Raw genomic sequence first — 57,671 nt, forward strand, 5'->3', positions numbered from 1 at the left:
GATACAGTTCAACATTTTCTATAACAACTGTAAGGGAGGGTTACTGCCCTCCCATGTGTTAGTCACGAGAATGATGACAACAACCCCGTCCCCTTGACATACCCTTGACATAAGCCTAATTCATAAAAAGCTTGTTATTCTGAATCAGAATGTAATAATAAGCTTGCTTAGTGGCTAACCATGTCTTTGAACAGCCTTTTGGTAACGATAATAATTGAGTAGGTAGTTCCACCTTTTTTATTTGCCAAGAAACATATAGGAGTCGTGAACGACCCCTATATCATATTGCTATTCTTCCAACTCATAACGATATTTGTTATCAAGTTCTGGTAGCTTTATATTTAACTTATCATTACTCCAAATATCCCAGTTCCATCCTCTAGTTATATAAGCTGCTGATGTTATCCAACGTTGCCCTTTCGGAGGAATCTTCCCCTCCTCTATCATTTTTAAAAGACCTTCCATTTCGGGAATTATGGTCTTCTCTATTTGATCCACTGTCGCCTGCTTGTCTTTACCCATTGAAATATCTAGTAAATCTTCTTGGCATATTAAAAGTATCTCGTTAATGTCATTTTTTAAATCAAGCATTGAGTATCTCATCTTCTTCTCCTTATCTCATACCTGGTACATAATATTGGTATCCTCCACCAAGTTGTCCAAAGTTAGGAGCAACTGTACCCTCTAGTAATGTAGTCCCTTTTTTAAGAATTATTGAATTAACATATTGTGCAGAATTGCCAGGAGGTAATGCTAATTTCGATATAGGATCACTTACTTTGGTTGGAGTAACCCAATAGCTCGACGGCGCTGAATCTCCTCCATAATACCTATAAACGGTTGTATCTTGTTTTAAGGTTGTTACTTTAATATCGGAACCAAATGCGTTCCTCACTTGAGTTTGGAATTGTTTCGGAACATTGCTACTTATGAAGTTATCAACTTCCCACAGTTCATCTATGATCTTAGCTTTATCACATTTTGGAAGACCTTTCAACTAATTTCCATGAATTTGAAAGTTAGCATGTTTTCAATTTTCATTTATGTATGATGCTCAATTTGGTCATTTTTGTATACTAAAATGTTATTTCTTACTAGTCTTAATTTTTCTTATATGAAGAATTGTTAGAATCAGCAATACTGTATTTATTCCTGCTACTGCTGGTGAACAGTCAACGTTTTCAAAAAACATCTGTTTTCCTGATAAATATAGCATAAAAAATTCACTGCATAAAAGTAAGTACAGGAACATTTTTATATCATTAAAGGCATTTTTATTTTCTTCTTTATTCTTTCTTTCAATTTTTTTATTGCTTTCATTGTTCATCTCTCATTATCCTTTACTAATATTATTTTTATTTATGATATTAGTTCCGTCTCAAAGTACGATTAATATTTCAACCCAATTGATTCAATAAAATCTTTTTGCTCTTGTTTTGAAATTGGAATTAAAATTTCATTAAACATTTCTATATATTCTTCATGCCCATAATTAAAAGCAAGCGAACTTAACTCTATCATCTTTTCTTGTGTTATTTTTTCAAAATTCAATTCATATCCTGATACCTTTGCCAAATAGGACATGAATACTCTCTGAGAACGACCATTTCCTTCTCTAAAAGGATGAAGTGCATTTATTTCGCTCATATAAAAAGAAAGACCATCATATATAGCATCATTACCTGCATTAATAAGATAGTTTTCTTCTTTAAGTTTATTAAAGACATAATCCGCATAGCTCTCGATATTTTCATAATAGCAAAAAACACTGCCCTTAGATATGTTAACATTTCTAATTTGTCCGGCCCACTCATATATATCTTTGAAAATATTGTAGTGTATATCCTTTAAATGTTTGAAATCCAATTTTCCTTTTAGTGGTTCATTTTCAATTTCCATTATTCTTAATGAACTTATTTCTCTTTCAGCAATGCCTAAATCATGTTCATTTGTTATATTTAATTTATTTTTTAGAACAGAAGAATTGGGATAACAATACTTTAAATCGTTATCAAAGCTGTATGAATAATCAGTATTCATAGTCTACACTCTTTTCACAGTATGTTTTTCCACAAGTTTTTTTACAGTATCATTAATTGTGGTTTTTCCAGTTAAACAATCTCTCATTCTTATTTTATCGTTGTTGGTTAATGGCATTCCTTCAATTGATAGATTTGCATTAACATTTCGTATTATTTTTTCTATTCTTTTATCATCCATAATAATCCCTCCAACCATATATATTTTATCATATTTAGGCAATTTTATCTACAAAAACCTTAACTCTTTACTTATATTCTAAGGCTGAATTCTCCACTTGCTTAATGCTTAATTTCTATTTAACTGCATTTGAAACAACATAATATCCTAACATATAAATTAAAAACAAATATATCAATAATACCGCAAAATAAATTGCAAATCTAATACGTTTTAATTTAAGAGGACGAAAATATTTACTATTTAAAAAAACATATGCTGTTACAGGCATAAAGATAGTAATAATTATTATCGCTTTTAAGATATAATCACCTCCACCAAAAAACTGTGACCATTTTATTATAATTATTATAGTTAACACGAAATACAATACATATTTAAAAATTTTTTTCATTATAGAACTCCAATTTATTCTAAAAATAAAATACTATACTACATCTCATGCAAAACTTGCAATTGCACTTATATTAAAAATTAATTTTCTCAAGTATGCCACTATTTTTCTATTTAATTTTTATTAAATACTATCATATAAAGGCTGATTGTGCGTGGACATGTTGAAAACAATATATGTTTTTGTAAAAACTCAAGATTCTTGTGTTAATTAAAGATGTTCAAAAATATGAAAGGATTAAAAATTAGATTGGACTAAAAAAAGAATGCTATGCATTCCCTAGACTATTGACAAACTTAATTTCTACATATTGTAGCGGAGGATCTTGTGTCCTCCCGTGGGATTAATACAAACAATAAATTGTTATCTGCGGGAGAGCACAAGGCTCTCCCCTACGTACTTAGATTTCAACATCACCACAAGTACCAATATTATTAATTAAAATAACTTTGTCAGAAGCCTGAGGAATGCTATGCATTCCATTAGGTTTATGACAATATTATTCCTTTGCCCATGGACTGGGCCTTTACCAGCAGTGCTTCTGCCTTACTGAACAACTCTTCAATTGTTTCTCCGTTGTATTCCACCAGGGCGCCGCATGTGCTCAAACTTGTGTTATTGATGTTAAGGTTATAATTTTTTGTTTCCATTTTTACTTTTTCAACCATCAGCTTAGCTATGTCAATATCCACGTTGTTCATAACAACTATGAATTTGTCATTTTCATATCTTCCTGCAACATCAATTTTTCTTACTACAGAGCTAAGTATCCTGGCAAGATCCTGAAGAACCTTGTCTCCTGTGTTCATGCCATAGCTTAAGTTGAACGTCTTGAAATCGTCAATGTCTATAATCAGCATGCAGAAGTTGACGCCTTCTTCTTTATACGATACAATGCTATTTTTTATGCAGTCTATCATGAACTGAAAATTGTAAAGTTTTGTGAGCATATCCACATTGGCTCTTGATTTTATTTCATTTTCCAGATGTTGTATCTGCCTGTCCTTTTCCAGCACAATTCTTCTGATTTCCTTTTTTTCAGTTACATCCTGTGCTGCAATGTAAAATGTGTCATCCTTGTATCCAAAAATGCTAAGCCTAAGATATCTTTCAAAGTTCGGAAAATACTGCTCAATTATTTTATGTTCATTTGTCATGGCAGCTTCGCATAATATTCTCGGCCAATCAAACAACGAATCTGAAAGCTTTGGAAAAAGCATTACCATGTTTTGATTCACCAACGCTTCCGGCCTAAAACCTGTTATGCCCTCTACCTTATCGTTGCAGAAAATCGCAAACAAATCGACTCTTCCTGTTTCCCCTCGTACAATTTTGCACTTTATCAATGCGTCAGAAATATAATTGCTAAATTCAATCATACTTACACCCCCTAGTTATATTCTGTCAAATTTAATAGCACTGGTCAAACTCATCAAAATCCCCCTTTAATAGACTTGACACCACCTTCTTTACTGTGCCATATTCAAATCCCTTGTTAATTAAATAATTCGACAATTTAAGCGTTTTTTTGCGGGTATCTTCTTCCTTCATCGAAGCGAGTTTTTTTTTGGCCAGCAAAAATGCTCTTTCGATTTCCTCTTCTTCAGAAACGCTGTTCAGCTTTTCATCTATTATTTCCTTGTTTATTCCCTTGTTGTACAATGCTTCTTTTATTTTTCGTCTGCCGTCTTTTGATATATTTATTTTGCTGCTAATGAACATTTCGCTGTATCTTTCGTCATCTATGTATCTTTGTTCTCTTAACTTTTTTATGACATTTTCAACGAAGATTACATCATAACCCTTGTCCTGTATTTTTACCTTAAGCTCTTTTTCGCTTTTTGGAGCTCTTGAAAGCAAGTTGACTGCATAGTTGTATGCATTCATTTCTTCCTCTGCAGTTAATATTTCACTTATGAAATCATCCTCTAGTTCCATGTTCTTTGCAAGGGAATATTTTATCATAACATTCATGTCAACAGCAAAGGCATAGCTGTCATCAAGGTAAATGTTAAATCTGTCTTTATTCTTTTTTTGATATTCGATTTTCGTAATTTTTTTCATATTTCCCTCGCAATAATTTTATATATTTTATCATGTTTATCGAAATTTATCAACTTTTGTATTATTAACACAAAAAAAGGAGAAGATTTCTCTTCTCCACTAAATACTGACAATTATGTTTATTGTACTAATTGTAGGGGCGGATTACTGTCCGCCCACGGGAGGACAGTGGTCCTCCCCTACATTAATTATTTTAAGTTTTTTGCTCTTTCTCTTATTTGAATTTCTTCTTCATCCTTTGGTTCATCCATCACAAGTCCGTGAGGAACTTTCTTGCCGTCTGCATCAACAGAAATAAATGTTATAAACCCTTCAACAGGCTGGATTTTGTTTAACTCCATGTCTAGTCTGGTGTACACAACTATACTTGTCTTTCCAACGTGAACAACCTTGCTTGTGAATTTTACTATTTCTCCTCTGTTGATTGGAGTTCTGAACACAAAGCCATGAATATTGAGGCATACCACTCTTTCAGGATCTCCAATTGTTGAAGCAGCTGCAATGAATGCAGATTCTACAAACCATTCTGCAGTGCGTCCTGCGAACAATGTGCCGTGATGATTCAAATCTTCTGATTTTACCAATCTTGAACTAGTATACTCCTTCATTTTACCTCCTCATATTATGCTTCTTGTTGTCTTTTATGCCACATAACAAGCATTGGGCCTGCAAGACAAACTGTTGAATAGCAGCCGCTTATAACTCCAACTAGCATTGGTATTGCAAATGTCTTGATTGAATCAATGTTGTAAGCAAATGCCAGTATGCATACTATCAAAATGCTTATGCCTGTTGTTATGCTTGTGTTGATGGATCTTGAAAGCGACTGGTTGATGCTTGTGTCAACAAGCTCTTCGAATGTTTTCTTTTCAAAATATGGTTTGTTTTCTCTTATGCGGTCATAAATAACTATGGTGTCGTTGATTGAATAACCTATTATTGTCAGTGTTACTGCTATAAATGAGTCATTAATAGGCATTTTGAATATTACAAATATGAAGAACACCACCAGCACATCGTGAACCAGTGCTATTAATCCTATAACACCTGCAGAAAGCCCTGATATTTTTTTGAATCTGAAGCGTACATAGATTATTATGAACAATGATGTAAGCCCCAGAGCTATAAGACCGTTTGTAAGAAATCTCTTGCCTATGAACGGCTGTACCACATTTGATTCAGACAATTCAAGCTGAGAATCGGGAAATGCCTTTTTAAGTTCTGCATCAAACTTATCCTGGTCGTTAGCATCAAGACCGCTGTTGCCTGACAGGTTGAATACAATTTTCTTACTGTGGGTAGCCAGGTCTTCTGTAAGCTGAACTTCCGTGTTTCTGTTTAATATTTCAGTTGCTTTGTCTGCTGCTGCTTCAGCATTCATTTCACCTGTGTATGAATATTTTATTATTGCCCCTCCCTTGAACTGAATGGACAAATTAACTCCGTTAATAAACAGTGCAACTAAGCCTACTATCATTATGGCAGCGGATAAAGCAAAAAATATTTTTCTTTTCTCATAAAATTTAATCATTATTTTGCCTCCTTAACTTTAACCCCGTACAGGGATTTTTTTGCGAACGCATCGTTCATGCTCATTGATTTAGAAATTATTTGTGATGCAGTCACTCCTGAAACAAAGTTAAGAATACATCCAACCATCAAAGTGTAGCCAAATGAAAGCATTGAACCTGTTCCAAATATCATCATTATTATGGCTGCAGCTATTGTTGTTATGTTTCCGTCAAAAACCGCTGAAAATGCCTTCTTGTATCCTGTGTCTATGCAATATCCCAAAGACCTTCCGGCTCTTAGTTCTTCTCTTATTCTTTCAGCAATTATTACGTTGGCATCAACTCCCATTCCTATGGACAGAATTATACCAGCGATACCAGTGAGAGTAAGAGTTACCTGAGGTATTGAAAGGGCAAGCATTTGGATTGATACCTGAAGAATAATAGCCAAACATGCAACAAATCCCAATATTCTGTAGTAGAAAATCATGAACAGACATACAAATGCAAATGCCAGCATTCCTGCCTTTATCATAACATCAAGAGCTCCTGAACCTAATGTAGGTGTTATGGTGCTGTGATTTTTTGATACCAGTGAGAAAGGAAGAGCTCCTGAATTTATTTTGTCAGAAAGGTCCTTTGCTTCCTCAACGCTTCCTATGTCGCTGATTACAGAGTTTCCTCCGGATATTTTTTCTCTTACGTTAGGAGCAGAAATCAATGTTTCATCCATGTAAATGGATATTCTTTGACCTACAAGTCTTTCTGTAGCATCTGCAAACTGCTTTGCTCCCTCATTATTGAACACTAATGTTACAACAGGTTTGCCTGTTTTTTTGTCAAGCTGCACAACACTTTCCTTTACGTCCTTGCCTTCCACCAGAATATTTCCATCCGGGTCCCTGAAAGTAAGTCTTGCTGTTTCTCCAAGCTCAGCAATTGCTGCCTGAGGATTGAAATTTGTTTCACCTGATTTCCAAGGAAATCTTACAATTATTTGCCCATTGTTATTGTCTACAGTAATTTCTCTGTCCAAAATGTTCTGAGCATCCATTCTTGTTTCCATTATGATTTTTGCAGATTCAAGCTCGCTTGCTGTAGGCACCCTATTAAGGTCTGCCGGTTCAAACACCGCTTCTACTCCGCCTCTTATGTCAATTCCAAATCTTATATCCTTCATTCCCTTAATTTGAACCGATCCTGCATTTACACCAAAGACTGCAACCAATGATATGCATATTATCAGCAATATTACAAGGATGTACATGTTTTTATTTAATCTCATTGTTTCCTCCTGATTTATTTTATTATGTTGTTATGATTTCACGCATCATCCTTTTTTTGCCGTCACTCTTGTTTGTGTAGAACACCACAAACACACTGTAATTAAACAGCCTGCAGATTTCACTTATGACTGAAGAATGTTTGTGTTTATAAATACTTGCATTTAGGCTAACATTTACCAAAATATACGTCTTGAACAAGCTGAACATAAAATTGCTGTTTGCTTTGAAGATGTGAGAATTCTCGTTTTGAGCATACTCTTCCTCCAATATGCTAATACTTTCAGTTTCCGCATACATTTCTATGTTGTTTTGTCCGTCAGTTTCTAATTTTTGGTTGTTTTTAAACTGCAAAATAAAAATCGAGGCCATAATGACTAAAATCATTATGGCTGCAAATTTTCTGTTGCTTTTCATTTAGTCATCCTTCCCCGATCATTTAATCTTTTAATTAATATTGTATTATTTCTCGCTAGTCAATTTTAACATTAAATTTAGAGCTGCATATATCACTATTATTACAAAAAATATTGCGGCCATTCCCATTCCCATGAGTTCTAATGATTTTATAACATCTATGTCCATACAAACCTCCTACAACAACAGTGCCGGTACAAGACCTATTATTACGCCGCCGGCTATAACTGAAGCAATTTGTCCTGACACATTAGCTCCTACAGCATGCATCAAAAGGTGATTTTGAGAGTCTGCTTCAAGACCCATCTTCTGAATAACTCTTGATGACATTGGGAATGCAGATATTCCTGCAGCACCAACCATTGGATTTATTTTTTCCTTCAGGAACAAATTAAGGAACTTAGCGAACAATGCTCCTGCGATTGTATCAAACACAAATGCCAGCAATCCCAAAACCATTATTAACAATGTCTCCTTTGTAACAAAATATTCAGCCTTCATGCTTGCTGAAATTGTAAGTCCCAAAAGCAATGTAATGAGGTTTACCAAATCTTTTTGAGCTGTTTCAGAAAGTGATCTAAGCACTCCACATTCTCTTATGAGGTTTCCGAACATCAAAAATCCTACCAGAGAAATGGAAGCCGGTGCTACAAGACCTGCAATCAATGTTACAACTATTGGGAACAAAAGTCTTGTCATTCTTGAAACGCTTTTTGGATTGTACTTCATTCTTATTTTGCGGTCTTTTTCTGTAGTGCATATTTTTATTGCAAAGGGCTGTATTATTGGCACAAGCGCCATGTATGAGTATGCCGCCACGGCTATAGGCCCTATGTAGTTGCTCTTTAAAACCTGCGAAACCAAAATTGATGTAGGACCGTCAGCTGCTCCTATGATTCCTATGGCTGCTGCATCTGTGAGAGAAAATCCCAGAAGCGTTGCAACCGTAACTGTAGCAAAAATTCCGAACTGGGCTGCTGCGCCGAAAAGCAGAAGCCTTGGGTTTGACAAAAGGGGTCCGAAGTCAATCATGGCTCCAATTCCTATAAACAATAAGAGTGGCATCATTTCAGAAGCTTCTATTCCTACTTCAAAAAGCCAATCTATTATTCCCTGTACTTCACCAATTCCTTGTAAAGTCTGATTTAACACGCCTGAACTTGGTATGTTAACCAAAATTGCTCCAAATCCCATTGGCAGCAACAAGGCTGGTTCAAGTTCCTTTGCAATTGCCAAGTAAATTAGAGTGCCACCTATAATCCACATAAAAATTTGCTGCCAGGTAACCTGAGTAATACCGTTAGTTAAAAATTCCATTTCCCGCTCCTTTTTGTTTATTCTTGTGTATTCTATTATAAATAACTTCAATAAGCAATTATACATAATCCTCAAAATTATTCATTTATGAGACAAATCATTAATATTTTTATATATTTAGTAAAAAACATTCATTAAAATCCTAGTAACTTTTATTTTCTCATTTTTCCTGCTATAGTTGTTTTATTCGCGTTTTTATGCAAGAATCACTGTACTTCCTGCATCTATGATGTATGCTCTTTATTTTCTATGGTAAAATCAATTCTGTAGCCATTGTCAGCCATCTTCAGGGTCAAGTCAATTTCCTGTCCTTCTTTTGCTGCCTTTACCGCAGTTTCCTTGTTTTTCAGGAGTTCCTGAACATCTTTCCTTGTCAGTGCAATGCCGTTTTCTTCAAGAACCTTGTCATTCTTCCATATAGAAAATTTGCAAGAAGGAAAATTTTTATATCCTGTGCAGAAGAAATTTTTTTTGCTTTCATATACTTCTCTGCCACAGCGGGGGCATATGCCTATAGCATTGCTTTTCTTTTTGCTGCCCGTACTTTCAAAGCTCACATTTTTTGCAGAACTTAACTTGCCTTCCTTTATTATTTCAGCTACATACTTTTTTATGTCAACTATGAAATCCTTTGAGGATGCTTTTTTTTGTGCGATTTTTCCAAGCTCACTTTCCCATTCCCCTGTGAGGTCCGGCTTTTTAAGCTTTTCATGCACAATTTCAATGAGCTGTATTCCATTTTGGGTAGGCACCAGATTTTTTTTATTTCTTTTAATATAACCAACAGAAATTAACTTTTCTATTATTCCGGCTCTTGTGGCAGGAGTCCCCAGCCCTATGGATTTCATTTCTTCCCTAAGCTTCTCGTCTTCTATTTGCTTACCTGCTGTTTCCATAGCAGTCAGGAGAGTTGCTTCCGTATATGGTTTCGGAGGAGAGGTTTTTTTTGTTACCACCTTAACTTCCTTGGGCATAATCTTGTCGTTGAGATTCAGATTTGTGGTTATTTCCTTGTCTTCCGAATCTTCCTTCACCTTGCCAAGGATTATGTCTTCAATTTCCTTCCAGCCGGGTATGACAACTTTTTTTCCTCTTGCTTTGAACTTATCGATTTCAATTTTAAGTTCAATGTCTGTCTGGTCAAATTCCTGCTTCCTGTCAAGTACAGCAATGAATCTGGCAACAATGAGCCTCAGTATGTTTTCTTCTCTTTCAGGAAGCTTAATGCTTGAAACTGTCCTGATGTTAGGCGTAACAATTATGGCGTGATGGTCTGTAACCTTTGAGTCGTCAATTACTCTTTTGTCAGCATTGATCTTTTGCTTTAACACCTTGTCTACGCAGTATTCAGAGCCTTTCCATCCTTGTTTAATGTTTTGAAGAAGGTCGGTCAATTTTGATTTCATGTCCTTTGTCAGGTACCTGGAATCTGTTCTTGGATAGGTTGCCAGCTTGTATTTCTCGTAAAGGTTCTGGGCTGCATCAAGGGTCTGTTCAGCAGAATAACCATATCTTCTGTTTCCGTCCCTCTGCAGTTCTGTCAGGTCGTACAATAAAGGCCTTTCAACCGTAGCCCTTTTCGTCTGCAGCTTTGTGACAGTTGCTTCCTTGTTCTGACACCTTGCTGCAATTTCCTCGGCCTTTTCCAAATAATCTATTCTTGTGCCATCCTTGTTAAACCAAGTGGCAGTAAACATTTCGCAGTCTGCAGCCACTTCATAAAATGGCTGAGAAACAAACTCGTCGATTTCCTTCTGTCTTGAAACTATAAGTGACAATGTTGGTGTCTGAACCCTTCCTATGGTCAGCATCTGGTTGTACTTAACCGTAAAAAGCCTTGTGGCGTTTATTCCCACAAGCCAGTCTGCCTCTGAACGTGCCTTTGCGGACTGGTAAAGTGCAAAATATTCCTTGTTGTCCTTCAGGTCCTTGAATCCTTCAAGAATTGCCTCGTCAGTCATGCTGCTTATCCAAAGTCTTCTGACGGGCTTATTACAGCCTGCGTTCACATAGACATAACCAAATATGAGCTGCCCCTCGCGGCCGGCGTCGGTTGCGCATATTATTTCGTCGATGCTGTCGTCAAGCATTAGCCTTTTTACTATTTCATATTGTTTTTCTGTGGAAGGATTGACCATGTATTTAAATTGCCTTGGGAAAATAGGCAGGTCATTTACATTCCAGCTTTTATATTTAGGATCATATTCTTCCGGGTATGAAAGCTGAATCAAATGTCCTACACACCATGTTATTTTGTAATCCTGGCTTTCTATATAGCCGTCTCTTGAACGGTTTATGTTCAAAACCCTTGCAATGTCTTTTGCCACTGACGGTTTTTCAGTAACTATCAATTTCATACAAATTCTTCCTTTTTTATTGCTTTGCCTGATTATTATAGCATAAAACCTGTTACATGTCCTTTCTTTTTTTGTTTTTAACATTATTGCTGCTCTTTCATATAATACAACATTAGTCTATGTAGGGAGGTATTCATTTGAAGGAAAAGCATTTTTTTGCAGGCAACAATACATCGCATGGTTTTTTCAGTTACTTTGACTATATTTTAAAACTGGATGAAGCAAGACACATTTATATTTTAAAGGGAGGACCCGGTGTTGGGAAAAGCACTTTCATGAAGAAATTCGCTCATGAAATGCTTAAGAAAGGTTACTCGGCAGAATTTATTCATTGTTCCAGCGACAATGAAAGTCTTGATGGTGTTGTTATTCCCGAACTTAAAATTTCACTCATTGATGGCACAGCTCCTCACACTGTTGATCCATCCATTCCTGGAGCAGTTGACGAAATAATTAATTTGGGTGTTTATCTGGACAAAAGTTCCCTTGAAAAGCATAAAGCACAAATTATGCAGCTCATAAAAAACAAATCAAATCTCTACAAAAGCGCCTACAGGTATCTTGAAGCTGCCGGAATCATATCAGAAGAAATAAATTCTATTTATGACCAGTACATGAACCAGGATGAATTCAACAATCTTGTAAACAAAGCAAAGGAAATGTTGTTCCCGGATGTTCCACGAAACTTAAAAAAAGGCAAGGTAAGAAAGCTTTTTGCTGAAAGTTACACTTCCGCCGGATATATAAGCTACACCCCTTCTCTTTCAAGCGGCAAAATAATCTGGGCAGTAGTTGGAGAAGACACAAATTACACATCATTGTTTTTAAAGGCAATAGCTGAGGAAGCTTATGACAAAGGTCTGGATACAGAATGTTTCTTCAGACCACTTGACCCAACAAGGCTTCAGCATCTTTATATTCCCGAAAAAAATCTTTTTATCATGAGTGCAGAAACAAGCATGAGCGTACATTATGACGAAGTTTTCGACATGCACCTAATCATGGACACTGAAAGCATCAAGATCCGCATTTCAGAAATTGAAAACAACCTCCACATGCATGACATGCTTATTAAAAATGCCCTGGAAAAATTGTCAGCCACCAAAAAGGCTCATGAACTTCTTGAAATTTTTTATGTTAACAGCATGGACTTCAAAGGAGCAGACGAATGCTTCAACAGCGTAATTTCAAAACATACATAAAATTCAAGGAGGTTTATTTATGGTTCTAACTTCAATGCACTATCTGTATATGGTGATGGTTGTCATCATCCTGGTAATCATGCTCATGAAAAAGGATATTGTTATTCCTTGCATAATCGGAATTTTCGCAATGGGTTACCTTTATTCCGGCAGTATTGTTGTGGCTGTTCAGTCAATTTTCAACACTCTCATTTATGCGGGCAATGAATTTTGGGGTATTATTGTTATTATTTCCCTTGTGGTTGCAATGTCTAAAGCATTGCAGGAAGTAGGGGCTGACGTCTTGATAATGTCTCCTATAAAAAAGGTGATGGTAAATCAATCCATGGCATTTTGGGCAATAGGCATAACCATGATGATCATTTCATGGCTGGTTTGGCCTAGTCCGGCAGTACCTCTTGTAGGGGCTGTACTGCTTCCGGCAGCAATGAAAACAGGGCTTCCTGCTATATATGCAGCTGTGGCCATGAACCTGTTCGGGCACGGCGTTGCACTTTCCAGTGACTTCTTCATTCAAGGAGCTCCATCCATTACTGCTGCAGGAGCAGGAGTAGAAGTTACGGAAATAATTTCTGCTTCTGTGCCTATATGGCTAACCATGTCTGTAGTGACCGTTGCAGTTGCATTTCTCATGATGAAAAGAGATTTGAAGAAAAATCCTCAGCTTTATGTTCACGAAGCTGAAATGGAAGCTTCTGAAACTAAGGTTCCGGGAAAGACTGCAAAAGCAATTGCCATATTCACACCTCTGGCATTCATACTTGACATTGCAGCAATGTTAAAACTAAAACTGGCAGGAGGAGACGCCACAGCTCTGGTAGGTGGAACAGCAATCATAATAATGCTGGTAACAGTGCTTACAAGCTTTAACCCAAAGGATGGATTTGAAATTACGGTTGATTATATTAAGAAAGGATTCTCTTTTGGAATAACAGTATTTGCACCGGTTATATTTATAGGAGGATTTTTCTTCCTCGGAAACCAAGGAGGAGCTACGGCAGTTTTCGGCGAAGGGGCTCCGGGCATATTGAATGAAATCAGCATATTCCTTTCGGAAAATGTTCAGATGACAAAACTCTCTACAATTTTGACCCAGTCAGCGGTATCCGTAATCACAGGACTTGACGGTTCCGGATTCTCAGGTCTTCCCATTGTTGGAACACTGGCATACACATTTTCAAATGTAATAGATATAAATATGGCAGGGCTTGCTGCTCTAGGTCAGGTAATCACTGTGTGGTTTGACGGCGGAACAGTAATTCCTTGGGCTGTTATTCCTGTTGCTGCAATATGTAATGTAAATCCTCAAGACCTTGCAAGAAAAAATCTCATACCTGTTCTGTGCGGTATAGCTGCAGCAATAGCAATTTCAATGATAATACTATAAACAATGAAGAATTAAGAGTTAAGAATGAAAAATGAATGAAGGGAATTTTGCTTGGCAAAATTCCCTCCTTTAATTCTTAACTCTTCACTCTTCATTCTTAATTGTAGTTACTGTTTCATTACTTTTTTCAGATATTGTCCTGTGTAGGATTTTTTTACCTTTGCCACTTCTTCCGGAGTTCCCTGGGCAACTATTGTTCCGCCGCCGTCTCCTCCTTCGGGACCTAAATCAATAACAAAGTCTGCTGTCTTGATAACATCCAGGTTATGCTCTATGACAACAACCGAATTTCCTGCTTCAACAAGCTTGTTCAGAACTTCAACCAACATGTGAATATCAGCTATGTGAAGCCCTGTAGTAGGCTCATCCAAAACATACACTGTCTTTCCTGTTCCTTTTTTGCTCAGCTCATATGCTAATTTAACACGCTGAGCTTCTCCTCCGGACAATTCCGTTGAAGGCTGACCAAGCTTCACATATCCCAATCCCACATCATTGAGTGTCTTAATCTTGTTGTATATCTTAGGAATATTTTCAAAGAACTCCAATGATTCCTCTATGGTCATGTCAAGAACTTCCGCAATATTTTTCCCCTTGTATTTAACTTCAAGAGTTTCTCTGTTGTATCTCTTGCCCTTGCACACATCACATGGAACATACACGTCGGGGAGAAAATGCATTTCTATTTTCAATATGCCATCGCCGCGACAAGCTTCACATCTGCCGCCCTTAACATTGAAGCTGAACCTTCCCTTTTGATAGCCTCTTTCCTTTGCTTCAAGAGTCATTGAAAATATATCTCTGATATAATCAAATACTCCTGTATATGTGGCAGGGTTTGACCTTGGAGTTCTTCCAATAGGGGACTGGTCAATGGTAATTATTTTATCGATATTTTCAATGCCCAGCATCTCATCGAACTTACCTGGCTTATTGCTGTTTTTGAACAACTTCTGGTGCAATCCCTTTGACAGTATTTCGTTTATCAATGAACTTTTTCCTGAACCTGATACACCTGTTACAGCACACAAGACGCCCAATGGAATTTTAACATCAAGATTTTTCAGATTGTTTTCTCTGGCACCTTTTATTTCAATAAACCTTTCAGGCACTCTTCTTACTTCCGGTACTTCAATTTTTATCCTTCCGCTTAAATATTGCCCTGTTATGGAGTTCTGGTTGTTTTTTATGTCTTCAAATGTTCCCTGTGCAACAACTTCGCCTCCATGGATACCGGCTCCCGGACCAATGTCCAATATATAATCGGCACTTTCCATGGTTTCTTCGTCATGTTCAACAACTATGAGGGTGTTTCCCAAGTCAGTAAGGTTTCTCAAAGTCTTAATGAGCATGCTGTTGTCTCTTTGGTGAAGACCAATGCTGGGTTCATCCAGCACATAAAGCACTCCTACAAGACTTGAGCCGATTTGTGTTGCCAGTCTTATACGCTGGGATTCTCCTCCGGACAATGTTCCGGCATTTCTCTCCAAAGTGAGATACGTGAGCCCCACATCTGATAAAAACTGAAGTCTTGAATTGATTTCCTTGATTATCTCGCTGCCGATTATCTTGTTAATAGGGCTTAGCTCAAGCTCATTAAAAAACTTCAAGCTTTTTAAGACCGAAAACTGAGTTACCTCATATATATTTTTGTTTCCTACCTTTACGGCAAGGCTTACAGGATTTAATCTGGCTCCGTGACATACAGGGCACAAACTTTCATACATGTAATCCTCTATCCATTCTCTCATTTCAGGAGACCTTGTTTCCATGTACCTTCTTTGAAGGTTTGTAACAACCCCTTCAAATTCTCTCTTATATGTTTTATTCTCGCTTTGATACTTGCTATAAAAATCTACTGTTATTTCTCTTCCATTTGTTCCATATAAAATTTCATCTATGAATTCCTTTGGCGCTTCTGAAAGTGGTTTTGAAACGTCAAATTTGTGGTAATCAGCTATTGCCCTGAATATCTGGTAATAATAACCGTCTTCATCTGCTCCGTAAGGAGCAATTGCTCTTTCGCCGATTGTTTTTGAATAATCAGGAATTACCAAATCAGGATCAATTTCTTTTTTCACTCCCAAACCGTTGCATTCAGGGCAAGCACCAATGGGATTGTTAAAGGAAAACATCCTTGGTGATATTTCTCCGAAGCCTATTCCGCAGTCTGTACATGCAAATTTAGTGCTCATGAGAAGCTCTTCCTGCCCCATGACATCAATGAGAACCATTCCGTTAGACATCTCCAGAGCTGTTTCTACTGAATCCACAAGTCTTTTTTGTATTCCTTCCTTTACAATTAATCTGTCCACAACAACTTCAATGCTGTGCTTTTTGTTTTTATCCAGATTAATTTCTTCTTCTAATTCCAAAAGCTCCCCGTCAACTCTCACTCTGACGTATCCATCTTTTTTAATGTTTTCAAGAAGCTTTTTGTGGGTGCCTTTAGCCCCCCTTACCATTGGAGCCAAAATTTGTATTTTAGTTCTTTCTTCATATTCCAGAACCTTGTCAGTTATCTGGTCCACTGTCTGAGTTGTAATTGGCCTTCCGCAGTTAGGACAGTGAGGAGTTCCGACTCTCGCATACAACAGTCTGTAATAGTCATAAATTTCTGTTACGGTTCCAACAGTTGAACGGGGATTTTTGCTTGTTGTCTTCTGATCTATGGATATGGCAGGAGACAACCCTTCGATTGATTCCACATCCGGTTTATCCATTTGTCCAAGGAACATGCGGGCATATGAAGACAAACTTTCAACGTAGCGTCTCTGTCCCTCTGCATAAATTGTATCAAATGCAAGAGATGTTTTTCCGGAGCCGCTCACTCCGGTGAAAACAATCAATTTATCTCTTGGAAGCTCAACTGAAATGTTCTTCAGATTGTTTTCCTTCGCTCCCTTAATTATAATTTTGTCCATTGTTTATCCTTTCACTCAACAACCAGTGCGATGTTGTTCTGAATTTTTATATCCTTTATCTGATCTCTTAAGTGGGCTGCTTTTTCAAATTCCAGGTTTTCAGCAGCTTTTCGCATTTCTTTTTCAAGCTCAATGATGTATGAATTGACATCCTTAACATCATCCTTAGTCTTGTAATGTTTTTCTTCCTCTGCTGCCTTTGTTGCCTCAATTATGTCTCTCACACCCTTGATTATGGACTGCGGAGTGATGTTGTGCTGTTTGTTGTACTCATCCTGAATTTTTCTTCTTCTGTTTGTTTCATTTATTGCTCTATCCATGGAACCTGTCATTTTGTCAGCATACATTATTACTCTGCCATCCACGTTGCGGGCTGCTCTTCCCACTGTCTGAATGAGAGATGTTTCCGAGCGCAGGAATCCTTCCTTGTCGGCATCAAGTATGGCAACAAGAGAAACTTCAGGCAAGTCAAGACCTTCCCTCAAAAGGTTTATTCCCACAAGCACGTCAAATTCTCCAACTCGCAGGTCTCTGATTATTTCCATTCTTTCAAGGGTATCAATGTCAGAATGAAGATATCTTACCCTTATGCCTGTATTCTTGAAATAAGCCGTAAGGTCTTCAGCCATTTTCTTAGTAAGGGTTGTAACAAGAACCCTTTGATTTTTTGATGTTGATCTTTTTATTTCATTGAGCAAATCGTCAATCTGATTAGCAACGGGACGAACATAAATAGGAGGATCAAGAAGCCCTGTAGGACGGATGATCTGCTCAGCAACATTCTGAGAATGTTCAGCTTCGTATGGTCCCGGAGTTGCGCTTACAAACACAACCTGGTTTATTATTTTTTCAAACTCATCAAACTTCAGCGGCCTGTTGTCAAGAGCCGAAGGAAGTCTGAAGCCGTAATCCACAAGCGTGGTTTTTCTGGCTCTGTCTCCGTTGTACATTCCCCTTACCTGAGGAACAGAAACGTGTGACTCATCTATTATCATCAAGAAATCTTTTGGAAAATAGTCCAGAAGCGTGAATGGTCTCATGCCTGGCTGGAGGTTGTTTATATGCCTGGAATAGTTTTCTATTCCGTTGCAGTATCCCATTTCCTGAAGCATTTCCACGTCATAGTTCGTTCTTTGCTCAAGTCTTTGCATTTCCAGAAGTTTGTTTTCACTTTCAAAAGTTTTAAGTCTTTCTGCAAGCTCCTCTTTTATGCTTACAACTGCTCTTTGTACATTTTCTTCCGTTGTGGCATAGTGAGTTGCAGGAAAAATTGAAATATGGTTTCTCCTGCCTATAAGTTCTCCTGTGACTGTGTTTATTTCTGTTATTCTGTCGATCTCGTCGCCGAAAAATTCAACCCTGATTGCATTTTCAGAAGATGATGCAGGGAATATTTCAACTGTGTCTCCTCTGACACGAAACGTCCCTCGTGTAAAGCTTATGTCATTTCTTTTGTATTGAATTTCCACAAGCTTCTTTATAGTTTCTTCTCTTCCCTTTTCCATTCCCGGTCTAAGAGACAATACAAGATTTTCATAGTCAATAGGGCTCCCCAAGCCATATATACATGAAACGCTGGCTACAATTATTACATCTTTTCTTTCAAAAAGAGAAGCAGTTGCCGAGTGTCTCAGTTTATCTATTTCATCGTTGATGGATGCATCCTTTTCAATAAAAGTGTCGCTGCTGGGCACGTAAGCCTCAGGCTGATAGTAGTCGTAGTAGCTTACAAAGTACTCAACTGCGTTGTCCGGAAAAAATTCTTTAAATTCCGAGCACAGCTGTGCTGCCAGCGTCTTGTTGTGGGCAAGAATCAGCGTAGGTTTTTGAACCTTTTCGATGATGTTTGCCATAGTGAAGGTTTTTCCTGAACCTGTTACTCCAAGAAGGGTCTGATACTTTAAATTTTTCTCTAAACCTTCCGTAATTTTAAGAATAGCCTCCGGCTGGTCGCCTGTTGGCCTGAACTCTGATTTTATTTTAAATTCTCCCATAACGCACCTCTACACATAAACGTATGTTCGCTTCATTATATTACTTTTAGTATACATAGTCAACTAAAAACTGCCTTATCATAACCCATTTTTTTGGCATTGAAAAGGCAGTTGCATGCATTGTTTAATTTTCCAGCGTCATGACGCTGCATTTTATATCATTGTCTGTAAATTCAAGTATACCGTAGCTTCCATTTCCCCTTCTTGGGAAAATTGTGCTTCCCGGGTTAAAAAACAATGTGTTGTCCACATATTCAGCCAGCTGGTCGTGGGTGTGGCCAAACAATACAACGTCAGCATTGTTTTCTTCAGCAAATTTCTTTAAGGCATCAAGATTGTATTTGACATTGTGGATGTGTCCATGTGTAATGAGAACATTTCTCCCCATTATTTCCTTGAAGATAATCCCTTTCTCTAAAACATTGTAATCACAGTTTCCCGGAACCTGGTATACTGTCTTTATATTAAGTTTGTCCGCAAACTTCTGTGCATCATTGTACTTGTCACCGCAGTGGATTAAAATATCATAGTCTCCATGTGTCTTGATTTCATTTATGTGGCTTTCAAACACTGCTCCGTGACTATCGCTAATTACAAGAACCTTCACTAGCTTCCTCCAGCTTTTCCTTTAAATTCATGAGTGCATTTGCTCTGTGACTCACTTGGTTTTTTTCTTCTTCTGTCATTTCAGAAAATGATTTATTCCATCCATCAACTATGAACAATGGATCATATCCAAAGCCGTTTGTTCCTCTTTCCTCAAATGCAATCTTGCCCTTGCATTCTCCTTCTGCCATCAGTCGACTTCCATCTTCCAAAACGACTGCCATCACTGTTTTAAATGTGGCAGTTCTTTTTTCCATTGGAACACCTTCAAGATTTTTAAGCAGAAGTTTGTTGTTGTCCTTGTAGGATACAGGCTCTCCTGCATATCTTGCAGAATAAACTCCAGGGTCGCCGTTTAATGCATCCACAAAAAGTCCCGTGTCGTCGGCAATCACTATCCCCTTCACAAGTTTGTGAAGTTCTTCTGCTTTCTTGAATGCATTTCCTTCAAGAGTGTCCTTATCTTCTTCAACATCAAAATCCAAATATCCAAGATCGTCTTTTGACACCACATCGAAAATTGTATCTTTGAGAATGTCTTTTATTTCATTTATTTTATGCTTATTTCCGCTGGATAAAATTATCTTTCTTCTCATTTTCCTATTTCCCCGCTGATTTCTTCTCCCAGCGCTTCTCTTTGTATCTTATAAAGCTTCTGGCAGCCTGATGTTGCCAAAGTAACAAGGTCCATAAACTGGCTGTGAGAAAATGTTGCTTCCTCTCCTGAGCCCTGAACTTCAACAAATTCGCCTTTGTTTGTCATAACTATGTTCATGTCCACATCTGCTGCTGAATCCTCTTCATAGCATAAATCAAGTATTGTATTGCCTCCGCTTATTCCAACGCTAACCGCTGAAACAAATGCCTTTATTGGCATCTTTTCAATCATTTTTTTATCTATTAGACCCTTGAATACATCTGCCATAGCAACAAATGCTCCGGTGATAGATGCAGTCCTTGTGCCTCCGTCAGCCTGAATTACGTCACAGTCTATCCAAATTGTTCTTTCACCTATAATGCCCAGGTCAACAACGGATCTCAGGCTTCTGCCTATGAGTCTTTGAATTTCCTGAGACCTTCCGTCTATTTTCAATTTATTTATATCTCTTGACTTCCTGGTCTTTGTAGAGCCCGGTATCATTGAATATTCGGCTGAAACCCATCCCTTGCCTGTTCCCTTCAGAAATGGAGGAACTCTTTCTTCAACCATTGCAGTACATATTACTTTTGTGTTTCCTACCTCTATTAAAACTGAACCATCCGGATGCATCAAATAATTTCTTGTTATTTTTACATTTCTCAGTTCATCGTTTTGTCTGTTGTCAATTCTGTTCATAATTACTCCTTTTTTCAATTCTGGAATTATTATACCCTAATTATACATCTTTAACAATAATAAACAACTAAGTTTTTGACATACATTATTTAAAAGAAAAGTCAACCGAACCTTGTTATGTTGACTAATACCATTCATTCGAGTAAAATATAAGTATTACCGTCAAGATTGCAATATGTCTAAGGGGGAAACGTATGGTTATGGAAGATAAGAACAGCAATATTCAAGTTATTGACAGAACTCTGGATATAATTGAACTTCTGTCAACACAACAAAAAGGAATAGGCGTCACTGAAATATCAAAAAAAACAAGATTGCACAAAACTACCGTACATAGAATCTTATCGTCATTATACGCGAGAAATTATGTTGAAAAAAACAAAAATGGCGAGTATAAATTAGGATTGAAATTAATAGAAATAGTGGGCTGCCATATTAATGAACTGGAACTTCAAACTGAGGCTCGCCCATACCTATTAGAATTATCTTCAAAATACAATCTTACATCACATCTGGGAGTACTTGACGGCGAAAATGTTGTTTACATTGAAAAACTTGAGACATATACACATATGAGGTTGTATACACAAATAGGTTACCGCGCCCCTGCTTATTGCTCATCTCTTGGAAAATGTTTGCTTTCTTCTCTGTCTGAAACAGAGCTTGAAGATATTATGGCAGACTTCACGTTTGTACGATATACTGAAAATACCATCTGCGATTTAAAGGAATTGAAGAAGCACCTTAGAAATATAAGAATACAGAAATGGGCTATGGATAACCAGGAACAGATTATGGGACAGCGATGCATTGCTGCACCAATTTACGATTACAGAGGCGAAGTAATTGCTGCTGTCAGCGGAAGCGGAAACTTAGAACAGCTGCCTGATGAAAAAATAAATGACGTGGCTGATTACATTGTCAGTATTGCTATTGAAATTTCAAGACGTCTCGGATATAAGCAATAAAACAAAAAACGGCTGGCACCGCATATTGGTGTCAGCCTAATTATTATTTTGAAAATCCTGTAAAGGACAGCATCAGCCCTCCGCATGTATTAATGCCGTCTTGTTCATATCCGTATTCGCCAAATGTAAATTCAGCAATGAATGGAACATCGCCTGCAGCATCCTTGATTTCTTTAACGACCTCATCAATTCTGCTGTCTATTCCTGCCCTTCTTCCTCCGCAATGAACCAGATGATAAGCACCAGGATTTGCACCAAGTTTTTCTTTCAATTCATTTAATGTCTTGCCTGTTGATGATATTAATTCATCAACGGAACCTTCCATGTAAATTATTGCCGTGTTAACAGCTATGTTGTTTCCTAAGTTCATGGTATTATCTTCATTTCCGTTCATAGGATGCCTGATTGCCACCAGGTCACCAAGGCGGTCCTTAACTCCAAGCGGGGCACATATAGTTGCTCCAAGAAGATTCATGCCTAGCAGGTCCTTAGTGTTTTTACCGCTCCACTCTGCATATTTTTCAAGTGCCGGTACACCATCTATTTCTGCAAGAACTCTGTTTCCTATTACCTTTGTAATAACACCTGATTTATTAGTCTCATTGTAAGCGCCTGTAAACTTATTGGCAAATTTCTTATTTGTATAGAAAAATGCTACAGCAACACCGTCTGCAAATGAACCGTTATCTGTGAACAGTTTCCATTCTCCTGATATTGTATTGTCAGCAGCGCTTCCTCCAAAGAAAGGTACTCTGCCTACAACCTTTGTGATACCCTTCAGATAAAATTCCTCTTCTCCCGGAGGAGCTACCATGTAAAAATAATCCGGCGAATCAGATCTGTCTGCATTTTCAAGAGCTTTTTTTGCAACTTCTTCACCTGTTGTAATTGCATCAATTCCCTTTGGCATTCCTGCAACACCTACAGTCATATCATCTTCCATGGCCATGATGCCAACAAAAGCATCTCCGGTAATAAATCCTTCAGGTGTTATAACTCCTGTAAATGATGTGTTTCCTATTACAGGAACTCCGTTCATTGCTTCTTTTACGCCTTTAATAAGTTCATCCTGGTCATATGCCACACTGCTGTACATGAAAGCCACTTTCGGATTACTTAATCCTTCAGCTGCTTTCATTCCTGCTGTTTTTCCTGCCTCAAAGGCATTAGTAGATGTACACGAACCAACGTTTGCTTTAAACATAATATTTCCTCCTTATATTTTAATCAATAATATTTTTATTAACCCCCGGCCAGCAGTGGTATAACTGTTAATATGTCCCCCTCTTCAAGAACACAGCTTGGATCACGTCTTTCATTGTTTACAAAAATATTGTATTTTATATTTGTGTCCTTAATGGGAGATGAATCAAGAAGCTCTCTGACAGTCTTTCCCATGCCTTCTGTTATCCAGTACCCTTCATTGTCTTTTTCCGGCATCTTGGCAGACAAAACACCGAAAAATTTCACCTTTACCATATTTTCACCCCACATCTAAGTCAGCATTGGAATATAATCCTCAAGTCCCAAATCCTCTAATGTTTTTGCAGTTGGTATTCCATTTTCATCCCAGCCTCTTAATTTATAATAATCATCAAGCATTTTGTCAAAGGCTGCAGGACTCTTTCCTGCTCTGCCTCCGATTACTGCAGCCTGCAGCATTTTAGGCGGCAGTGTATCATCCTTGCGGCTCATTCCGTCTCTTACGTTTATGAGTCTTTGAAGTGCAATGCCTCTTTCTGAAGTCTTGAGAAGATCCCTGTTTGTGTAATCAAGGCCTGTTGAAACTTTAAGTTCTTTTCCTATTTCAGTTACTGTGAGGCCACCGTTATTAACCATGAATTTGCACATGGTCAAATTGTTGAAAAGCATGCTTGTATTTTGATAAACATATGCACAGTAGCCCGCACTGTCTTCGTCAAATCTTTCAGGAGGAGAATCCATGTCGCAATCAGGATAGAAAAGCCCCAGTGCACTGGCTTGAGGATTTCCACGTTCATGACAGGCTCCACGTGGACTTGTTGCGTAATTGACTGCAAGACCGTACACGGCCCTTGGATCATGGGCAGGCAAATCCAGATTCTTTACTTCAACTGCAATTCCAGCAGATTCTTGTCCTATTATTTCAACTGCTCCTCTTATTCCTTTCCTGAATAAACTTCCTATCCCCTCTAAGCGTGATATTTTATCCTCAAGGTACAAAAGTGTTTCTTCATCATTCCATCTTGGAACCATGCCTATTTCTTCTGCACTTAAGAAACCTGCTTCATAACATTCTACTACGAAACCGATATATGAACCTAAGGATACAGTATCAATACCACTTCTGTTTGCTCTGTCATTTGCAACAGCAATTGCTTCAAGATCATCAAGCAAAAGAGAAGCTCCAAGCATTCCAAGAGTTTCATACTCCGGACCATTTCCGTCCAATATGCTTCCATCCTTCAATTTCAAATTTATATGTCTGTGGCAGCCAACAGGACAATTTTGACAAGGTAGCGGCTTTACATTCAGCAACTCTGTATATCTTGGAGTGCCTATCATTTTAGCGCCATGGTGCCATACATCACCTCTCCAATACTTAATGGGAACATCTCCCAGTTCCTCTAGGGGAACCATAACATCGGGAGTTCCTCCGCCTCCTTTTGCAGTTTCGTGAAGCCTTATGAAAAGTTCCTTGGCCAGTTCCTGAGAACCTTCCAAATCAGCCACAGGAACCTGTTTTGTTCCCCACACGGCTATGGCCTTTAAATTCTTAGAACCCATTATGGCTCCTGCGCCGCCTCTTCCTGCAAATGAATGCCCGTCACAGCTTATGCAGGCAATAGGGTTTAAATTTTCTCCTGCAGGTCCTATGTTGATGGCATTTATTCTTTTATCTCCTAATTCTTCCTTTATAATCTTTGAAGTTTCTATAGTGTCTTTTCCCCATATTGAAGAAGCATCCCTAAATTCAACTTTGTCATCATTGATGAAAATATATACAGGATACTCTGATTTTCCTTCCACAACCAGAACATCATAGCCTGCCTTCTTCAATTGAGGAGCCCATGCCCCTGTTCCGGCAGAATCAAGAAATGAACCGGTAAGCGGACCTTTAGTTACTACAGTCCATTTGGCATTTCCGGGAAAATTAACAGATTGCATAAAACCAAGGGAAAATATTATCTTGTTTTCAGGAGACAGCGGATCAATCTTAGGTTTTACCTCATCCAGCAGTATCTTAGCACCAAGTGCAGCACCACCTAAAAGCAGTTTTAGGTATTTTTCATCTAAAGTTTCTGTACTGTAAGTATGGTCAGTTAAGTTAATTCTTAAAATCGTTTTCCAGTAACCGTACATAGTCGTAAAACCTCCTTTGGCTATATATTTTTAAATAATTATACTGTAAATTTTTCTAAAATACAAATGCCTGGTTCCACATAGCGGACCGTACATTCCGCATCACGGTACAAAAAATGAGGCACTTAGATGTGCCTCATTTTGTTACTATTTATATTGTTATTTCATCAAGTGATTTCAAATTATAAAGATTAATTATGTTTATCAGTTTGACTGAATACTGCGAATCTGTTGCATATCCGCATCTTCGAAGAGCCCATGCTCCCTGTGTGCTGTCAAACATAACATCCCTGAATGGCTGGTACCTGCTTTTTGTGAGAAGAAGTTCGTTGTGGTCTGCCCAGCTTTCGCTTACGTTGTTGTAAGCCCTGAACTCAGCATCAATTCTGAATGAAACTCCGTTGTATTCTTCCCAGGTGTTTGATGTTACCGAGCCTGCAGTTCCTGTTCCCTTTACACCGAATAAATTATTAGATAATTGTCCGTCATACTTATCAACAGGAACGCTTTGTCCCCAGCCTGTCTCCAGTATTGCCTGTGCTGTCTGAAGCGCAGCTGACATTCCTGTGACTTCCTTTGCATCTGTTGCCAGTTTCGAAGCAAAGTCCATGTATTTTTCCTTTTCAACTATGGGTTTTGCTGCATACAATTGTTTTGTATAAACACTGAAGTTTACTTCTTCGGTCTTTATTGTGCTGCCTTGATATTTTGCTTCTGCTTTTATGCTGTAGCTTCCTTCTATGCCTGTTTCAGGAGTGTATGCATATTCAGCGAGATAGCTTCCTTCACCGATTATTTTTGTTTCTCCTGTAGCATTGTTCGTGAGAATATACTTGATACTGTCAAGTGTAACATTGCTCTTAACCTTGAGATTTACCGGTGCGGATACAACTTGTCCCGGTCCTACACCCTGCAGCAGAATCTGTGGTGTTCCCTTGACATTTACAGTAATCTTATTGCTTGTGTAAATATTACCGTTTGTGTCATTAACCCTTGCATAAAGCTGTTTGTTGCCAGCCATGTCTGGACCAGGAAACCAGTTGTTGCTGATAATTGTTTCTTTTCCTGTGTTCAGATCAACTGCAACATATTCCGCTGTAGAAACATTGAAATTTTTTGAAACAAAAAGATTTACGGACTTGTCAATTGTTTGTCCTTCCGTTACTCCCCCAAGACTGAGCTTTCTGGCAACATCTACCTTTACATTTACTTTCTTGCTGGAATACTCATTGCCGGCCGTGTCAAATGCAATGACCCTCAGCGTCATGTTTCCGTTGTCTTCCATAACAGGAATCATTGTAAATCCTCCCAGCGGGTCAAGTCCTGAAGATATATAGTAAGCATCCGTGTCAGGATTAATTATTTCATATTTTACATAAGCAGCTGAAAAATTAAGTTCAGCAGCAAGAGGCACTCTGTCTTCTGTAACCAGCTCCCCTTCACTAAGGCCTGTAAGTTTAATATCCGGATTTATGTCTACAGTCACTGGTATTGCATGGCCGGCCAGGAAGTTTCCTTTTGCATCGTAAAAGGCAGCAACCAGAACTTTTTCACCATTGTCTTCCATCGCAGGCACCCACTTATACAATGCTGCAAGGTCAGTTCCTCTTGCCACTACAAACCCCCTTGCAGTGTCTCTGTCAAGAAGCAGGTACTTGATTTCTGTAGCACCCTTTGGAGCTTGAGTAGGCATAACAGTTTCAAGATATGTTGTTCCTTCAATAGTCTGTCCTGATTCAACAGAAGAAATTTCAACATCAAAAAACGGAACCACTTCTGATTCTACGCTTGAGTCCACATATACTGTTCTTTTATTGTTGTCCCATTCAATTCCAACACCAAGTGCGTTGCTTATAAAACGGATGGGTACAAATGTGCGGTCTTCTTTTATTAAAGGAGCCACATCAAGCATGCTATATGATGTGCCGTCTTCATTTGTGTATTCAACAAGATGGCTGTCTATACGAAGCTCAATTTCATTGCCGTCCTTTGAAATATGTACGATTCTGTTATCATTATCCCAAGATACTTCAGCATTAAGATTTTCTGCAACCACACGGATTGGAACAAGCGTACGATCATCTTTTATGAACGGCTCAGGATCGGCTGTCACCTTGTCACCGTCTATAACCAGCTGTATAGGTGTGTCTGCATAAACTTTTGGAACAAAATTAACAGCTACTGTCGCCGTAACTAACAGCGAAGCAAATATGTACTTGTACAAATTTTTTTTCTTCATAACATTACCCCTTCATTTTACTTAAATTAATTATACCATGAAAACATTAACTGAAACATAATAAATAGGTGTGAATTTTTTCCATAACAATATTATTAATCCATTTCATTATAAAAAATATTGAATATAAAAAGTATTTTTAAAAATTGATTTAAATCAAAGTCATTATCATAAAAACATATTAAAATGAAACTATAAATAAGACAGATAAAATAATTTAAATATAGGAGGAACTATGAACAAATTTAACAGCACACAAAAAATCGGAACCATTGCGACTGAATTTCCTAAATCAAAAGAGTTGTTTAAAGAATACAGAATTGACTTTTGCTGCGGAGGTGAAAGACCTCTTCAAGAAGCATTGCAAGAACAAAACATCAACGAAGATGAGCTTATAAACAAACTTAACAGCCTGTACGAAGACTACTCGGCTGAAAATGATTTAAGTGACAAAGCATGGCAGGAAGCACCATTAAGCCAGCTTACAGACCATATTGTCAACACACACCATGCATACCTGTGGTCGGAACTGCCAAGAATCAGCAAACTTGCAACAACAATACTGAGAGTTCACGGTGAACACCATCCGGAGCTTTCCAAGGTGCACAAATTGTTCCACACCATAAAAATGGAACTTGAACTTCACCTGGCAAAGGAAGAAGCTGTTCAGTACCCTGCAATCAAGAAGTTTGAAGAAACAAACAATGCTGCGGACCTCAAGGAAGCTGTCAGAATAATACGTGAGCTTCAGGATGAACACACAGAAGCAGGCAACATTCTCAAGGAACTTAGGGACATCACTGATGATTTCACAGCTCCGGAAGACGGATGTGAAACATACGAATTGACGTACAAAAAGCTTCATGAGTTGGAATCAGACGTGTTCCAGCATATTCACCTTGAAAGCAACATCCTGTTCCCAAGACTTTTTGAACTTGAAGAAAAATTGTAAAATAAAATACCCTGGTTCCAGGGTATTTTTTTATCTCATTATTTTTATCTCATTTGTTTTAAGACTTCCATGTCCTTAACGATTATTTTTCTTTGACCCTTCAGCCTTATGATGTCATTGTCCTGGAAAACGGAAAGTTTGCGGCTCAGGGTTTCCTGAGAAGTTCCAATAAGCGCAGCAAGATCCTTCTTGCTCACAGGTAAAGTTATTTCAAATTCATTGTCTTTGTCTTCTATTGCATTTTTTTCAATTTCAAGCAACAGGTAGTTTGCAATCCTCTGCTCAACATCACGAAGTCCTATTTGCTCAATAAGCTCTTCACTTTCTTCAATCCTCTTTGTGTAGGACTGAAGAAATTTAATTGCTATTTCAGGCTTTTTCAATAAAAGCGCCTTGATTGTCACGCCATTAATTATGCATATTTCAGTGTTTTCAATGGCTTCTGCGTTATTGCTCAATGTTGTGTTTGAAAACAATGAAAGTTCCCCCATGAAATCACCGGGTTCAAGGATTCTCAAAATCTGTTCCTTGCCGATGGCAGAGATTTTATAGATTTTTACAATTCCCTTGTTTACTACAAACAAGTTCTCAAAAGAATCACCGGGAGTGAATATTATCTCACCCTTTTTAAACTTCTTGTGAACAGAAGCATTCATAATGCTTTCTTTTTCTTCCAAAGTCAAGTCATGAAATATGGGCACATTGTCAATACACAATTTTTCATGACAGGAACAACACGTGCATTTCTCCACCTGGTACCTCCCTTAAATTTTTTCTTTGTAGTTCATGAGCCTTACTGCATTTATGATTACCAAAAGAACACTTATTTCATGAATAAGCATACCTGAAGCCATAAATACATTTTTAGTGAGAACTCCTGCAAGAAGTGTAAATACAACAGCCACTGCAAAATAAATGTTTTGCTTCATGTTTCTCATTGTGGCTCTGCTCAGCCCAAATGTATATGTAAGCCTCGTCAGATTGTCTGACATGAGTACAACATCAGCTGTTTCCATTGCTGCATCAGTTCCCGTTGCTCCCATGGCAATTCCTAGATCAGCAACTGCCAGAGCCGGGGCATCATTTATTCCATCTCCTATCATAGCAACAGTGGAGTTATTTTTCAACTCTTTTAATTTTGAAACCTTGTCTTCAGGCAGAAGCTCTGAAAAATACTCATCCAGTCCAAGTTTTGCAGCAACTGCCTTAGCAGTCCTCTCATTGTCTCCTGTAAGCATAACAACCTTTTTGACTCCTGCCTTTTTTAGTCTATCTGCAAGGCCATATGCTTCTTCACGGATTTTATCAGAAATTGATACTGCTCCTATAATTTTGCCGTCCTTTGCAGCCAGTACTGCTGTCTGTCCGTTGTTTTCCTCGCCCTGCAGATATTCTTCTATTTCTTGGGAAATAATTATGCCTTCTCCAGCCATTAGCTTCCTGGTGCCCACAAGAATATTTTTACCGTCTACAGTTCCCTTGACTCCAAAGCCGGACAGAACTTCAAAATCTTCTGTATTAGCTATGGTTATTTTCCTGTCTTTTGCTTCCTGAACTATTGCCTTTGCAAGGTGGTGTTCTGATGGAACCTCAACAGGAGCAGCCATGCGAAGAATATCATCTTCTGTACCTTCAAATGCTTTAATATTTGTCACAACCGGCTTGCCCACAGTAAGAGTTCCGGTCTTGTCAAATGCAACCGTCTCAACTTTTCCGGCTTTCTCCAGATACTCGCCGCCCTTTATAAGAATTCCTTTCCCTGCTCCATTTCCTATGCCTGCCACTATGGAAACAGGAGCAGATATTACCATTGCACCGGGACATGATATTACAAGAAGCGTTAGGGTAAGTTCAATATCTCTTGTTGCCAGGTACACAAAAATGGATAAAACCATGATGCCTGGAGTGTAGTACTGGGCAAAGCGTTCGATGAACTTTTGCGTTGGAGCCTTTGAATCCTGTGCTTCTTCAACCATTTCCATTATGCGGGCAAATGTTGTGTCATCCCCTACCCGCAGGGCTTCCAGCTCAAGATATCCTGTTTCTATGACAGTTGTACTGAACACACTGTCACCTGTTTCCTTTTCAGCAGGAATTGATTCTCCGGTTATGGCAGCCTGGTTTACGGAAGCCTTGCCTTTTATCACAATGCCGTCAACGGGAATTTTTTCTCCGGGTCTAACTATAACTCTTTCGCCGGTGTGAACTTCATCAGGAGATACTCGTTCTTCTCTTCCATCCCTGAACACAGTTGCAGTAACAGGCGCAAGCTCAAGTAGAGACTTCAGTGATGACCTGGTTTTTTCAAGAGTTCGCGATTCAAGGTATGAGCCCAGCATGAACAAAAATGTTACAGCAGCAGCTTCCCAGTATTCTCCTATGAATATTGCTCCAACTACAGCCACTGTCACCAGCGCCTCAATGCCAAGCACCCTGTATTTAAGAGACACCACTGCATTTCTGGCTGTCTGGTATCCTGCTGTAATTGCTGCTGCAATCATTAATGCATCTTCAGCATAAGAATTTGCGTCTATGTACTTTAAAATGAATGAAAAAATGATCAATGCTCCAGATATTATTAAAATATTTTTTTTATTTTTCATGTTATCTCCTATAAAAATAATGAGAAACTTCCCATGATTATTTTACACTGAGAACTTCAAATCCCAGGTCTTGAATTATTCTCGAAAGTTTTTCCACATCAGTCTTTGTTTCATCAAAACTAATTTTTGCCTTGCTTGCATTGAACAAAATATTAACTTCATTAACTCCGTCAGTTTTTTTAAGCGCCCCTTCTATTTTTTTCGCACAGCTTGGGCACACAAGCTCTTCCATTTGTAAAGCAACTTTTTTCATATATTTTCCCTCCAATTGTTATATCTTGAATATACAGCATATTTTTTCAAAACACTTTGACCTAAATCAAATTTCAAAAAATAAAACCATCTTAATTAAAAGATGGTTTTTGAGTTAATTATGCGGGAGGACACGAGGTCCTCCCCTACAACTTGTGGAATATAAATTTATTAAATAATTGTTATTTAACTTCGGACCACTGGGTTATTTCTCCCGTGTAAATCTTTGTTATATTTTCTGATGTAATATCAGTTATTGTATTTTCTTTGTTTAATATTACAGCTATGCCGTCAATTGCCAGAGTATATTCATTAAGCTGTGATTTTTCCTCATCTTTCAATTCCCTTGAGCTCATTCCAATTTCATATGAGCCGTCAATTGCAGCTTTTATACCCTGTGATGAACCGTTTGACTGCATTTCAAACACTACATCAGGATTGAGTTCCTTGTATGCTTCCTGCAGTTTTTCCATAAGAGGAGATACTGATGTTGAACCGGCAACCTTTATAGTTCCGGATAATTTTTTAGCTTCATATTCTTTTGGGTTTTCAACTGATGAAATATAATGTTTTTCTTCAACTAATTTTTGTCCTTGTACAGATTCTGTATATGCAATAAAATCCTTCACCAGCTCACTTTCATTTCCTTTTGTTACAAGTAAAAATGGTCTTGCTACCTTGTACTGGCCGTTTTTAACATTTTCAATAGTAGGTTCCACGCCATCAACACTGGCTGCAGCAATTCTGTCACTTACTGAACCTAAAGAAACATATCCTATTCCGTACAAATCTCCTTCAACAGCTGTTATAACTTTGTCGGTTCCGTCGAATTCCAGTGCTCCAGTAACAAGCTTGTCTATTTCAGTGTCCCCTTCTTTTACTTTTATTTTCATTAGTTCATGGAATGCTCCTCTTGTTCCTGAAGCTGCATCCCTTGCTACTACAGTTATTGAGGATTCTGGATTAAAACCTGCAGCAGGCTTTGCTGCTTCAGTTCCATTATTTGAACATCCTGCAAATGCAATTGTCATAATCAATAGTGATGATATTAAAGTTAATATTTTTTTAGATTTCATTTTATTCTCCTTTAAGTTTTATCTTGGACTCAGTATACGACCCCTAAGTAAAATAAAAAGCATGTAATTGTAAAATTCATGTAATTATTTACTTCTAAAATTTCAAGGTTATTTTACATTTGGGATTTTGCCAATGAATTTTCAATGTATGCTTTTTATAAAACCATCATATAGTTAATAAACTAATTATTCTCTACGACAATTAACTGCACAAAATATGTAAGGGGGAACAACAATGGGTATGTCTCATGAGGAGTTTAAAACTGCACTATTAAAGGATTATGCACAAATGAAAAGGCAGAGGGATAAGGAATACATGGATTACATGTCAATAGCCAAGTACAGGAGAAATCAGAAAAATTACAAAAAAAAGCTTATAAATATTGCAACGCTTTCAGCAAAACGGTAGCAAAAAATTAAAGGGCCATAAATGGCCCTTCCTTATTAAATGATATATTTGACTTCCTTGTTGCTGAAAAGACTTTCTATTTCTTCTGCAAAAAATTTCTTAATTTCATCTAGACTTTCCTTGGGATACACATACTTTCCATATCCGAACTGACCATATTTAAACACGCGGTCTTCATCATTCATGGGTAGCTCATTATGGGGGAAAATTTGAGCAATTCTGTTTTTGGCAGTTGTTGTATACCTGTGTGATATAACTTCAAATGTTACAGGATATTTTAAACCGTCCGGCAGCCTGCTCCTTAGTTCCAACAACAAATCATGATATTCTTCCTTCCAGCCCTCATATATAAAAACAGGAGCAATGAGAAATCCAACAGGATACCCTGCCATGGAAGCCTTTATGCCGGCTTCTATTCTTTTATCACGGGAAGCTGTAATGTGTTCATATTTGTCAATGACAGAAGATGTGTTTATGCTGAACCTCATTTCAGTATGACCCTTGTGTTCCAGATTAAGCAAAGAATCTATGTCATTATATTTTGTAACAAACCTGAATTTCGCATTTTCACTTTTTCCGAAAAATATTATTGATTTTTCCAAAGCATGAGTGTAAGGTTCCACAGGCACAGGGTCAGAAGTGGCTGCCCCTTCGAATACAGTTGTCTCAGGCATTCTTTCATCAATATATTTTTGTGCCTGGTTTAAAATATCATCCACATTAACATGGACTTTCACATATGGTTTATCCCCAAGCATGGTGTTTAAGTAACAATATTCGCATTGTCCCATGCATCCGGAAACCAATGGAAGCTGGTAGTGTGCTGACGGTTTGCATGTCTGAAACTTCAAACTTTTCTTTGTGCCTACAACCAGGGTTCTTTTTCCTTCTCCATACTGTGAAGCAAGGTCAACACCTGGTATATGCTGTTTGAGCTTATTGGATGTAAGATTTATTATTTCAACATCTTTATCCTTAAACTCCTCATAAATATTTCTTGCAGCTTCAAAATCTAAAGAATCTTTCTCAAAAATTATCCTTTTGGGTTTGAACATTTGTCATATAAAACAGTACGTTTTATTCAGACTATTTACAAACCCTGGCGCTGTCATCCTGAACGATAGTGAAGGATCTCATCTTTATTGAAAACATGAGATTCTTCGGGCTACGCCCTCAGAATGACAACGTCGAAGGTTACTTTGTCATCAACCTGTATTAAACGGTACGTTTTATTTCCTCTTTTCTTCCGATATTTTCTTCCTTTATTTTGCTTCCTGATGGAAACTTTATTCATATGAATAGTCTCTAATAAATCCAAAGCAAACTTATGATATTTATTTGTAATCTTTTGGAGTTCCCCAGTACTCAAATTTGTCGTATTGTGGTGTTGAAGAATCAAAATGCACCCATATGGCAGCATCATCAAGTTCAGGATGTGCTTCAAAAAACTCCCTGTCTCCATATCTTATAGCTTCCAGTGCCAGAGGAAGTTCACGTCTGAAAACCATATTGCGTATTTCTGCAGCAATGGAACCGAACTGACCATTCACATATACATAAACATATAGGTATGTTCTTCCGTTATTATCCCTCCATTCCCCCAGCACTTCATCCCTCATCATCATGTTTATTTTATCATATGCATATTCCAGGCCGATTGTCAGAAACAATTCGGCAGTTATGTCAGAATGTGTTAAAGTATAACGTCTATTTACTATTGGTTCTTCAGTTGTTACTCCCTGTCTAAATTCCACATTGAGTTTTTCAGGATTTAAATTTTCCATAATATCCTCCAGTCCTGCAATTTATAAATTGCATCAAATTAGTTTCACATTACAATATGAAATTAAAAATAAAAAAACACTTTAAGATACTTCTTAAAATGCTTTTTAATAAATTTATTATTTCAGCCATCCATTTTCTTCAAGCCACTGAATAGATTCTCTGCATTCCTGATTTTCTACAGTGTAAGTGATGTTTTCAGGAGAATTTTTTTTAAGTGCTTCCATTATTTTGTTCATATCCATGCTGCCGTTTCCAAGAGGCCAGTGGCAGTCATATGCTTTATCGTTGTTGTGCAGGTGCACATGCCCAAGAAACGGACCCAGAACTTCAATCCATTCGATTAAATCAACATCTGACTTACAGTGTGCATGACCTATGTCAAGACATGCAGACACTCTTTTGTCATTGATGCCTTCAATTATTTTAGCCAGAGTGTATGGTTCATCCTCCAGCACATTTTCTATCATAATGTGAAAATCATCCGTCTTGCTGCTCATGAATTTTTTCCAGAACTCAACCGATTTTTCTTGAAACCAGCTTTTGAAATACAACACAGGAACATAGCCTGAATGAACGACCATTCTTTTTATTCCGTAACTGCCTGCAAGGTGGAAAGATTGCTCAAATCTTTTATTTGCAAGCTTAATTGCCAGCGGGTCCACAGCTGCAGGAAACAACTCATTGAAAGGGGCATGAAATATATGGCTGTGTGAAATTTTCATCTTTTTTCTTACACTTAAATCCAATTCTTTGAAATTTTCATCATCCATATTGGATGCAGTACAAAATTCGTCTATTTCTATTCCAAGTTCATATTCTTCAGCAACATCGGCTGCATCTGATGCAACAGTTGCAACATAAAATCTGTCTGATTTCATATTCGCTCCTTCCTGCTTCTATTCATTATTCCTGCTGACATAGAAATACAGTTCCCTTCCATAGCAGCATTTATGCATGCGGAAACTGTATTAATTTTATCACATATATAAATTTTGCACAAGAATTACAAAACTGTAATCAATCCCCAAGATCAAAACACCCTATTCCTATGAGCCCAGGGCCTGTGTGAACTCCAAGGGACGGAGAAATCTGACCTTCCATAAACAAAGCTGCATTATCTATGAATGGCTTCATTTTTTCCTTTACCATGTCAGCTTCTTCCTTTGCATATCCGTGGCATATTGTGAGGTAGTAATTTTTCTTGTCCTTAATTATGTCCTGAACTATTTCTATCAGCTTATTTATGCTTTGCTTTCTTCCGCGTACCTTTGCAACCGTGTAATAAATACCGTCATTGTCGCATGCAATAATAGGCTTAATCTGAAGCATGCTTCCGATAATTCCTTCAACGCGGCCAAGCCTTCCTCCCTTTATGAGGTATTGGAGGGTTTGTATGCTGTAATAAATGTGAGAATCCTTGATTTTATCCTCAACTTTTTTGACAATTTCTTCAAATCTCAGATTTTTTTCTGCCAATTGAGCAGCATAAACAGCTAAGAACCCTGAGCCAAGGGCAATATTTTTTGTGTCAATTACTGCTGTCTTAATATTATGGAACTCGCTGCAAACCTGTCTGATGGCATTATATGTACCGCTAAGACCTGAAGATATTACAGGTATAATCACATGAGTGTATCCGTCAGCAACTATTTTCTCAAGCATTTCACGGATTTCTCCCAATGTGGGGAGACTTGTGCTAGGAACTTCTTCCGTTAGTCTTTCATATACCTCTTCGGGAGTTATGTCGATTCTGTCCCTATAGGATTTATCCTTGTAATTAATGCCGAGCGAAAGCTGATAAATGTTGAATTTATCCAGCATATTCTGTGGAACATCTGAGCCGGAATCTGTCAGTACTGCTATTTTATTTTCGTTCATGTTTTCTCCTCACTAAGGCTTAGAATTATAATTTTTTATTTTTGTTTTTATTATTTTTTCAGTCAATAGCTTGTTTGATAAAGCTGTTGTAATTGAGGAAATTGCTAATCTGTCATATTCGATTTCTCTTTCTTCCAGAACATAGGTGCTTTTTTCCACCGTAATTGGCTTGAATACCTTTCTTGTGGATTCTTCAAATGATTCAACAAAAGCATCGTAGGCTCTTTCGTTGCCGTGCAGGGCAATCTGCAGCAGTATGCCGTCTTTTATTTCTGATATTGTCAATATTTGCTTAAGAAGGGTTATGACCATAACTTCTGCAATATGCAGTTTATCATATTTTTTCTTCACCGGTTTAGGAATCATTCCCCACTTCACGTAATTGTTCACCATGCTTTTTGTAAGGAGATTTTCGTCATCAATCTGCATACTTGATAATTCATCATTCACAATTTGTAAAAGCTGATCGCAATATACCGGAAATTTCGGCAGGTCATTCCACTTGATGAGTTTTATTTCACTCATTTGTTTGCTGTATTCATATAGTTCCAAGTTATCATCCATATTTTTTCCTTTATCGTTAACGATTATATGTAGTTATTACAACTACATATATCATAGCGTAGACATGCATGGTTGTCAAGCATTCTTATTTAAATTTGACATCATTTTCCTCAATAAAAAGGGCTCTGAAAAACTCAGAGCTGTGTAAGCTGTATATGGTATACAAAGGGCGCAGGTTCCTAATGTTTCATTTTTCCATCCACATCAAGCACCTTTTCAATTTCAACCTGCACATTATGCGTTATGTCATTGAAGCTTCCCAGAACATAGGAATGCATGTATGGAGGCATTGCCGGATTTTCCTTTTTGGGATTTACTCTTACTATATATTCTGCAACAGCATCCGGAAGATAGTTTTTATCTGTAAGAAGAAGGGGCGTATGCTTGCCAAGATGAGCCAATAAATTTGCTGAAACAATGTTGTACCATCTCTTCAGTTCTCCGAATGCAAATGCCCACCCATCATTTGTGTTGTGTTTCCATCCAAAAGTATCAACTTCGCTGGCGTATTCCGCAAATTTAACAGATATGGTATAAGGATTGCTTGCGCTGATTCTAATAACGTCTTTGTCTATTATTCCACTTATCTCTTCTTCCACCTTAGAGCCGACAGTTTTTTCATTTCCCAGAATATAATAATTCTTATCCTTATTATCGTTTATGAAATTTCTGACAGGTTCCGGAATTATGTCTTGCTCTACCAATATTATTGGTGTACCTTTGTGTGCTGCATAAAATGAAGCTGTTATTCCTTCGCTATAATCCTGGCCTGATATTACTATGATGTCCTTTCTTCCTTCTTCTGATTCTGATGGAATTATATTTAGTCTAAAATCTGCTGTTTCAACGCATGATTCATATACATCCTCTGTATCAGTTATTCTGTAGACAGTCAGTCCTGCCATTTTCAGAATATTTTCAACTGAGCGTGAAACAGGGCCTGCAATTAGCACCTGGGCAGGAACCTCATTGCCTGTGGGGCCCATTCTTTGTATTTCCTTTATTGATATTTCAGGCAGATAATTTCTTTCAGTAAACATTATGGGGGCATTAATGGGAAAATGAACAACACTGGAAGCACAAAGAGAATACTGCCACTTATCACCAGGAACAAGTATAACAGCATTAGGCTTCCAACTAATATTTCGGCTTGGATATATCATTTTTGTCATTGCTATGTTGAAGCTGTACATGTCTTCATGATTCATCCTAGTGGTATTTACTGTGTTTTGTTCTTCTGCTTCTGCTTGTCTAGGTTCAGACATGAGCCTTACACACCCGGATTTCGGATTGAAAAATTGCTGCATGTTTTTTCTCCTTCCAATAGTAATTTATATAATATATTCGCTAATTGTGTCTTCGTGAACATTTATATTCCATCAATCTGATGCAAGAAATTCAAAAATTTGCAGATTTAAGCAATAAAAAAGCCCTAAACATAATGTTCAGAGCTTTAATCTTTAAAGGATTATTCTGCACAAACTTCTGCTTTGGCGCACTCAGAAACTCCCTTATCCATTGTTCTTGCACATTCAGCCACTGACTGTCCGCCTTTGTTCACTGCCATCTCTGACACCATGTTAACTGCATATGCCTGTTTTGTCGATCCTAGAACAATTATTGAAGCTATAAATATATATAATAATTTTTTCATTTTACTTTCTCCTTTTTTATTTTATTGTACATAACAAATGTGAAGAATTTATGTATATTTTTATTTTTTATGTTGAACTTAAATATAATGGGTATAAGAGTAATAAAACATAAAGGAGTATTCATATGAAAGCAATGGTAATAAATAAAACTGGCGGCCCGGATGTATTTGAAATGATGGATATAAAAAAACCGGACGTAAAATCAGGCTATGTCCTGGTCAAAGTTTTGGCCAGCAGCTTGAATCCCCTGGAAACTAAAATAAGATCCGGCCTCACACCGGCAATTATACCACCATTTCCTGCAGTTCTGAATGCAGACTTTTCAGGCATTGTGGAACAAGTAGGCGAAGGCGTCACAAACTTTAAAGAAGGAGATGAAGTTTTCGGTTATGTGGGAGGAGTCAAGGATGAATGGGGTTCCTTAGCAGAATATACATTGGTTGACAAGGACTTGATGAGCCTCAAACCAAAGAATGTTGACTTTAAAACTGCTGCAATATTTCCCTTGGTAAGTTTGACTGCCTGGAAAGCAATTATTGATAAATCAAATATCAAGACACATGACAAAGTATTGATTCACGGAGCAACCGGAGGAGTTGGGCATATGGCTGTCCAATTTGCAAATCTTTTAGGTGCAGAAGTATATGCAACTGTATCAGGAGACGAAAAAGGTGAAATTGCTAAAAAGTTCGGAGCAGCACACGTAATCAACTACAAGGAAACACCGGTTGAGCAATATGTAAATGAATATACAGGCGGAAGAGGTTTTGATTTTGTATTTGACACTATCGGAGGAAATAATCTTCTCAACAGCTTCAAGGCTGTAAAAATTGACGGAACAATTTGTACAACAAATACCAGAGTTACACTGGACTTATCGCTTATGCACAGCAAAGCAATAGGGCTTAAAGCATTATTCATTGTCCTTCCGATTTTAACCAACACAAACAGAACTGAAATAGGAACAACATTAAATGAAGTTAAAAAACTCATAGAAGCAGAAAAAATCAGCATATTGAAAGATAAAAACCAATTCATGTTTTCTGAAATAACTAAAGCTCATGAGTATTACGAATCAGGAATGGCAACCGGCAAAATTTCTCTGGTAAATGACTTGTAATGCACACGTATTCAATTTAACATCAAACTGACTTGAAGAAGAATACTTAAGTAAAAACAGCACCCTTGGGTGCTGTTTTTTAGTTATTCTGTCTTTATTTCCTCTATTTTTCTTTTCAGTTCCTCTATTGTTTGCTGTGATAATTTAATTTTTCCAATTAACTCTGCCACAGCACTGTCAGGATTATCTTTTTCACTTTCAAAAATAAATTTGCCTATTTCCATAAATAATTGGTTGATTTGTTTTTCTTCTGCTGATATCTCGGAGTTAAGTTTAGTTGTTTCTGCAAAATCTTTAGCCATATCAGTGGCAGAACCAGCCACATCACCTATTTTCTTTCCTATCTTGTCTAAAAACGCCATAAAATTTCTCCTTTCAATTATTATATATTTGTATATCAATAAACTTATACCAACAATATTATTTTTTAATCATTAAAAATCAACATAATTACTACTATCTAGATAGTCTATTCTGAAAATAATGCAGTTGAAAAGTACCTGTCACCGGAATCTGGCAGGAGTACAACTATATTTTTTCCTTCATTTTCTGGTCTCTTTGCAACTAAAGTAGCAGCCCAAAGCGCAGCACCGGATGATATTCCAACCATTACTCCTTCAGATCTGGCAATCTCTTTCCCTGAATTGAAAGCATCTTCATTTTCAACTGTTACAATTTCATCATAAATTTTAGTGTTAAGAGCACTTGGAATAAATCCGGCCCCTATTCCTTGAATTTTGTGTGGACCGGCAGTTCCCTTTGATAGAATGGGTGATGCTTCAGGCTCAACCCCTATTATTTTTACATCAGGATTCTTTTCCTTCAGAAATTTTCCTACTCCTGATATGGTTCCTCCTGTTCCGATTCCTGCTACAAATATATCTACTTTTCCATCTGTGTCTTCCCAAATTTCAGGTCCTGTAGTGGTGTAATGAATGGCTGGATTAGCAGGATTGTCAAATTGCGCCGGTATAAATGAATTTGGTATTTCAGCTGCCAGTTCTTCTGCTTTTGCAATAGCACCCTTCATTCCTTTGGCACCTTCAGTCAATACAACTTCTGCACCGTAAGCTTTCAATAAATTTCTTCTTTCAACACTCATTGTGTCAGGCATTGTTAGAATTGTTCTGTATCCCTTGGCGGTTGCAACACTTGCTATTCCAATTCCTGTATTGCCGCTTGTAGGTTCAATTATTACCGAACCTTTCTTAAGGAGCCCTTTTTCCTCAGCATCAGCAATCATGGCAAATGCAATTCTGTCTTTAACACTGCCTGCAGGATTAAAATATTCAAGTTTTGCAATTATTTTTGCCTTTAAATTATTCTTTTTTTCATAATTGGTCAATTCCAAAAGTGGTGTTTTTCCAATTAAATCTGTTAAGCTTTTATTTATTTTTCCCATATTCTTTTCTCCTTTTATTTTAAATTATTTTGCTTTATGCTATTACATACATTTCTTATATGTTTTGTATGAATTAATTTTCCAAATTATACAATATAAATGACTCCATGTCAACAATATAATTTTGTTGAATAAAATAAATTTTATACCCTCTTTCAGATATATTTGACTTATGAATTTGCCGGTAATATAATATTATATTAATCATATAGAAATATATGTTCAGATGAAAAAAAGGAGACAGTTATGTATACAGATATAGCTTTAGATCATATTTCAGCTCCAAGAAATGCCGGTGAAATTAAAGATGCAGATGGCATTGGTAATATAGGCAACCCTTCAGATGGAGATAGGTTAACAATTTATATAAAAGTTCATAAAGAAATTATTACTGATGTAATGTTCAAAGCCTTTGGCTGTGGTGCTGCCATAGCTGCCGGAAGTATGATGACTGTAATGGCAAAAGGCAAGACATTGGACCAGGCTATGATGATAACAAATGAAGCTGTCTCAGAAGCGCTGGGAGGACTTCCCCCTCAAAAATTAAAATGTTCAAACATAGCAGCCGATGCCCTGCATAATGCAATCGATGATTATAAATCAAAGCTATAATCATACTTTCAAAATACTAATCTTAGGCATATTAATGCTTAAAATATTCCGACAAACAAAAACAGAAGATTAACTTCTGTCAGATTGATTACAAAGTCATTAAATTAATTAATATTGGGAATTGTCGTGAACTTGAAATCTAAGTTCGTAGGGGGAGAGCCTTGTGCTCTCCCGTAGATAACAACTTTTTTGAATTAATTGCCCCGGGCGGACAGTAGTCCGCCCCTACGGTTTGTCAATAGTCTGACAGAAGATAACTTCTGTTTTTGTTTTATTTGTATATCATAATTTGTTCTTTTGAAAAGTTATACTGTTTTTCATCCGGTTGTGCTGTTGGCTTTCCAAAAGGCATCTGAGCTATGAACTTCCAAGTGTCCGGTATTTCCCACTCTTTTTTAACGTCTTTGTCTATGAGTTCAGTGTAATGCTGAAGTGATGCGCCAAATCCTTCATTTTGTAATGCAGTCCATATAACATATTGAAGCATTCCGTTTGATTGCTGAGACCATACAGGGAAATTATCCTTGTATGTGGCAAACTGCTCCTGAAGGGATTTTACCACTGCCTGATCTTCAAAGTACAGCACAGTTCCATATCCACTTTTAAAAGAATTTATTTTTTGTTCTGTTGGCTTGAATGATTGTTCAGGAACTATATTTCTCAATGCTTCCAATGTAATATTCCAAAACTTATCATGTTGTTTGTCTAAAAGAAGTACAGCTCTTGCACTTTGAGAATTGAAAGCTGATGGCGTATATTTCATTCCATTCTCCACTATTTCCTTAATCCTGTCGTCAGAAACCACAATTTCTTTGCTTATTCCATAATATGAACGTCTGTCCATAACCGATGTTGAAAAATCTTTTGTCATTTTATCCTCCGTAATTTTTTATTTTTTTATTTTGTCCTTTTGATTCTTTTATATTTATATTAAAAGTAATTTTACTTAAATAAATATCATGTCATTGATAGAGACCCCAGGGTGCACAAATCATTAAATACTGTAAGATTGTCATCTTACTCGTTTGATTATTACTAATTAGTAATATATCCTTAAAAAAAATCGGCAGCAGCATTCAAAGATTATTTCTGACTTTGCTACACACCTGATAATTTTTTCAATAATTTCAATAGACTTTCCTTTTCATCTGTGGACAACACACTGAAAATTTCATTGATGTTGTCAACATGTTCAGGAAAATTGTCAGCTATTATTTTTCGCCCCTTTTCTGTCAAACTAATCAAATTAACACGTCTGTCATTTGCATCTATGGTTCTTGTGACCATATTATCCTTAACTAAATTTTCTATTATAACAGTCATGTTACCGGCAGTTGAAAGAACTTTTTCAGTTATTTCGCAAACCCTCATGTCCCCTTTGTGATACAGCAGTTCAAGAACTGCAAACTGTGAGACTGTGACGCCTGCCTTTTTGATTGTTTTGGTTTCTTTTTTGTGTACGTCTTGATAACATCTGGATAATGCTATCAATGTTTTTAAACTTAAATCTTTTTCTTTTCCGTAACCGATTTTTTTATTTTCCATGAATAAAATATACTACTAATTAGTAATATTGTCAAGACATATTTTCATATTTTTTTATTTCATTTTAAATCCATCAAAAACGACTATGATTTATTCAATCTTAGCCGTTTTTTCCTAACATGCAATTTTATTTTTCAAAATTTTTCAAAAGTCTCAAGTAATGATTTGCTTCACGCAACGTATGATCTCCCAATAACGGGATGATGATTGACTTAATCTTACATTCAATCAATCCCTGTGTTCCCTGCGCCTTGAAATCGCGTATTGCTTCTGTTGCTTGGAGACTTGCATCAGTAACCTGAGCTAAAGGAATTGTCCTGTCCATAGCAGCTTTTGAAGCTAAAGTCAATTCATCAAACTCACGCCCAAAATCATTGGCTGTATTGAACAATTCTTCTTCGGTAGGATCAAGCAGACCGCGAATAAATTTTGAATGTTCTGCCATTATCCTATTCCAGAACATTTCCTGCTGCGCAGCTTCCATTTCCATATTTGTTACTTCTCTGTTTTGAAGTCTCTTAATCATTCGCAAATAAAGATCAGCTTCACGCATGATGTGATCTATGAGAAGTGGATAATTTACAGTAAACATCTGGCAAGACAGCACATTGGTTAAAATATTTGCTTTAAACTGAATTAATTCTGTAACTAAGTCAATTGCCCATTGATTTATCATAAATACTCTTTCTTCGATCCTCGGGTTAAAAGATACTGAATCAGAGCCCATCAATCTTGCTTCTTCTTGAGTCAGTTCAGTAGGTATGCGCAATCCTGTATAGTATGAGGATGCCATCTCAGCCTTAAGTGTATATGGTGTTATAACTTCACCTGACTTAAGTACACTTTGGCTTACTATACCATTAGAAAGTGAAACAACTTCTCCTAACAGCCTGTCAAACTCCATTCTAAATTCATCTGCTCTTTGCGTATAATTGCTGTCCCTGGGCGTAAATCCAAGCTCAAGAAAAAACGAGTGTTCTTTCATTATTCGTGCAAAAAAAAGGTGCAGCTCCAGTGACTGGCGTACAAAATCCATGCTTGTAGGCATCGTTATCCTCCATAGATAATTATTTTATGTTACATTATATGCTCATATGGTATACCTGTCACAAAGGATGCAAAACTAATACCTGTCAGACACGACGTCAGCCCTACATATTGAGCAGCAATAAAAAAGAGGACAATATCCCCTTGATTACTTCATTATATTAATCCCTTACATATACATATCCGTCCATGATTCTTCTTGCCGTCCTCGTAACTCCGCCCTTAAGAACTTCTTCACCATTCATTTTCATGTCAACTTCTGTTGTTCCGCTTGAATGACCAAGCACTATTATGTCTTTGCTGTAATTTTTACTAAGACATGCTATTTCATTTACAATAGTTCCTGGAATTTTAGCTGCTGCTCCTGTTCCAACAGCCACAGTCATGGGGTACGCCTTGTGAAGTTTTCCAACTGAAACTGCCCTGCAGCACAAATCCATCTCTGATGCTTTTATATTATTTCCGTCCATATCTTCATAGTCCTGTGGAATTGACACTATGGATACCTTAGGGACTGAAGTGGACATAGTCCTGGCTTGTTCCCATTTGTCCACAAATCCGCATTTTTCAGCTGCAATGCAGCGAATGCGCTCAATGTATTCCATAACTTCCTTGTTGTTGTTCAGTTCAATAAGTTCTGTTCCTTTTATTTTTAAATCCCTTGCCCTTATAAAGACGATTGGGTTTGAACAGTCAATGACGGTTACTTCTATATTGCCAAAATCCGGCACGTCAAATATATCTTTTTTATTTCCCGTTGGAAATAATTTGCCTGTAACAGCCCCTCCGGGTTGTTCAAAATACATATCAATTCTTGAACCTGTGCCGGGAACTCCCTTAATAACCTCGTCACCGTGAACCATTGCCCTTTTATCTTTGACGCGGACATGCTCCTCAATAATTTTGTTTGTATTCGTGTTTAATACACGAACCACTGTTATAGGCTCCACTGCCTCTACTAAACCTTCATCTATAGCAAAGGGTCCTATTGCCGATGAAATGTTTCCGCAGTTAGCACTTCCATCGACTCTTGGTATTATTATATCAACTTGCTTAAAAGTATAATTTACGTCGGCATCTTCCCTGTCTGATGGAGAAACTATGGCTATTTTGCTTGTTGAGGAAACTGTTCCTCCCATTCCATCTATTTGTTTCACGTCAGGCGTGCCCATCACCTTTAAAAATATGTTATCCCAAAGACTTTTATCCTCGGGAAGATCTTTTTCATGAAAAATAACTGCTTTGCTTGTGCCTCCGCGCATGTATACGCAAGGATACTTCTGCATGTACATAGTTTTCCTCCATTATGCTTTTTAATTAACTATATCCATTGGTGTGATAATTGTAAAATAATATAATCTTATCAACATCAATAACCAAATGTTATGGATAGATAATGCTATTTAAAATATTCATGTCCTGCTTCAGTTTCTTTTAAAAATGTTATATATTTTTCATAAATGCTTTTTCTATTTTTTAAATACATTTATAAATATTATTATAATAATCAATACTATATTTTCAATATTCATATATATTTTATTAAATGCGTTTAATTTTATTGTTGACTTATTTAATATTGCTTATTATAATGATTTTATATTGTTTGACTTTTATTAAACAATATAAAACAACTTGACGGGAGAGAATAAAATGATTAGAAAGAAAAAACGCCTAATTAGCCTCTTGATGATTTTCGTATTGCTTCTTGCAGCGGGATGCAGCAATGGAAATTCAAAAGATGCGGCAGCCGGCGAAGACTCAAAGGCACTTTTCAAGGAAGGTACTTACACTGCAGAAGCTGAAGGTAACGGCGGACCTGTAAAAGTAGAAGTAACATTCACTGCAACAGAAATAAAGGATATTAAGATACTAAACCAGACAGAAACTGCAGGGCTTGGAGATGCTGCCCTTGAAAAAATAAGAACAAGCATTCTAGAAGGACAAACATTGGCAGTTGATGTCATAACAGGAGCAACTTATTCTAGCAATGCTATTCTTAAGGCTGTTGAAGATTGTGTGAAGCAAGCAGGGGGAGATATTGAAGCATTAAAACAAAAATCAGCTGATTCAAAAACAGGTGAAGCAATTGAAAAAACAGCTGACGTAATAGTTATAGGCGGCGGTGGAGCAGGACTTGCTGCTGCAGCATCCGCTTCAGAAGACGGTTCAACTGTAATCGTAATTGAAAAAAGCATTTCAACCGGCGGCAACACCATAAGAGCCGGCGGACAATACAACACATATGATCCTGACAGGCAAAAAAACGTTAAGATGAACCAGTCTCTTTTAAATGAACTGAAGGGATATCTTGATGATAAACCTGAGGATTACGGAGATTTCGCTCCATCATTGATAACACTTCAAGGACAAATCAAAGAATATCTTGCAGGAGATACAACAGTTCTTTTTGATTCACCCGAACTGCACACAATTCATGCTTACATAGGCGGAAAAAGAACTGACCTTCAAGGCAACACAATAACTGGCAACTATGAACTGGTTACAACCATGACAAACAACTCTTTGCCGACACTTAAGTGGGTTGAAGGATTAGGAGCACACATAAGCGATGAAGTTGGTACAGTTCTTGGAGCTCTTTGGCCAAGAAGCCATTCACCTTTGGAACACACTGGAATTGGTTATCTGAAACCTCTTGAAGATACAGCAGTTAAATTAGGCACTGAAATAATGCTTGAAACAGAAGCAAAAGAACTAATTGTTGAAAATGGAAAAGTTACAGGAGTAAAAGCAGTAAAGTCTGACGGAACACCTGTAACATTAAAAGCAAATAAGGGCGTTGTAATGGCAACCGGAGGATTTGGAGCAAATCCAGAAATGAGACAAAAATACAACACTTACTGGCCTGAAATGCCTCTCACTATGAAAACCACAAACACACCTGCAGCAACAGGAGACGGAATCATCATGGGAGAAAAAGCAGGAGCACAACTTGTAGGAATGGGATTCATTCAGCTTATGCCAAGTTCGCATCCTGAAACAGGATCATTGTCAGGCGGCGTATGGGGCAGTGCAGAAACTCAAGTCTTCGTAAACAAAGATGGTAAACGCTTTGTAAACGAATATGCGGAAAGAGATGTACTGGCAAGTGCTGCATTGCAGCAGGAAGATCAGCTTTTCTACATAATCTGCGACAAGAACACAGCAGGAATCAGTCCTGAAGGAAAAAACGTATGGGGCGATGATGTAGAAAAATTGGTTGAAACAAAGAGCATCTACCGTGCAGATACATTGGAAGATTTAGCCGTTCAGCTGGGAATGGATAAAAATGCCCTTGTTGATGAAATAAACAAATACAACAGTTATATAGAACAAGGAGCTGACCCAGATTTCGGCAAGTCAAACTTTGGAACTAAAATTGAGACAGCACCATTCTATGCAACACCTAGATCACCTTCAGTTCACCACACAATGGGAGGTCTGGCTATAGATACATCTGCAAGAGTTCTTGATGCAAATAATCAGCCAATACCAGGATTATATGCAGCAGGTGAAGTTACAGGAGGCATCCATGCCGGCAACAGACTTGGAGGAAATGCTATTACAGATATAATAGTATTTGGTAGAATTGCCGGAGAAAGTGCTTCTCAAATGAAATAATGCAAAAATTATAATAAAAATAATCTGCCGGCAACTGCCGACAGATTATTTTATTTTTATATTAAAATTCTTTTCCATCTTTATGTCAATATTATCATACACTGTCTTTGATTCCTGCAGTATCATGCTTATTTCGCTTTTTTCCAGTCCCAGCATCTTCAGATACATTTCACATTCCTTTTCAGCAATGTATTCATGAGAACAATCAATATGTCCCTCGCTGTGAACAATTATCAATCCGCTTATTATTGAAGAAAGACTGCTCTGGTAAATTTGTCTATCCACCTCGCTTAAACAAATATCATGTTTCTTTTCCAGATATTCATAAATGGTGTTGCCCCTGATGGCTCTTACTATCCAGTTTTCTCCCAGTGTCAATATGTTTTCCAGAGAAACTTCCTTCATAAAACGTCTGTAATTTTCATTGAGACGTCTAAAAGAATTAAAAGCCCTGGTTTCCACTGCAAATAATACAAGCGGATTCACATCTACATTTGTTTCTTTTAATTTGCACGTTATTTTTTCTGTTATTGTGGTATTGAATTGATTTACAATGTGCAGCGCTAAATTTCCCTTGCTCTGGAAATAATATGATACCAAAGCTCTGTTTACATTTGCTGCTTCAGAGATATTTCCTATTGACGTGTTATAATAACCCTTTTCATAAAAAAGAGTTTTTGCAGTGTCAAATATATTTTGTTTTGTTTCATTGTAATCCGCAGCTTTAGTTTCCATTTTATCTCCTGATTTTCACACAAAAATCTTATAAGTTAAGTTAATGTATGTTGATGAATTAAAAACAGCACATATATAATTATATCCATAAAAAAACAAAATGTAAATGTTTATATGCAATAACAATTTCCCTTACTTTTCTGATTTCTTAATAATAAAAACCTCCAAACAGAGCATTTAAAATACATCAGTCCAGAGGTTTTGCTTGCTAATTACTTAAATTTATTTCTATTTACTTCTTATTTGCAGCATTATATCCTGCAATTCTTCCAAATACAACAGTATCATCAACTGCATTGCCGCCTACACGGTTTCCTCCATGGATTCCTCCGGTTACTTCTCCCGCAGCATACAATCCTTCAACAATAGAACCGTCTTTATAAATAACGTGTGTTTCAGCATCTATTTCAACGCCTCCCATAGTATGGTGAGCAGACGGAACACGTTTTGCAGCAAAGAAAGGTCCTTCATCAATTGTTTCAACAAGCAGCTTTCTTCCTGTGAGTTCATCAGTGCCTGTTTCAACATACTTGTTGTAGTCATTTACGCTGGCAACAAGATTTTCCTTAGGAACACCAATCAATCCAGCTAACTCTTCTAAACTTTCAGCCCTGTACAAATATCCGCCTTTTATAAAGTTTTCTGCTTCAGCACTTTTAGGATCGATATTTTTAGAATCGTGGATCATCCAATAGAATCCGCCTTCTTGTTCTATGATAGCATTGCACATTACATCACGACGTCCATCTTCTGCTACAAATCTGTCACCGTTAGAGTTCACAAATATAACTTCGTCAGAGTTTCTTCCCTTGTAAGGTATAACTCCTTTTGTAGAACCTGTAAATGCATTACCCAGGTGCAGCAGTTGTATTTGTTCCATATGAATTAAGTTCACTCCTATTTCACGAGCCATAATTATACCATCACCAGTTATTGCTTTTAAGTTAGTAGTTAAAACTTTATCGCTTAAATCTTTCCATTTTTCACCTTCGCAGTATTCCTGGCGCAGTTCAACATTTCCTGCAAATCCACCGGTTGCTAAAATAACACCATTATTTGCATTCACGGTATATTTATTGCCAAACTTATCAGTTGCTTTTACTCCAACAACCTTTTTCCCTTCCATAATTAATGTATCCGCTGGTGTTTCCATCATTATAGTAACCTTGTCACCATACTTCTCCAACGTTTCAACATAAGCATTAATAAATCCGGAACCGCTAGGTTTAACAGCACCATGAGTTCTTTGATACAGAGAACCTGCGCCTTGTGTCAGTTTGTCATTGAATTCAACGCCAATGTTTTCCAGCCATGTAAAGCCATCATATGCATTATTGCACATAATATCAACCAATTCTTTATTTGCAACTTTATCTCCAGAGTTCCAAGTTTGAAGAGCAAACCATGATGATGAGTCAAACAATCCAACTGAACCATTAGCTTTCCACGTTTCATAGTCAGCCTTCACAGCGGCAATGGCAGCAGCATGCACTTCATTTGCAGGTTCAGTATTAATAGCTGTTTCTATTGTTTTCTTAACCGCTTCACTCATTTCCATTTTTGATTGCTTTTCTTCGTCCGGAGCATTGTAAATTCCACCAAACACCGTTAAATTTCCGCCTAAGAACGGTGCTTTTTCAAGCACGATTACAGATGAACCCTGCTCTGCTGCAGAAATAGCTGATACAAGGCCAGCTCCGCCTCCACCTATAACAACTACATCGGCTGTCTTTGTTATTTCCTGTTGAGTCACATTTTCTTTTGCTTTTGAAATATTCAGCGCATCAATATCAGCACCGGATTTTTCAAGAGCATTTCCTACAGCACTTAAAATGGCTTTAGAACTTACTGTTGCACCTGATACTGTATCAACAGCTAAAGATTGTTCTTTTAATATTTCAGAAATAACTGTATCTCTTGCAGCGTCAAATAATATGGGTGTTTCATTTTGCTGAGCAATTTTAATGTCAGTAATTTCTTTTTCAGTCACTGTAACATCTACTACAACCGTAGAAGTATTTCCATATGCTTCACCTGAATATGTTCCCGGTGTAAAGGACAAGACTGTTTCAACTTCACCATTTGCTTCCTTTAAAGCTGCTCTTGCTGCTGATTTTACAGCATTGCTTGTTATAGTAGCCCCTGTAATTCCGTCAACATCTGCAGAATTTGCAGCCACCATCAATTTCGGCAGTTCTTCAATTGCCTTGCTTCCAATACCGTTTGTTTCATTTGGACCTTCAGCCTTTACATCATAAATTACTCCATCTTTTAATGTTACAGTTACTGTAACATCTCCTCCAAAACCTTTTGCAACCTTTGTGTAAGATTCTGTCTTAACTTCATTAGCTGCTTCTTTGCTGCATCCTGCTATGCTCAGTACCATCATAACACACAGCAGTATGCTTATAATTTTTCTCTTCATCGTATCTCCTCCCTTGAATTACGTCTAGCTTAAAGCTGTATATATTTTAACATACAAAAATAGCATATAGAAATGCCTATAATGCATTTAAATATGCCATCTATAAAAAAATGTAATAGATTATTATGCAAGCAATTGCATGAGTTTATTAATTGATGGGTTTTTTTGATCCTTCTTCCATATGCACAAAAGGCCAAAATTTTCTTTGCTGTCTGATACAGGAATTAATTTAAATTCTTCTTGATCAACAACTGCAAGTTTACAGGATGCAAATCCTAAAGCGTTATGTAAAATTGATAAAGTCATTATATCTCCCATTTTTTTACCGTAAGCCACAAATTCCGGTTTAAACCCATTCTTTTCACAAACCATAGAATGTGAATCATTTATTAACGGTGTTTCATCCGGACACCATCCAATAAATTTCTGATTTATCAAATCATTAAAGTTAACAAAATTACGATGAAACAGTTCGTTTTTATTAGGTATAAGTACATAAAGCTGACTTTTCTGCAATTTGAATGCATTAAAGTCATTAAAACTCGTTATGGAAGCCTCAGGAATAATGGCCATATCAATTTCATCTGACATTAGTTTTTCGTTTGTTCTAGCCAATGTATCATATTCTGTTTCTATTTTTATTGTATTACTGTTTGGTATTTGACTTAATTTTTTATTGAATACTGCTAAATGACCATATATAACATATCCGATTTTGACAGGGTTTTTAAATTGTTGATTGGAATTAGTTACTTTCTCAACCAATGTATCACAATGTTTTATTATTTTTTTTGCTTCAGCCAGGCAAACTTCTCCCTCCTCCGTTAATTCAACAGAACGGCTGTTCCTTATAAATAATCTGCATCCTAATTTATTTTCAAGTTCGGATATTGAACGGCTTAGCGCTGGCTGTGTAATAAAACATTCTTCTGCTGACCTGGTATAGCTTTTCGTTCCAGCTAAATTTACAAAATATTTCAATGATTGCAGTTTCATGTTATTAGCTCCTGATGTTATCATTATTTGTTAGCTATATCACAAACTATTATAGTTGACATTAGGATCTCATGTCAATGAATCCTTGTTAAAAATGCTAAAATTTACAAGTAATTTTACTCATACCTATAACTTCAAAAAAAGACAAAGCATATTAATATGCTTTGTCTTTGTATATTATTGGATGGTAACTACTATTTTATATCAGACCACTTTGTGATTTCACCGGTGTATATTTTTGTAATATTTTCTGATGAAATGTCTGTCATAGGATTTTCATTGTTCAGTATTACTGCAATACCGTCAATTGCAAGCGTGTGTTCATTTAATTGTGATTTTTCGTCATCTTTCAACTTTCTCGAACTCATTCCTATGTCATAAGAACCATCAATAGCTGATTTAATTCCTTGTGATGAACCATTTGACTGCATTTCAAATGTTACATTTGGGTTAAGTTCTTTGTATGCTTCCTGCAGCACTTCCATCAATGGTGTTACTGAAGTAGAACCTGCAACCTTAATAGTTCCTGACAAGCCGGATGCTTTGTATTCTACAGGTCCATCTACTGATGCTATGTAATGTTTTTTTTCAACTAATTGTTGTCCTTGAACAGATTCTGTAAAGCTGATGAAATCCTTGACCAGGTCGCTTTCAGTTCCTTTTGTTACTAATAAGAAAGGTCTTGCTACTGAATATTTTCCGCTTTTTACATTTTCAATGGTTGCTTCAACTCCGTCTACGCTTGCTGCTGTTATTCTTTCACTTACTGAACCGAGAGAAATATATCCGATTCCATACTTGTCTCCTTCAACAGCAGTTATAACCTTGTCTGTACCATCAAATTCCAACGCTCCGGTTACAAGTTTGTCAACTTCAGTGTCTCCTTCTTTAACCTTGATTTTCATAAGTTCATGAAAAGCTCCTCTTGTTCCGGAAGCTGCATCTCTTGCAACTACTGTTATAGCGTTCTCTGAGTCAAAATCTGATATAGGTTCAGATTGCTTAACTGAATTTTGTTCTGCTGCAGGCTGTGAAGCTGGTTGTGCTTGAGTTTCATTTTTTGCACACCCTACAAATGCCATTGACATTATTAATACTGTGGATACTATTGATAATATTTTTTTTGCCTTCATTAATTTCTATCTCCTTTGATTTTTTATCTTGAACTAAATATATCTCCTTCAAGTAAAAGTTAAATTGTTTAAATGTAAATATTAAGTAATTTTTTTATATATTTTTGTTTACTTACAAAAGCTCCACTTCATTTATTACCAGTTTAAACCTCAACTTTAAATATTCTGCGGCCTTTCTACAAAGCAGCATTCTTCCTAAAAATATTTCAAAATAGTCCATAACTGCGCATATTTTTGTATCAATCGTCAAGTTCAGCACTATTTCATTATTTTCTACATTTAATATAAGGTTTGACTTTTCCACAGAATAATTGACTCTGTCATGTATATCAAATGTTGAAAAATCTCTGTTCCTTACTCTTGAACGACGCACATCACTTTTATCTGCCAATATTAATGCTGAGGCAACTTCATTTACAGGAACTGCCGTAGACTCATCATGATTGCCTACAGCTGAAATAATTGTTGCAATTTCAGCCACATCCATACCCATATTATCCAATATTCGAAATGCCATTATTGCTCCTGTCTGAGCATGATCTATTCTGTTTACAACATTGCCAATATCATGCATGTAGCCGGCAATGCTTGCAAGTTCCGTGGTTCTTTCATCATACCCAAGTTTTTCAAGTATGTCCTTTGCTTCACTTGCTGTCTTAGTAACATGAGCAAATGAATGCTCTGTATATCCTAAAGCAGCAAGTGAATCATCCGCTTTTTTAATATATGTGTTTATTTCTTTGCTGTTTTTTATGTCTTCAAAATTAATCATAATTTAATCCTTTCAACTAATATTTTATAAATTTACTATAAAGTTGAATTGTATAAACTAATCAACCTTATGGTAAAAACAAAGTAAAATTGCTTATTTTCATAGTCTTTCTGCAAAAATCAAAAAAATACAATTAACATAAGCATCCTTTACCAATAAAAAACATATTTTTTACAGCCATGCCTAAGTCTTTTTACAAACTGCCTATATAATTGCATTAATTACAATATTAGGAGGAAATTATGAAGTTAAACAAGATTATAAGCGGGTTGCTGGCAGCGGCAATGACATTTACAATGACAGAAAGCGTACTGGCGGCAGGTATAAATGATGTACATGTTCAAAATGAAGTAAAAAATGTTATTTTGCTCATACCTGACGGAATGAGTACCGGCGCACTGACATTGTCAAGATGGTACAATGGAGGAAATGAACTTAATTTGGACAGTATGGCATCAGGTCTGGTCAGAACTTATTCTTCCGATGCTCCCATAGCAGATTCAGCACCTGCAGGAACAGCAATGGCAACAGGATATAAATCACATACAGGTTTTGTTGGAGTATTGCCTGATGTAAATTCAATGCCCGGTCTTGAGCAACTAAATCCAGATGATAAAAGAAAACCTGTGGCAACAATACTTGAAGCAGCGCAGCTTGACGGAAAGGCAACAGGAATAATAGCAACAAGCGAAATAATGCATGCAACACCTGCTGATTTTACAGCACATGACCCAAGCAGAAAAAACTATGATTCAATTTCTGAACAGCAGGTTTATCAGGAACTTAATGTAGTAATTGGTTCAGGTTCAAAATTTTTCGCTGAAGAAAACAGAAAAGACAATGAAGATCTTATTGCTGAAATAAAGAAAAATTATCAGTACGTTACTTCTCCAGCTGAACTGAGAAATATAACTAAAGGAAATCTTTGGGCAATGTTTGCTCCTTCAGCATTAGCTTATGATTTTGACCGCGACCCTGCAAAAGAACCTTCCATTGAAGAAATGACTAAAAAAGCAATTGAACTGCTGTCTCAGGATGAAGATGGATTCTTTCTGATGGTTGAAGGAAGCAAGGTTGACTGGGCAGCCCATGCAAATGACCCTATAGGCGTAATTTCTGATGTACTGGCATTTGACAAGGCCGTGGGTGTAGCACTGGATTTTGCAAAAGCTGATGGAAATACACTTGTAATTGCAGCAACTGACCATGGAAACAGCGGAATATCAATAGGAAACAGTTCAACTAACAACAGCTATGACAAAACACCTCTCTCAGCATTCATCAATCCTTTAAAACGCGCTTCATTAACAGGCGAAGGAATTGCTTCAAAGCTTAATGCTGATCGTTCAAATGTAGCAGAAGTTATGTCACAATACTACGGAATTAATGATTTGACAGCTGAAGAAATTGAAGCAATAAAAAATACCGAGGACGGAGATATGAATTATACTGTAGGTCCTATGATCGGCAAAAGAGCAAATATAGGATTTACAACAAAAGGCCATACCGGAGAAGATGTGACTCTTTATGTATATGCACCTGCAAACATAAGCCAACTGACAGGTACAGTTGAGAACACTGATATCGCAGTATATATGGAAAAATCAATGGGTTTGGACTTAGATCAGGCAACTGACAGGCTCTTTGTGAAAGCAAGAGATGTTTTCGAATCAAAAGGAGCAAAAGTTGAATTTAATAATTCAGATGTTAACAACCCTGTATTGACTGTTGAAAAAGACAATATAAAAGTTGAACTTCCTGTAAATAAAAACATTGCTTATGTAAACGGCAAAGAAGTTAACCTTGAAGGTGTTGTTGTCTTTAACGGAATTAACGTATATGTGCCTCAAAGTGCTGCAGACTTAATAAAATAACAAAATATCTTAGATATCAGCAATTACAATAATAAAATATGGAGGATAATATGGGCATGACACATGATGAATTTAAAACTGCTTTTATGAAAGATCTGGCAGATAGAAAAAAGCAGCAGGACAAGGAGTATGACAACTACTACTCAATTGTGATGTACAGAGTTAAAAAAAGCAAAAATACTTTTAAAAAAACAAGGATTTCAACAATGTACCAGGCCGAAAACTTCTGATAATGAATAAGTATTTTGAATGTTGATATCATCAATATAAAATCCGCTTCAGATATTTCCGAAGCGGATTTTTATGTACCAGCCATTATTTATCTTCAATTATAAATCCTGCACTTCTTACTGTTTTTATTATGTCGTGACAGCCAGCTTCACCAAGTTTACGCCTTATGGAACTGATGTACATATTTACTGCGCGTTTTTCTCCTTTATAATTGCATCCCCAGATTTTATCAATCATTTTATCTCTTGAAAGAACTATGCCCTTGTTCATTACAAGATAGTAAAAAAGTTCAAATTCCTTATTGCTTAAGCTTACATAATTACTTTCATATCTTATTTCCCTTTTATTGTAATCAAGAAAAATTCCGTTACATTCCATGTGCTTTTGCCCAGCAGCTGTCTTCATAACGATTCTTAAAACAGCATTTAGCCTAGCAATGAGCTCTAACATACCAAATGGCTTTGTTACTACATCATCTGCACCCAAATCCAGCAACTTCACCTTTACTTCTACTGATGAAGCTGCCACTAAAATTATTACTGGTATATCCATGTACCGCTTATCATTTTTTAAAGTTTGCAAAATGGCAGTACCATCTTCTTCATGAAGCATTATGTCAAGAAGTATCAAATCAGGAACTGATTTCTTTAGTTTCTCCTTAAGGACTTGATAATCTGAAATGCTTGAAACTTCATAATTTACTGTTTTCAAGGCACAAGTCAGCAATTCTCTTAAACTATTATCATCTTCTACGCAGTATATAAGTTTCATTTTTTCTCCTAATATATTATTAGCCCACCTCTATTAAAGGTAAATATATTATATTTCAGTAAAATTAAAAGCATGGGTATGTTAAAATCTAGTAAAAATAAAAACAGCTGTTTCATTAAATTGGTATAAGCAGCTGTTTTATATAGAAATTATAGTTAAGTTTAAATTTATCTGAAGATTAGCTTATTAGTTTTAATCGTTGCTTTGCACGTTTTTTTAAAGCTGCCAACTCTCCTGTCAAATCAACAATATCTGTAAAATTATATTTATTATTGCTTATTACGACACATGTCAATGTGCTCAATGGGAACTTTTCTATTTCCCCCCTTCTGTTGGCAGTTACAATATATCCATTTTCAATATCATTGCTGCTGTAGAAATCCAGTACGCTTCTTTCAAACTCATTCTTAATATATGCAAAGTAATCACTGCAAACACATTTATTAACTATTATTACAAAATCATCACCGCCTACGTGACCGATAAAATAAAAATCATCATTGTGTTTTCTTAAGATGTCAGACAAAAGTTTAATTACACTATCTCCTTTTTCGAATCCATAAACATCATTATATGCCTTAAAATTATCTATATCCAAATATGCAACGCTGTATTCTGAAAAATTAAGAAGTGCCTGGTTTAAAGTTTGTTC

57 protein-coding genes (1 of these 57 running past the window's edge) are annotated in these 57,671 nt (G+C 36.9%); 10 read left to right on the forward strand and 47 right to left on the reverse strand.

Annotation, left to right across the window (positions count from 1 at the left end):
• Positions 1 to 288: 288 nt before the first annotated feature.
• The 14 genes from BN358_RS03415 to BN358_RS03475 all read right to left on the reverse strand — a co-directional run bounded on the left by BN358_RS03415 (position 289) and on the right by BN358_RS03475 (position 11,563).
• On the reverse strand, positions 289 to 603 hold the full coding sequence (locus BN358_RS03415) for a hypothetical protein (protein ID WP_019227889.1): 315 nt from the start codon (positions 601 to 603) through the stop codon (positions 289 to 291).
• A gap of 10 nt (positions 604 to 613) precedes the next feature.
• Positions 614 to 997 (reverse strand): glycohydrolase toxin TNT-related protein, encoded by a 384-nt coding sequence (locus BN358_RS03420; RefSeq protein ID WP_019227890.1) that lies wholly within the window; start codon positions 995 to 997, stop codon positions 614 to 616.
• Between the two features lie 87 nt (positions 998 to 1,084).
• Positions 1,085 to 1,327 carry a hypothetical protein gene (locus BN358_RS03425; protein WP_019227891.1) on the reverse strand — a complete coding sequence of 81 codons (243 nt, stop codon included), beginning with the start codon at positions 1,325 to 1,327 and terminating at the stop codon, positions 1,085 to 1,087.
• A gap of 62 nt (positions 1,328 to 1,389) precedes the next feature.
• The gene (locus tag BN358_RS03430) at positions 1,390 to 2,040 is read right to left on the reverse strand and encodes a Fic family protein (protein ID WP_019227892.1); all 651 of its coding nucleotides are present in this window, start codon (positions 2,038 to 2,040) and stop codon (positions 1,390 to 1,392) included.
• Positions 2,041 to 2,043: 3 nt separating this feature from the next.
• Positions 2,044 to 2,220: a hypothetical protein gene (locus BN358_RS25260; protein WP_019227893.1), complete on the reverse strand. Its 177-nt coding sequence runs from the start codon at positions 2,218 to 2,220 to the stop codon at positions 2,044 to 2,046.
• A gap of 882 nt (positions 2,221 to 3,102) precedes the next feature.
• Positions 3,103 to 3,993: a GGDEF domain-containing protein gene (locus BN358_RS03440; protein ID WP_019227895.1), complete on the reverse strand. Its 891-nt coding sequence runs from the start codon at positions 3,991 to 3,993 to the stop codon at positions 3,103 to 3,105.
• Between the two features lie 31 nt (positions 3,994 to 4,024).
• Entirely contained in the window at positions 4,025 to 4,678 is a 654-nt protein-coding gene (locus BN358_RS03445; RefSeq protein ID WP_019227896.1) for a RecX family transcriptional regulator, read from the reverse strand.
• 188 nt (positions 4,679 to 4,866) lie between these two features.
• Complete coding sequence (locus tag BN358_RS03450; protein ID WP_019227897.1) at positions 4,867 to 5,286, reverse strand: acyl-CoA thioesterase; 420 nt, start codon at positions 5,284 to 5,286, stop codon at positions 4,867 to 4,869.
• Positions 5,287 to 5,300: 14 nt separating this feature from the next.
• Complete coding sequence (secF, locus tag BN358_RS27420; protein WP_040581958.1) at positions 5,301 to 6,209, reverse strand: protein translocase subunit SecF; 909 nt, start codon at positions 6,207 to 6,209, stop codon at positions 5,301 to 5,303.
• The gene (secD, locus tag BN358_RS27425) at positions 6,209 to 7,474 is read right to left on the reverse strand and encodes a protein translocase subunit SecD (RefSeq protein WP_040581959.1); all 1,266 of its coding nucleotides are present in this window, start codon (positions 7,472 to 7,474) and stop codon (positions 6,209 to 6,211) included. Before secD ends, secF begins: the two co-directional genes overlap by 1 nt.
• Before the next feature lie 22 nt (positions 7,475 to 7,496).
• Positions 7,497 to 7,889, reverse strand: coding sequence for a hypothetical protein (locus tag BN358_RS03465; RefSeq protein ID WP_019227898.1), 393 nt, complete (start codon positions 7,887 to 7,889; stop codon positions 7,497 to 7,499).
• 45 nt (positions 7,890 to 7,934) lie between these two features.
• Positions 7,935 to 8,057 (reverse strand): OadG-related small transporter subunit, encoded by a 123-nt coding sequence (locus BN358_RS28265; RefSeq protein ID WP_019227899.1) that lies wholly within the window; start codon positions 8,055 to 8,057, stop codon positions 7,935 to 7,937.
• 9 nt (positions 8,058 to 8,066) lie between these two features.
• The gene (locus tag BN358_RS03470; RefSeq protein ID WP_019227900.1) at positions 8,067 to 9,206 is read right to left on the reverse strand and encodes a sodium ion-translocating decarboxylase subunit beta; all 1,140 of its coding nucleotides are present in this window, start codon (positions 9,204 to 9,206) and stop codon (positions 8,067 to 8,069) included.
• 224 nt (positions 9,207 to 9,430) lie between these two features.
• Positions 9,431 to 11,563 (reverse strand): DNA topoisomerase 3, encoded by a 2,133-nt coding sequence (locus BN358_RS03475; RefSeq protein ID WP_040581963.1) that lies wholly within the window; start codon positions 11,561 to 11,563, stop codon positions 9,431 to 9,433.
• 137 nt (positions 11,564 to 11,700) lie between these two features.
• Between BN358_RS03475 and BN358_RS03480 the strand changes: the two genes are divergently transcribed.
• Positions 11,701 to 12,765: a P-loop NTPase fold protein gene (locus BN358_RS03480; protein WP_019227902.1), complete on the forward strand. Its 1,065-nt coding sequence runs from the start codon at positions 11,701 to 11,703 to the stop codon at positions 12,763 to 12,765.
• Between the two features lie 19 nt (positions 12,766 to 12,784).
• Positions 12,785 to 14,152, forward strand: coding sequence for a hypothetical protein (locus BN358_RS03485; protein WP_019227903.1), 1,368 nt, complete (start codon positions 12,785 to 12,787; stop codon positions 14,150 to 14,152).
• A 107-nt stretch (positions 14,153 to 14,259) separates the two neighbouring features.
• On the opposite strand, the gene uvrA is transcribed toward BN358_RS03485, so the two are convergent.
• The 5 genes from uvrA to rph form a co-directional block, all read right to left on the reverse strand.
• Positions 14,260 to 17,076, reverse strand: coding sequence for an excinuclease ABC subunit UvrA (gene uvrA / locus BN358_RS03490; protein ID WP_019227904.1), 2,817 nt, complete (start codon positions 17,074 to 17,076; stop codon positions 14,260 to 14,262).
• 11 nt (positions 17,077 to 17,087) lie between these two features.
• Entirely contained in the window at positions 17,088 to 19,070 is a 1,983-nt protein-coding gene (gene uvrB / locus BN358_RS03495; protein WP_019227905.1) for an excinuclease ABC subunit UvrB, read from the reverse strand.
• Between the two features lie 124 nt (positions 19,071 to 19,194).
• On the reverse strand, positions 19,195 to 19,677 hold the full coding sequence (locus tag BN358_RS03500) for a metallophosphoesterase (protein WP_019227906.1): 483 nt from the start codon (positions 19,675 to 19,677) through the stop codon (positions 19,195 to 19,197).
• Positions 19,658 to 20,272 (reverse strand): RdgB/HAM1 family non-canonical purine NTP pyrophosphatase, encoded by a 615-nt coding sequence (gene rdgB, locus BN358_RS03505; RefSeq protein WP_019227907.1) that lies wholly within the window; start codon positions 20,270 to 20,272, stop codon positions 19,658 to 19,660. Before rdgB ends, BN358_RS03500 begins: the two co-directional genes overlap by 20 nt.
• Entirely contained in the window at positions 20,269 to 21,012 is a 744-nt protein-coding gene (rph, locus tag BN358_RS03510; protein WP_019227908.1) for a ribonuclease PH, read from the reverse strand. The genes rdgB and rph overlap by 4 nt, the downstream gene beginning before the upstream one ends.
• Positions 21,013 to 21,206: 194 nt before the next feature.
• On the opposite strand from rph, the gene BN358_RS03515 reads away from it, so the two are divergent.
• Positions 21,207 to 21,980 carry an IclR family transcriptional regulator gene (locus BN358_RS03515; RefSeq protein WP_019227909.1) on the forward strand — a complete coding sequence of 258 codons (774 nt, stop codon included), beginning with the start codon at positions 21,207 to 21,209 and terminating at the stop codon, positions 21,978 to 21,980.
• Positions 21,981 to 22,023: 43 nt separating this feature from the next.
• Here BN358_RS03515 and BN358_RS03520 read toward each other — a convergent pair whose 3' ends face one another.
• From BN358_RS03520 to BN358_RS22205, 4 genes are all read right to left on the reverse strand, one after another.
• A complete protein-coding gene (locus BN358_RS03520; RefSeq protein ID WP_019227910.1) occupies positions 22,024 to 23,184 on the reverse strand; it encodes an FIST signal transduction protein in 1,161 nt (386 codons plus the stop codon).
• Between the two features lie 38 nt (positions 23,185 to 23,222).
• Positions 23,223 to 23,459: a MoaD/ThiS family protein gene (locus tag BN358_RS03525; protein ID WP_198018338.1), complete on the reverse strand. Its 237-nt coding sequence runs from the start codon at positions 23,457 to 23,459 to the stop codon at positions 23,223 to 23,225.
• Positions 23,460 to 23,474: 15 nt separating this feature from the next.
• Positions 23,475 to 25,322, reverse strand: a complete 1,848-nt coding sequence (locus tag BN358_RS03530) for an aldehyde ferredoxin oxidoreductase family protein (RefSeq protein WP_019227912.1) — start codon at positions 25,320 to 25,322, stop codon at positions 23,475 to 23,477.
• A 151-nt stretch (positions 25,323 to 25,473) separates the two neighbouring features.
• On the reverse strand, positions 25,474 to 27,561 hold the full coding sequence (locus BN358_RS22205; RefSeq protein ID WP_019227913.1) for a stalk domain-containing protein: 2,088 nt from the start codon (positions 27,559 to 27,561) through the stop codon (positions 25,474 to 25,476).
• A gap of 235 nt (positions 27,562 to 27,796) precedes the next feature.
• Between BN358_RS22205 and ric the strand changes: the two genes are divergently transcribed.
• Positions 27,797 to 28,513: an iron-sulfur cluster repair di-iron protein gene (gene ric, locus BN358_RS03540; protein ID WP_019227914.1), complete on the forward strand. Its 717-nt coding sequence runs from the start codon at positions 27,797 to 27,799 to the stop codon at positions 28,511 to 28,513.
• Between the two features lie 44 nt (positions 28,514 to 28,557).
• Here the strand turns inward: ric and BN358_RS03545 are convergent, their stop codons facing one another.
• From BN358_RS03545 to BN358_RS03560, 4 genes are all read right to left on the reverse strand, one after another.
• On the reverse strand, positions 28,558 to 29,265 hold the full coding sequence (locus BN358_RS03545; RefSeq protein ID WP_019227915.1) for a Crp/Fnr family transcriptional regulator: 708 nt from the start codon (positions 29,263 to 29,265) through the stop codon (positions 28,558 to 28,560).
• Positions 29,266 to 29,277: 12 nt separating this feature from the next.
• On the reverse strand, positions 29,278 to 31,116 hold the full coding sequence (locus tag BN358_RS03550) for a cation-translocating P-type ATPase (RefSeq protein WP_019227916.1): 1,839 nt from the start codon (positions 31,114 to 31,116) through the stop codon (positions 29,278 to 29,280).
• Positions 31,117 to 31,153: 37 nt separating this feature from the next.
• Entirely contained in the window at positions 31,154 to 31,369 is a 216-nt protein-coding gene (locus tag BN358_RS03555; protein ID WP_019227917.1) for a heavy-metal-associated domain-containing protein, read from the reverse strand.
• 181 nt (positions 31,370 to 31,550) lie between these two features.
• Positions 31,551 to 32,444 (reverse strand): substrate-binding domain-containing protein, encoded by an 894-nt coding sequence (locus BN358_RS03560; protein WP_019227918.1) that lies wholly within the window; start codon positions 32,442 to 32,444, stop codon positions 31,551 to 31,553.
• Positions 32,445 to 32,679: 235 nt separating this feature from the next.
• On the opposite strand from BN358_RS03560, the gene BN358_RS25265 reads away from it, so the two are divergent.
• On the forward strand, positions 32,680 to 32,853 hold the full coding sequence (locus tag BN358_RS25265) for a hypothetical protein (protein ID WP_019227919.1): 174 nt from the start codon (positions 32,680 to 32,682) through the stop codon (positions 32,851 to 32,853).
• 35 nt (positions 32,854 to 32,888) lie between these two features.
• Here BN358_RS25265 and splB read toward each other — a convergent pair whose 3' ends face one another.
• From splB to BN358_RS03595, 7 genes are all read right to left on the reverse strand, one after another.
• The gene (gene splB, locus BN358_RS03565) at positions 32,889 to 33,908 is read right to left on the reverse strand and encodes a spore photoproduct lyase (protein ID WP_019227920.1); all 1,020 of its coding nucleotides are present in this window, start codon (positions 33,906 to 33,908) and stop codon (positions 32,889 to 32,891) included.
• 279 nt (positions 33,909 to 34,187) lie between these two features.
• Positions 34,188 to 34,637, reverse strand: coding sequence for a staygreen family protein (locus BN358_RS03570; RefSeq protein ID WP_019227921.1), 450 nt, complete (start codon positions 34,635 to 34,637; stop codon positions 34,188 to 34,190).
• 117 nt (positions 34,638 to 34,754) lie between these two features.
• Positions 34,755 to 35,516, reverse strand: a complete 762-nt coding sequence (locus BN358_RS03575) for a sugar phosphate isomerase/epimerase (RefSeq protein WP_019227922.1) — start codon at positions 35,514 to 35,516, stop codon at positions 34,755 to 34,757.
• 139 nt (positions 35,517 to 35,655) lie between these two features.
• Positions 35,656 to 36,516 carry a DegV family protein gene (locus BN358_RS03580; protein WP_019227923.1) on the reverse strand — a complete coding sequence of 287 codons (861 nt, stop codon included), beginning with the start codon at positions 36,514 to 36,516 and terminating at the stop codon, positions 35,656 to 35,658.
• Between the two features lie 12 nt (positions 36,517 to 36,528).
• The gene (locus BN358_RS03585) at positions 36,529 to 37,080 is read right to left on the reverse strand and encodes a DUF1836 domain-containing protein (RefSeq protein WP_019227924.1); all 552 of its coding nucleotides are present in this window, start codon (positions 37,078 to 37,080) and stop codon (positions 36,529 to 36,531) included.
• 179 nt (positions 37,081 to 37,259) lie between these two features.
• Entirely contained in the window at positions 37,260 to 38,387 is a 1,128-nt protein-coding gene (locus BN358_RS03590; RefSeq protein ID WP_019227925.1) for a cell wall-binding repeat-containing protein, read from the reverse strand.
• Between the two features lie 161 nt (positions 38,388 to 38,548).
• Positions 38,549 to 38,734 carry a hypothetical protein gene (locus BN358_RS03595; RefSeq protein ID WP_019227926.1) on the reverse strand — a complete coding sequence of 62 codons (186 nt, stop codon included), beginning with the start codon at positions 38,732 to 38,734 and terminating at the stop codon, positions 38,549 to 38,551.
• 125 nt (positions 38,735 to 38,859) lie between these two features.
• On the opposite strand from BN358_RS03595, the gene BN358_RS03600 reads away from it, so the two are divergent.
• Entirely contained in the window at positions 38,860 to 39,855 is a 996-nt protein-coding gene (locus tag BN358_RS03600; protein WP_019227927.1) for a zinc-dependent alcohol dehydrogenase family protein, read from the forward strand.
• Positions 39,856 to 39,938: 83 nt separating this feature from the next.
• Here BN358_RS03600 and BN358_RS03605 read toward each other — a convergent pair whose 3' ends face one another.
• Entirely contained in the window at positions 39,939 to 40,217 is a 279-nt protein-coding gene (locus BN358_RS03605) for a hypothetical protein (RefSeq protein ID WP_019227928.1), read from the reverse strand.
• Positions 40,218 to 40,324: 107 nt separating this feature from the next.
• A complete protein-coding gene (gene cysK / locus BN358_RS03610; RefSeq protein ID WP_019227929.1) occupies positions 40,325 to 41,257 on the reverse strand; it encodes a cysteine synthase A in 933 nt (310 codons plus the stop codon).
• A gap of 246 nt (positions 41,258 to 41,503) precedes the next feature.
• On the opposite strand from cysK, the gene BN358_RS03615 reads away from it, so the two are divergent.
• Positions 41,504 to 41,869, forward strand: coding sequence for an iron-sulfur cluster scaffold-like protein (locus BN358_RS03615; protein ID WP_019227930.1), 366 nt, complete (start codon positions 41,504 to 41,506; stop codon positions 41,867 to 41,869).
• Positions 41,870 to 42,140: 271 nt separating this feature from the next.
• Here the strand turns inward: BN358_RS03615 and BN358_RS03620 are convergent, their stop codons facing one another.
• From BN358_RS03620 to BN358_RS03635, 4 genes are all read right to left on the reverse strand, one after another.
• Positions 42,141 to 42,740 (reverse strand): nitroreductase family protein, encoded by a 600-nt coding sequence (locus tag BN358_RS03620; RefSeq protein WP_019227931.1) that lies wholly within the window; start codon positions 42,738 to 42,740, stop codon positions 42,141 to 42,143.
• 227 nt (positions 42,741 to 42,967) lie between these two features.
• The gene (locus tag BN358_RS03625; protein WP_019227932.1) at positions 42,968 to 43,414 is read right to left on the reverse strand and encodes a MarR family winged helix-turn-helix transcriptional regulator; all 447 of its coding nucleotides are present in this window, start codon (positions 43,412 to 43,414) and stop codon (positions 42,968 to 42,970) included.
• 127 nt (positions 43,415 to 43,541) lie between these two features.
• Positions 43,542 to 44,462, reverse strand: coding sequence for a DUF2935 domain-containing protein (locus tag BN358_RS03630; protein WP_019227933.1), 921 nt, complete (start codon positions 44,460 to 44,462; stop codon positions 43,542 to 43,544).
• A 160-nt stretch (positions 44,463 to 44,622) separates the two neighbouring features.
• Positions 44,623 to 45,753 (reverse strand): 2-methylaconitate cis-trans isomerase PrpF family protein, encoded by a 1,131-nt coding sequence (locus tag BN358_RS03635; protein ID WP_019227934.1) that lies wholly within the window; start codon positions 45,751 to 45,753, stop codon positions 44,623 to 44,625.
• A 361-nt stretch (positions 45,754 to 46,114) separates the two neighbouring features.
• Here BN358_RS03635 and BN358_RS03640 point away from each other — a divergent pair, with 361 nt between their 5' ends.
• Positions 46,115 to 48,082, forward strand: coding sequence for a flavocytochrome c (locus tag BN358_RS03640; protein ID WP_019227935.1), 1,968 nt, complete (start codon positions 46,115 to 46,117; stop codon positions 48,080 to 48,082).
• Between the two features lie 45 nt (positions 48,083 to 48,127).
• Here the strand turns inward: BN358_RS03640 and BN358_RS03645 are convergent, their stop codons facing one another.
• From BN358_RS03645 to BN358_RS03665, 5 genes are all read right to left on the reverse strand, one after another.
• Positions 48,128 to 48,817, reverse strand: coding sequence for a TetR/AcrR family transcriptional regulator (locus BN358_RS03645; RefSeq protein WP_019227936.1), 690 nt, complete (start codon positions 48,815 to 48,817; stop codon positions 48,128 to 48,130).
• A 232-nt stretch (positions 48,818 to 49,049) separates the two neighbouring features.
• The gene (locus BN358_RS03650; RefSeq protein WP_019227937.1) at positions 49,050 to 51,242 is read right to left on the reverse strand and encodes a flavocytochrome c; all 2,193 of its coding nucleotides are present in this window, start codon (positions 51,240 to 51,242) and stop codon (positions 49,050 to 49,052) included.
• Positions 51,243 to 51,365: 123 nt separating this feature from the next.
• The gene (locus BN358_RS03655; protein ID WP_019227938.1) at positions 51,366 to 52,238 is read right to left on the reverse strand and encodes a LysR family transcriptional regulator; all 873 of its coding nucleotides are present in this window, start codon (positions 52,236 to 52,238) and stop codon (positions 51,366 to 51,368) included.
• Positions 52,239 to 52,432: 194 nt separating this feature from the next.
• A complete protein-coding gene (locus BN358_RS03660; protein ID WP_019227939.1) occupies positions 52,433 to 53,371 on the reverse strand; it encodes a substrate-binding domain-containing protein in 939 nt (312 codons plus the stop codon).
• A gap of 112 nt (positions 53,372 to 53,483) precedes the next feature.
• On the reverse strand, positions 53,484 to 54,146 hold the full coding sequence (locus tag BN358_RS03665; RefSeq protein ID WP_040581960.1) for an HD domain-containing protein: 663 nt from the start codon (positions 54,144 to 54,146) through the stop codon (positions 53,484 to 53,486).
• A 293-nt stretch (positions 54,147 to 54,439) separates the two neighbouring features.
• Between BN358_RS03665 and BN358_RS03670 the strand changes: the two genes are divergently transcribed.
• Both BN358_RS03670 and BN358_RS03675 read left to right on the forward strand, forming a co-directional pair.
• On the forward strand, positions 54,440 to 56,017 hold the full coding sequence (locus tag BN358_RS03670; RefSeq protein ID WP_306461322.1) for an alkaline phosphatase: 1,578 nt from the start codon (positions 54,440 to 54,442) through the stop codon (positions 56,015 to 56,017).
• Between the two features lie 50 nt (positions 56,018 to 56,067).
• On the forward strand, positions 56,068 to 56,247 hold the full coding sequence (locus BN358_RS03675) for a hypothetical protein (RefSeq protein ID WP_019227942.1): 180 nt from the start codon (positions 56,068 to 56,070) through the stop codon (positions 56,245 to 56,247).
• An 85-nt stretch (positions 56,248 to 56,332) separates the two neighbouring features.
• On the opposite strand, the gene BN358_RS03680 is transcribed toward BN358_RS03675, so the two are convergent.
• Together BN358_RS03680 and BN358_RS03685 are read right to left on the reverse strand one after the other, a co-directional pair.
• Positions 56,333 to 57,019, reverse strand: a complete 687-nt coding sequence (locus BN358_RS03680) for a response regulator transcription factor (protein WP_019227943.1) — start codon at positions 57,017 to 57,019, stop codon at positions 56,333 to 56,335.
• Positions 57,020 to 57,197: 178 nt separating this feature from the next.
• A protein-coding gene (locus BN358_RS03685; RefSeq protein WP_019227944.1) for a GGDEF domain-containing protein crosses the window boundary here: on the reverse strand, positions 57,198 to 57,671 show its end. 1,269 nt of this gene lie beyond the right edge of the window; 474 of the gene's 1,743 nt are visible here — the last part of the coding sequence; the start codon falls outside the window, past its right edge; its stop codon occupies positions 57,198 to 57,200.

The sequence above is a fragment of the Sedimentibacter sp. B4 genome (assembly GCF_000309315.1).
Lineage (GTDB): Bacteria > Bacillota > Clostridia > Tissierellales > Sedimentibacteraceae > Sedimentibacter > Sedimentibacter saalensis.

Excerpts from the sequence above, each read along its gene's own strand:
- BN358_RS03655 (WP_019227938.1), bottom strand. The coding sequence starts at position 52,238 with ATGAAACTGCAATCATTGAAATATTTTGTAAATTTAGCTGGAACGAAA.
- BN358_RS03640 (WP_019227935.1), top strand. The coding sequence starts at position 46,115 with ATGATTAGAAAGAAAAAACGCCTAATTAGCCTCTTGATGATTTTCGTA.
- BN358_RS03625 (WP_019227932.1), bottom strand. The coding sequence starts at position 43,414 with ATGGAAAATAAAAAAATCGGTTACGGAAAAGAAAAAGATTTAAGTTTA.
- BN358_RS03515 (WP_019227909.1), top strand. The coding sequence starts at position 21,207 with ATGGTTATGGAAGATAAGAACAGCAATATTCAAGTTATTGACAGAACT.
- BN358_RS03595 (WP_019227926.1), bottom strand. The coding sequence starts at position 38,734 with ATGAAAAAATTATTATATATATTTATAGCTTCAATAATTGTTCTAGGA.
- BN358_RS03580 (WP_019227923.1), bottom strand. The coding sequence starts at position 36,516 with ATGAACGAAAATAAAATAGCAGTACTGACAGATTCCGGCTCAGATGTT.
- BN358_RS03680 (WP_019227943.1), bottom strand. The coding sequence starts at position 57,019 with ATGAAACTTATATACTGCGTAGAAGATGATAATAGTTTAAGAGAATTG.
- uvrA (WP_019227904.1), bottom strand. The coding sequence starts at position 17,076 with ATGGACAAAATTATAATTAAGGGAGCGAAGGAAAACAATCTGAAGAAC.
- BN358_RS22205 (WP_019227913.1), bottom strand. The coding sequence starts at position 27,561 with ATGAAGAAAAAAAATTTGTACAAGTACATATTTGCTTCGCTGTTAGTT.
- BN358_RS03530 (WP_019227912.1), bottom strand. The coding sequence starts at position 25,322 with ATGTACGGTTACTGGAAAACGATTTTAAGAATTAACTTAACTGACCAT.
- BN358_RS03485 (WP_019227903.1), top strand. The coding sequence starts at position 12,785 with ATGGTTCTAACTTCAATGCACTATCTGTATATGGTGATGGTTGTCATC.
- BN358_RS03465 (WP_019227898.1), bottom strand. The coding sequence starts at position 7,889 with ATGAAAAGCAACAGAAAATTTGCAGCCATAATGATTTTAGTCATTATG.
- BN358_RS28265 (WP_019227899.1), bottom strand. The coding sequence starts at position 8,057 with ATGGACATAGATGTTATAAAATCATTAGAACTCATGGGAATGGGAATG.
- BN358_RS03605 (WP_019227928.1), bottom strand. The coding sequence starts at position 40,217 with ATGGCGTTTTTAGACAAGATAGGAAAGAAAATAGGTGATGTGGCTGGT.
- BN358_RS03560 (WP_019227918.1), bottom strand. The coding sequence starts at position 32,444 with ATGAAATCTAAAAAAATATTAACTTTAATATCATCACTATTGATTATG.
- cysK (WP_019227929.1), bottom strand. The coding sequence starts at position 41,257 with ATGGGAAAAATAAATAAAAGCTTAACAGATTTAATTGGAAAAACACCA.
- BN358_RS03475 (WP_040581963.1), bottom strand. The coding sequence starts at position 11,563 with ATGAAATTGATAGTTACTGAAAAACCGTCAGTGGCAAAAGACATTGCA.
- BN358_RS03570 (WP_019227921.1), bottom strand. The coding sequence starts at position 34,637 with ATGGAAAATTTAAATCCTGAAAAACTCAATGTGGAATTTAGACAGGGA.
- secD (WP_040581959.1), bottom strand. The coding sequence starts at position 7,474 with ATGAGATTAAATAAAAACATGTACATCCTTGTAATATTGCTGATAATA.
- BN358_RS03525 (WP_198018338.1), bottom strand. The coding sequence starts at position 23,459 with ATGGTAAAGGTGAAATTTTTCGGTGTTTTGTCTGCCAAGATGCCGGAA.
- BN358_RS03585 (WP_019227924.1), bottom strand. The coding sequence starts at position 37,080 with ATGGATGATAACTTGGAACTATATGAATACAGCAAACAAATGAGTGAA.
- BN358_RS03470 (WP_019227900.1), bottom strand. The coding sequence starts at position 9,206 with ATGGAATTTTTAACTAACGGTATTACTCAGGTTACCTGGCAGCAAATT.
- BN358_RS03660 (WP_019227939.1), bottom strand. The coding sequence starts at position 53,371 with ATGAAGGCAAAAAAAATATTATCAATAGTATCCACAGTATTAATAATG.
- BN358_RS03600 (WP_019227927.1), top strand. The coding sequence starts at position 38,860 with ATGAAAGCAATGGTAATAAATAAAACTGGCGGCCCGGATGTATTTGAA.
- splB (WP_019227920.1), bottom strand. The coding sequence starts at position 33,908 with ATGTTCAAACCCAAAAGGATAATTTTTGAGAAAGATTCTTTAGATTTT.
- BN358_RS03615 (WP_019227930.1), top strand. The coding sequence starts at position 41,504 with ATGTATACAGATATAGCTTTAGATCATATTTCAGCTCCAAGAAATGCC.
- BN358_RS03450 (WP_019227897.1), bottom strand. The coding sequence starts at position 5,286 with ATGAAGGAGTATACTAGTTCAAGATTGGTAAAATCAGAAGATTTGAAT.
- BN358_RS25265 (WP_019227919.1), top strand. The coding sequence starts at position 32,680 with ATGGGTATGTCTCATGAGGAGTTTAAAACTGCACTATTAAAGGATTAT.
- BN358_RS03650 (WP_019227937.1), bottom strand. The coding sequence starts at position 51,242 with ATGAAGAGAAAAATTATAAGCATACTGCTGTGTGTTATGATGGTACTG.
- BN358_RS03520 (WP_019227910.1), bottom strand. The coding sequence starts at position 23,184 with ATGTTTAAAGCAAACGTTGGTTCGTGTACATCTACTAATGCCTTTGAG.
- BN358_RS03630 (WP_019227933.1), bottom strand. The coding sequence starts at position 44,462 with ATGCCTACAAGCATGGATTTTGTACGCCAGTCACTGGAGCTGCACCTT.
- uvrB (WP_019227905.1), bottom strand. The coding sequence starts at position 19,070 with ATGGGAGAATTTAAAATAAAATCAGAGTTCAGGCCAACAGGCGACCAG.
- BN358_RS03415 (WP_019227889.1), bottom strand. The coding sequence starts at position 603 with ATGAGATACTCAATGCTTGATTTAAAAAATGACATTAACGAGATACTT.
- BN358_RS03635 (WP_019227934.1), bottom strand. The coding sequence starts at position 45,753 with ATGTACATGCAGAAGTATCCTTGCGTATACATGCGCGGAGGCACAAGC.
- BN358_RS03550 (WP_019227916.1), bottom strand. The coding sequence starts at position 31,116 with ATGAAAAATAAAAAAAATATTTTAATAATATCTGGAGCATTGATCATT.
- BN358_RS03575 (WP_019227922.1), bottom strand. The coding sequence starts at position 35,516 with ATGAAATCAGACAGATTTTATGTTGCAACTGTTGCATCAGATGCAGCC.
- BN358_RS03670 (WP_306461322.1), top strand. The coding sequence starts at position 54,440 with ATGACAGAAAGCGTACTGGCGGCAGGTATAAATGATGTACATGTTCAA.
- secF (WP_040581958.1), bottom strand. The coding sequence starts at position 6,209 with ATGATTAAATTTTATGAGAAAAGAAAAATATTTTTTGCTTTATCCGCT.
- BN358_RS03440 (WP_019227895.1), bottom strand. The coding sequence starts at position 3,993 with ATGATTGAATTTAGCAATTATATTTCTGACGCATTGATAAAGTGCAAA.
- BN358_RS03675 (WP_019227942.1), top strand. The coding sequence starts at position 56,068 with ATGGGCATGACACATGATGAATTTAAAACTGCTTTTATGAAAGATCTG.
- ric (WP_019227914.1), top strand. The coding sequence starts at position 27,797 with ATGAACAAATTTAACAGCACACAAAAAATCGGAACCATTGCGACTGAA.
- BN358_RS03430 (WP_019227892.1), bottom strand. The coding sequence starts at position 2,040 with ATGAATACTGATTATTCATACAGCTTTGATAACGATTTAAAGTATTGT.
- BN358_RS03425 (WP_019227891.1), bottom strand. The coding sequence starts at position 1,327 with ATGAACAATGAAAGCAATAAAAAAATTGAAAGAAAGAATAAAGAAGAA.
- BN358_RS03590 (WP_019227925.1), bottom strand. The coding sequence starts at position 38,387 with ATGCAGCAATTTTTCAATCCGAAATCCGGGTGTGTAAGGCTCATGTCT.
- BN358_RS03445 (WP_019227896.1), bottom strand. The coding sequence starts at position 4,678 with ATGAAAAAAATTACGAAAATCGAATATCAAAAAAAGAATAAAGACAGA.
- BN358_RS03555 (WP_019227917.1), bottom strand. The coding sequence starts at position 31,369 with ATGAAAAAAGTTGCTTTACAAATGGAAGAGCTTGTGTGCCCAAGCTGT.
- rph (WP_019227908.1), bottom strand. The coding sequence starts at position 21,012 with ATGAACAGAATTGACAACAGACAAAACGATGAACTGAGAAATGTAAAA.
- BN358_RS03620 (WP_019227931.1), bottom strand. The coding sequence starts at position 42,740 with ATGACAAAAGATTTTTCAACATCGGTTATGGACAGACGTTCATATTAT.
- BN358_RS25260 (WP_019227893.1), bottom strand. The coding sequence starts at position 2,220 with ATGGATGATAAAAGAATAGAAAAAATAATACGAAATGTTAATGCAAAT.
- BN358_RS03645 (WP_019227936.1), bottom strand. The coding sequence starts at position 48,817 with ATGGAAACTAAAGCTGCGGATTACAATGAAACAAAACAAAATATATTT.
- rdgB (WP_019227907.1), bottom strand. The coding sequence starts at position 20,272 with ATGAGAAGAAAGATAATTTTATCCAGCGGAAATAAGCATAAAATAAAT.